The following is a 56886-nucleotide window of genomic DNA, read 5'->3' on the forward strand; positions in this document are numbered from 1 at the left end:
TCGAGGCTGAAGCTGCGACCCGGCCCGAGGTGGCGAGCGGCCGGACACCGGTGAACACCGGTGGCCGGCCGTTTCGCCGCGCCGGAGCGGCTCACCCGCCGTCGGCGGCCCGCCGCATGAACGCCGTGCGCCAGTTCTCGCCTGAGCGCTCGTAGGTGATCTTCGCGTGGCAGTTGCGGCATCGCACGTCGCACTTCGCGATCTCGCTCATGACCTTGCGGACCGAGTAGCCGTTCTGCGCGAGACGCATCACCTCGGCGGACTTGTCGCACCCCGCACGATGGTCGAAGTCGAGCACCCGCAGATCGGACTCGCCGCAGTCGAGGCACGGGTGCGCGCTGAGGTACGCGCCGACGGCGTCGAGTGCTAGCCGCCGCTGCTGCGCCTTCCTCGCCATGATCACGCGCACATGGGCCTCGCGGTTCTTGGCGTAGTACTCGCGGGCCTTCTGACGATTGCACTCCCTGCAGAGCTTCGTCAGGCCGTCTCGCGCCGACTTGAGCCGGTTGAACTCGTCGAGTGGCCTAGACTGCTTGCAGCGATAGCAGCGCTTCTGCGTCACGTTCACGCCCCCGTAGCTCAGAGGCAGAGCAGCTGACTTTTAATCAGCGGGTCGGGATGTCGGAATTCCCCGGGGGCACCATCAGGGTCGGGCTCCACAGCACGGGCATTCGTCATCAATGACCTCCTTCATTCGAAGGTATCTTCGACCACTGACATTCGGTCTCGAGCGGACGGCCGCCCTCAGCGCGCCACGAGCCCCTGCTCGTACGCCCAGATGACGACGTGCACGCGGTCGGGCAGCCCGAGCTTCGCGAGGATCGCCTTGACGTGCGTCTTCACGGTGTTGCCGGTGAGGTGGAGCCGTTCGCCGATCTCGTCGTTGGAGGCGCCGACGACCAGCTCGTCGAGCACGTCCCGCTCGCGCGCCGTGAGCGGCGCGAGCAGCGCCTCTCGGTCGGGAGCGATCGGCGCCTTCGCCACGAAGTCGATGAGGCTCGCCGTCGCGCGCGGCGCGAGCGTCGCGTCGCCCGCGTGGACGGCGCGGATCGCCGCCGCGAGCTCCTCGGCGGAGGCGTCCTTGGTGAGGAACCCGCTGGCACCGGCGCGGATGGCGGCGAACACGACCTCGTCGAGGTCGAAGGTGGTCAGCACGAGCACGCGGGCCGCGGGATGCTCCGCCCGCACCCGCCGCGTGGCCTCGATGCCGTCGAGCCGGGGCATCCGCACGTCCATCACGACCACGTCGGCGCGGTGCGCGCGCAGTCGTTCGAGCAGCTCGACGCCGTCGGCGGCCTGCACCACGAGCTCGAGGTCGGGCGGGTCCTCGAGCATGACCTCGAGCGCCGAGCGCATGAGCTCCTGGTCGTCGGCGAGCGCGACGCGGATCCGCGGGTCACCGCTCATCGGACACCCCCGTCGCGGGGTCGCTCCCGACGGGCAGCCGCGCGACGACGCGCCAGCCCGCGGCATCCACCCTGGGGCCGGCCTCGAAGACGCCGCCGACCTGCTCGATGCGATCGCGCATGCCGCGCAGGCCGCGGCCGAGGCCCGGTCCGCCGCCGGGGCCGGGGCCGGCTCCCCGGGACACCAGACCGGCAGCGCCGCCGCTCCCGCGCCCGTCGTCGTCGACGGTGACGGTGAGCGCACCGGGGCCCCAATCGAGCGTCACCCGCGAGTGCGTCGGCGGCGGCGCATGCCGGATCGTGTTGGTGAGCGACTCCTGGACGACGCGGTACGCGGCGAGCCCGACTCCGGGCCGGACCTCCGCGGGGACGCCGACGACGACCGACTCGGCGGTGCGCCCCGGCGCCTGCGCGCGCTCGACGAGCTGCGGCAGCGCCTCCAGCCCGGGGCTCGGTTCGCGGATCGCCCGGTCGTCGCCGCGGGTCGACTCGGCGAGGGCCCCGAGCAGCCCGCGCATGTCGGCCATCGCCGCACGGCCCGTCGTGACGACGTGCTCGACCGCCCCGCGCGCCCGCTCGTCGTCGCGCCCCACGAGCAGCCGCGACGCCTCCGCCTGCGCGACCATCACCGCGAGCGAGTGCGCGATGACGTCATGCAGCTCGCGGGCGATCCGGCGCCGCTCCTCGGCGACCGCGCGCAGCTCGCCCTGCAGGTGCAGCTCGGCGGCCTGCGCGAGCGCGAGCTCCTGCGCCGCGCGCTTGCGCAGCGTCTCACGGCGGTAGCGTCCGAGCGCCCAGGCGACGCCGACCCCGGCGGCGAGCGAGCCGGCGAGCGCGAGCAGCGCTCCGGGAGTCGCGACCATCCCGATGTCGCTCGGACGGTCCGAGAGCACCATGAGGCCCGTGATGATCCCGGCGCCGGCGAGTCCGAGGGCGAGCCCGGCGATGCCGGCGATGCGGTCGTCGCTCGCCGCGGCCGCGTAGACGAACACGAGGTAGACGAGCGAACTGGCCTGCAGCACGGCGAGCCCGGGCATGCCGGGCAGGCTCAGCGCGGCGAGCCCCAGCATGAGCGCGGATGCCACGGCGATCGCCGCCCGCGGCCACCGCCGCCGCAGCGCGACGAACAGGTGCAGCAGCGCGAACAGCGCGATGGCGAAGCCCGCCCAGACGACGGCTCCGGCGGGTCCGGCCTCCCGCAGCACCTCGGCGACGGTGATCGGCAGCAGCGCCGCCGCACCCACCGCGGCCCACACCCAGTCGGCGAGGCCCGGTGCTCGGCGAGCGGTCGTGGCATCCATCACCGGCCCCACGCTACCGGCGGGTCGCCGGTGCGCATCTCACCCGATCGGGTGAGGCGCGCGACCCGCCCGAGGCGGGACGCTGTCGACGACCCGGCCGATCGTCGGCCGGGACGCAGGGACCGGGCCCCCACGGGGGCTGCCCCGATGCCGAGCAGAGGAGTGCACGATGACATCCACCCGACCAGCCGCCACCGGATCGGTCGCCGCCCGGCCCGATGCCGCGATCCGGCTGCTCCGCCCGTTCGCGGTGCTCGCACTCATCGCCTCCGCCGCGATCACGGCGATCGGTCTCGCCTGGTGGCTCGTGCCCGACGCGAACCCGTACACGGCACCGGGCTCGCTGAGCCTCGCGAACGCACTGCTCGAGCCGGCGCGGTTCGCCGCCGTCGTCGTCGCGACGGGTGCCGTGGGCCTCCTCCTCGCCGGTGCGGCACTGTCGCGGGACGCGCTCGGCCGGCGCGCGCCCCTCGTCGCCGGTGCCGCGGCCCTGCTCGCCGCGACCGTCGTCGTCGTCCTCGGCGACGCCGGCACCATCACCTTCGCGGGGTACCTGTTCGGCTTCGCCGCCGTCGTCGCGGGGGTGCTCACCACCGCGGTGCTCCTCGTGCGGGCGCCGCGGCTCGGCGTCCCGCTCCTCGTGCTCCTCCTCGCCCTCATCGGGGTCGCGGTGTGGTGGGCGGGGCTGACGTGGGAGGGCGTCGCGAGCTTCCTCGCGAGGTTCGGTGCGGGGCTCGTCGACAACGCGCCGCCCATCGCCGTCTCGGGCGTCTCGGTCGCCGCGGTGCTCGCGTGGACGGCCGTCGCGGTCGTCGCGGGGCGCACCACGCGCGAGATGCGCGCCGTCGAGTCGTGGCTCGTGCGGCACCGTCGTGCGCTCACCGTGCTCGCCGCGCTCGGGCCGCTGCCGTACGCGCTCGTGCGTGCGAGCTGGCTCACCCCGTGGCCGCTCTTCGCGCCCGCGGGGGGCGAGCTGTCACCGGCCGTGCTCGCCACCGGGCTCATGCTGGGCGCGGGCGCGGCTGCGGCGTGCGTGCTCACGCTCGGCCTCATCCTGCCCTGGGGACGGGTGTTCCCGCGGTGGATGCCCGCGCTCGGCGGTCGGCCGGTGCCGCCGCGGCTCGCGGTCGTGCCGGGCCTCGCCGCCGCGACGATCATCACGATCTCGGCCGTGCCGGTGTTCATGCTGTCGCTCGGCGCGGACTCGATCGTCGACGTCGTCGTCTTCGACCTCGTGCTGCCGCTCTGGTTCTGGGGCCCGATGCTCGCCCTCGCGGTGTGGGCCTACGCAGCCGACCGGCGCGACGAGAGCGGAACGGGCGACGCGGTTGCGCCGCTCGGCTGAGTCGTGGCGGGTCGCGCACGACCGCGCCGGCGAGGCCATGGGCACCGCCCGGCGGTCGTTCGAGTCACTCGGCGCGGTCGACGAGTTCGGCGACGGCGGCGCGCGTGCGCACCGAGCCGATCCCGTCGTGCGCGGCGGCCCTCGTCGTGCGGCCCTGCGAGGCGGCGATCACCCGCCTGTCGGAGGACGCCAGACGGAAGCGGACCTCGCCGCTCGCATCCGTGGAGAGCTCGAACGTTCCCGCCATGGCGGCCCCTCCCATTGGTTCCCCTGCACGCAACCTCGCGTGCAGCTCCAACGCTAGTCATGAGTTCCCCTCGGCACCAGAGTCTGCAGGCCCCACTTCGGGGACACTCGCGGGCCCGTGCATCCGCCCGGCGAAGGCCGCCCGCGCCGGGCCCGGAGCTCGAGCGACGGCGCGTTCAGCCCGCGATCGCGCGGAGCCCCGCCATCAGCGCCACGCGCTCGGCCGAGGTCCGCCCGAGGGGCGTGACGGCGAGCGTCGTGACGCCCGACTCGGCGAACGCGGCGACCCGCTCGGCGACGTGCCCGGACGGCCCGATGAGCGAGACCGCGCGCACGAGCTCGTCGGGCACCGCGGCGATCGCCTCGGCCTTGCGCCCGTCCAGGTAGAGGTCCTGGATGCGGGCGGCCTCCGCCGCGAAGCCGTAGCTCGCGATGAGGTCGTTGTAGAAGTTCTTGCCCCGTGCCCCCATTCCGCCGATGTAGAGACCGAGCTGGGGCCTCACCGCGTCGATGGCGGCGGCGATGAGCTCGGGCTGCTCGGTGATCGCGAGCGCCGGGCTCGCGAAGACGTCGAGCGGAGCGAGCTCGGGTGCGCGCTTCGCGGTGCCCGCGGCGAGCGCGTCGCCCCAGACCTCCGCGGCCCGCTCGGGGTGGTAGAACATCGGCAACCAGCCGTCGGCGATCTCGGCCGTCTGCGCCACCGACTTCTGCCCGAGCGAGGCGACGGTGATCGGGATGCGCTCGCGCACCGGGTGGTTGATGAGTTTCAGCGGCTTGCCGAGGCCGGTGCCCTCGCCCGCCGGCAACGGGATCGTGTAGTTGCGCCCCTGGTGGACGACGGGCTCGCGCCGCCACGTCATGCGGCAGACGTCGACGATCTCGCGGACGCGGCCGAGCGGGGCGTCGTACTTCACGCCGTGGAACCCCTCGATCACCTGCGGCCCCGAGGCGCCGATGCCGAGCTCGAAGCGGCCGCCCGAGACGTGGTCGAGGCCGGCGGCGGTCATGGCCGTGAGCGTGGGCGTGCGCGTGTAGAGCTGCAGGATGCCGCTCATGAGCGTCATCCGCTCGGTGCGCGCCGCGAGGAACCCGAGCTGGCTGACCGCGTCGAACGAGTACGCCTCGGGCACGACGACGAGGTCGACACCGACGGCCTCGAGCTCGGCGACCTCGTCGGCCGCCTCGCGGAAGCCGCCCGCGTAGTTCAGGAACATGCCGACGCGCATCCGTGACTCCTCTTCGTCGGGGCTGCCCGGCGGGTGCGCGCGGGCACCTCAGACCCTACGCGACCGCCCGCGACGGACCGCTCGCGTTTGTGCATGATCGACGAAGCGCGCGCGCCTCGCAGCAGTCTCCGAGGTGGATGTCTCAGGCTGGGAGCGGACCACGACGAACCCCTGGAGGCGCGATGCTCTGGAGCCTGCTGCTCGACCTGCTCCTCGTGCTCGTCTTCATCGCCGCGGTCGTGCACGGCGCGCGCGCCGGACTCCTGCGCACCGCCGCCGGGCTCGTCGGCCTCGTCGCCGGCGGCATCGCCGCCTACTTCGTCATGCCCTGGATGGCCGGGCTCGTTCCCGCCCCCGAGTGGCGGGCGCCGGTGGCGCTCGTCACGGCGCTCATCCTGCTGTCGCTCGGTGCCTGGCTCGGCGCGGTCGTCGGCCGGGCACTGCGCAGCGGAGCGCGGGCGGTCAAGCTCGGCGTGCTCGACCGCGTGCTCGGGGCGATCGGCAATCTCCTCGTCACCGCCTTCGTCGTCGCGCTCGTCGCCTCAGGCGTCTCGGCGCTCGGCGTGCCCGTGCTCTCGCCCGCCGTCGCCGGCTCGAGCGTGCTGCGCGCACTCGACCAGATGACCCCTGCCCCCGCGAAGTCGGTGATGGCCGAGCTCCGCACCGCCGCGCTCGGCGAGGCGCTGCCCTGGCTCGTCCAGGTGCTCGACACCCCCCTGCCGACCGAGCCGCCGCCGAGCGGCACGATCGACAGCCCGGCCCTCGCCGCGGCCTCGCGTTCGGTCGTGCGCATCACCGGCACGGCCTTCGAGTGCGGTGCGAACCTCTCGGGTAGCGGGTTCGTCGTCGCCGACGACCGGATCGTCACGAACGCCCACGTCGTCGCCGGGGTCGACGAGCCGATCGTCGAGGCGCCCGGGCTGCCGGCCGTCGCGGGCCGAGTCGTCGCGTTCGACGCCGACCACGACCTCGCGGTGATCGCGGTCGAGGGGCTCGCGGCGGCGCCGCTCCCGCTCGACGAGCCCGCGCTCGGCGACGAGGTCGCGGTCGCCGGCTACCCCTTCGGCGGGCCGCTCGAGCTCCGGCCCGGCCGGGTGGCCGCGAGCGGCCCGCTCACCCTGCAGGAGGGAGGACGCACCTCGACCCGCGACGTGCTCACGCTCTCGGCCGACGTCGACCATGGCAACTCGGGCGGCCCCGTGCTGAGCGTCGACGGCGAGGTCGCCGGCGTCGTCTTCGCACGATCGGAGTCCGTCGCGACGGTCGGCTTCGCCATCCCGATCTCGACGCTCGCACCGCTCGCCGAGGAGGCGCCGGGGCTCGCGGATGCGGTCGACTCGGGGGCGTGCGCGGCCTGAGCCGGGTCAGTCGGCGCTGAAGCCCTCGAAGCGGATGCCCCAGCTGAGCTGCCACTCCTCGCCCGGACCGAGCCAGCGCAGACCGCGGCCCGAGTTGAACGCCTCGGCCGGCGCGGTCATCGGCTCGATCGCGATCGCGATCTCGCCGTCCTCGCCGGGGAAGGCGTGCGAGGTGTACACCTGCACGTAGCCGAACTCGTCGTCGGCCCACACCGAGACGCTGCGTCCGTCGGGGGCGGTGAGCGAGTGCAGCACCTGCCCGCCGTCGCTCGCGAGCTCGCCGAACGCGTCGTCGAGCTGCAGCCCGCCCACGCGGCGCCCCTCGCGGAAGTCCCACTCGGTGCCGTCGACCGGCACCTCGCCGGTCGGCAGGAGCCGCTCGTCGACCTCGATGTGGCTCGCGGCGTCGAGGCGCAGGGTCAGCTCGGAGGTGGGCACGCCGCCGATCTTGAGGTAGGGGTGGGTGCCGATCGCCACCGGCGCCGCCTCGCCCCCGAGGTTCTCGACGAAGTGCGTGACGCGGAGTCCGTCGGCGACGAGCTCGTAGTGCACGGCAGTGCCGAGCAGGTACGGGTAGCCGGACTGCGGGTAGATGCGGGCGGCGAGCGTCACCGAGTCGCGGTCGCGCGCGATCGGCTGGTACTCGGTGTGGCGGAGCAGCCCGTGGATGGCGTTGCCGCGCGCGGGTTCGGTGATCGCGAGCTGGTGGTCGACGCCGTCGTGGCTCCACCGGCCGTCGCGGATGCGGTTCGGCCACGGCACGAGCACGATGCCGGCGGCCATCGGCGGCGACTGGTCCTCGCCGTAGGGCGGCACGAGGTCGATGCCGTTGATGCTGAGCGTGCGGAGCCCCGCGGCGACCGCGGTGACGGTGGCCCTGATCTGGCCGCTCGACGTCGTCGTCTCGAGCACGAACTGCTCGCCCGTGGGTTGGGTCATGCCTCAACTCTATGGGCTGCGTCGGGGCCGTGAGCGGTGACCACCGCGAGTCCGGCCTCCTCGAGCTCGGCCACGACCGCGGAGGGCGCCGCGGCATCCGTGACGAGGGCGTCGAACGCGTCGACCGGGCCGACGCGACCGAGGTGCACCTCGCCGAGCTTCGAGCCGTCGGCCACGACGACGGCGCGTGCCGCGCGTTGCAGCATGAGCGCCTTCACCCCGGCCTCGGGGAGGTTGGCGTTGGTGACGCCGTGCACGGGGTCGACCCCGTTGCAGCCGATCACGGCGAGGTCGACGTGCACGCTCTGCAGCAGCGAACCGGCGAGCGGGTCGACGAGGGAGTGCTGGCGCGGGCGGAGGGTGCCGCCGGTCACGACCACCTGGAATCGAGGGATCTCGGCCTCGAGCTCGAGCGCGATCGAGAGGCCGTTGGTGAAGACGACGAGGTCGTCGAGATCGGTGCGCCGGCGCAGCGCCCGCGCGACCTGCAGCGTGGTGGTGCCGACGTCGAGGATGAGGCTCTGGCCGCTGCGCACGAGGCCCGCGACGTGCTCGCCGATGCGCCGCTTCGGTTCGACGGATGCCTCGAGCGCCTCCTCGAAGCTCGGTTCCCGCTCGGGGCGCGCATCGCCGAGTGCGGCGCCGACGGGCACGGCCCCGCCGTGGACGCGACGGATGCCGCCCTGTCGTTCGAGCGCGTCGAGGTCGGCGCGGGCGGTGACCGTCGTCACGCCGAAGGCGCGGCTGAGCTCGGCGACGCGCACGAACCCGCGCTCGGCGACGAGCGCGAGGGCGAGCTCGCGCCGGCGGGGCGCGTCGAGCTGCGGATCGTCGTCCATGGTTCGATCATCGGGGCACGAGGCGCACTTTGCAATACGAAAGGCGTTTGTTTGCAGAACGAAAGTCGCGTATCGTGTGCCGCGTGACCCAGACGAGCGACCCCGGCGGCGAGGCATCCGCGACCGTGATCGACCCGCGCATCGCCGTGCGCCCGACGACCCTCGCCGACGGCCGCGAGCTCGTCTACTTCGACGATGCCGACACCCGGCTGCCCGCCGAGCGCGCGATCGACGTACGCGAGCTCGCGCCCCGGCCGGCGACGGCCGAGATGCGGCAGGACGCCCTGACCGGCGAGTGGGTCTCGATCGCGGCCGCCCGCCAGCACCGCGTCGTGCTGCCGCCCGCCGAGCTCGACCCGCTCTCGCCGCAGTCGCCCGGGAACCCGTCCGAGATCCCGAGCAGCTACGACGTCGCCGTCTTCGAGAACCGCTCCCCCTCGTTCGGTCCCGAGCTCGGCGAGGCCGGGCACGCCGACCCGCAGGGCGCGCTCGACGAGCTGCGCCGGATCGGGTTCGAACGCCGCCGTCCGTCGGTCGGCCGCTGCGAGGTCGTCTGCTTCAGTCCCGAGCACGAGGGCTCCTTCGGCACCCAGACCGTGACGCGCGCGCGCACCGTGATCGAGGCGTGGGCGCAGCGCACCGCGGCCCTCTCGGCGCTGCCGGGGGTGCAGCAGGTGTTCCCGTTCGAGAACCGCGGGCGCGAGATCGGCGTGACCCTCGGCCACCCCCACGGGCAGATCTACTCGTACCCGTACGTGACCCCGCGCACCGAGCGGCTGCTCGCGTCGATCGACGCCTACGGCCCCTCGCTCTTCGCCGACCTGCTCGAGCGCGAGCGCGGCGGGCCCCGACTGGTGCTCGAGGGCGAGCACTGGAGCACCTTCGTTCCGTTCGCCGCACGCTGGCCGATCGAGGTGCACCTGCTCCCCCACCGGCACGTGCCCGATCTCGCCGCGACGAGCCTCGCCGAGCGCGACGAGCTCGCCGTGCTCTACCGGCGGCTGCTCCGCGGAGTCGACGCGCTCTACGACACCCCGACGCCGTACATCGCGGCCTGGCACCAGGCCCCCGTGCACACGCGGCGCGACGAGGTGCGGCTCATGCTGCAGCTCACGAGCCCGCGGCGCGGGCCCGACAAGCTGAAGTACCTCGCCGGCTCGGAGGCCGCGATGGGAGCATGGATCGGGGACGTTCCTCCCGAGACGCAGGCGGAGGCGCTGCGCGCCGCGATCGGGAAGGCATCGGAATGAGCGAGACGACGGGATCGATCGACCCGGTGGCGCAGGCGCAGCACGGATTCGCCGAGTGGTTCGGACGGCGCCCGATCGGTGTCTGGTCGTCGCCCGGCCGGGTGAACCTGATCGGCGAGCACACCGACTACAACGACGGCTTCGTGTTCCCCTTCGCGATCGAGCAGCGCACGGCGGTCGCGCTCGGCGACCGCGACGACCGGATGCTCCGCGTCGCGACGAGCTTCGCGCCCGAGGCGGTCGAGATCGACCTCGATCAGCTGGCGCCCGAGGCGGTCGACGGATGGGCGGCGTACCCGCTCGGCGTGGCGTGGGCGCTCGGCGAGTTCGGCGCCGACCTCTCGGCCGTGCGCGGCGTCGACCTCTACGTCGCGTCCGACGTGCCGGTCGGGGCCGGGCTGTCGTCGTCGGCGGCGATCGAGAGTGCCGTCGCCCTGGCGCTCGACGAGCACTGGGAGATCGGACTCGACCGCCCCACGCTCGCGAAGGTCGGTCGCCTCGCCGAGAACCGGGTCGTCGGAGCCCCCACGGGCATCATGGACCAGTCGGCGTCGCTGCTCGGCGAGGCCGATTCGGGGGTGTTCCTCGACTGCCGGAGCCTCGACGCCGAGGTGATCCCGCTCGGGTTCGCCGCGGCGGGGCTCAGCGTCCTCGTGATCGACACCCGGGTGGCGCACGCGCACGCCACGGGCGGCTACGCCGCCCGCCGCGCCTCGTGCGAGGCGGGCGCCGAGGCGCTCGGCGTCGAGTCGCTGCGCGAGCTCCACGAGGGCGACCTCGCACGTGCCGCGGAGCTGCTCGACGAGGAGACGTTCCGCCGGGTGCGGCACGTCGTGACCGAGAACCAGCGCGTGCTCGACACGGTGCGCACGCTGCACGAGCAGGGGCCGGGCGCGATCGGCCCCCTCCTGGATGCCTCGCACGTCTCCATGCGCGACGACTTCGAGATCTCCGTGCCCGAGCTCGACCTCGCGGTCGCGACGGCCCAGGCGAACGGGGCGATCGGCGCCCGCATGACCGGAGGCGGGTTCGGCGGTTCGGCGATCGCGCTCATGATCGACGCACTCGTGCCGATCGTGACGCGCGAGGTCGCCGCGGCGTTCGCCGAGCGCGGCTTCCGCGAGCCCTCGATCTTCGCCGTCCGCGCCTCGCAGGGAGCCCGCCGCGACGTCTGAGCCGGCTCGTTCGCGCTCAGACGTCGCAGGCGCAGGCGCACTCCGCGGCGCAATCTCCGTCGTGCCAGCACGCCTCGATGCACACGCAGTCGTCCAGGTGGATCCAGTCGCGGAGACCTCGTCGTCGGGCCCGCTCCAATCTCTCCGCCTGTGAACGCGCGTGATGGGCGCGAAGATCGTGAACCGTCGGGTGGTCGTGCTCGGTTCCGAGACCGAGCTCCGACCTCCGCTCGTCGCGCCGACGCCGGTGGTGAAACCAGACCCCCGGCTCCGGACGGTCGTAACGAGGCTCGGCCAGGCGAAGCCACGGAGGATCGTGCGGCGGCCGCGCATCGAGATGCGCAGGCGGGCGCCGACCGCCGTGATCGCGCAGTTCGTCGAACGGAACGGGGATGACGGGGTCGTTCGCGGCATCGACGACGGCGAGGCGCATACCGGCGAGCGCGAGCACGCACTCGAGCTCGCCGACTCGGGGGTCGCTCCTGCCGGTTTCGAGCCGGGCGACCGTCGATTGCCCGATGCCCAGGACCGCCGCGAGTTCGCGCTGGCTGAAGTCCGCAGCGCGACGGACACGCAGCACCAGGCCCGCAACGTCGAGGCGCCCATGTTCGAGCCGCTGTCCATGCTTGGCGACCTCGCTCGTCACGGTGGCCTCCTCCGGTCTCCACGCCCGCGCCGAGTTCGCCGACGGAGCTCCATCGTGGGCCGCGCCACCGACACGGTCGTTCGAATCGCGCGCCTGCATCGCGACCTTCAGCGGCTCCGGGCGCCATTGCCCAGGGATTCCGACACTGACCCGCCCGGTGACTCAGCCGGGCGCGCTCAGGCTTGCACCCGATGACTCTGACACTGAGTCGCCCAACGACTCAGTGTCGGAACGCCCCGAGGCTGGGGCGCAGGGGCGATCCAGCAGGCGACTCAGTGTCAGAACGCCCCGAGAGCGAGGCCGCAGGGGCGATCCAGCAGGCGACTCAGTGTCAGAGCACCGGGGTAGGGGGTGGAGCGAGCGGGCGAGAGCAGGGCGGCGCCGAGCCGCGGCGCACGGGCTGCGGGTACTCGAGTTCTAGGCGGGCTCGACCGGGCGGGGAGTTCCGCCCGTGATCCGCACGAGCTCGTCGAAGGTCGTCGGGAAGACGGTCTTGGCGTGGCCCGCCGCCGCCCAGACGACGGGGTAACCCGCGAGGTCGGTGTCGACGATCGTGCGCACCGGGGCCGGGTGGCCGAGCGGGGCGACCCCGCCGATGACCTGCCCGGTCGCGTCCTTCACGAGCTCCTTCGAGGCGCGGCCGATCGTGCCGCCGAGCTCGGCGCCGAGCCACTCGGTGTCGACGCGATGCGCACCCGAGGTGAGGACGAGGAGGGGCTCGCCATCGAGGGTGAAGACGAGCGAGTTCGCGATCTGGCCGACCTCGACGCCGAGCGCGGCGGCAGCGAGGGGCGCGGTCGTCACCGCGTCGTCGAACCAGACGATCTCGGGCTCCAAGCCGTGCGCGGAGAGCGACGCGGCGACGCGTTCGACCGCCGGGTGCGTGGGCATGGACGAGGGCGTCGACGAGCTCATCCTCCGATCCTAGGGGCGGCGCCGACGCGATATCCGAGTGGCGTAGAGTGCGCCCGTGACCCCACCAGAGCTCGCCAGGCGCCTCCGCACGCGCGACGCGGTCGTGATCGGACTCGCCGCGATGATCGGCGCGGGAGTGTTCACGGTGTTCGCGCCGGCCGCGGAGGCCGCGGGTTCCGGCCTCCTCCTCGGGCTCGCGATCGCGGCCTTCGTGGCGTTCGCCAACGCGAGCTCGACCGCCCAGCTCGCGGCGCGGTATCCCGAGTCGGGCGGCGCGTACCGCTACGGCCGCGAACGCCTCGGGGCGTGGCCCGGATTCCTCGCCGGATGGGGCTTCGTCGTCGGCAAGACGGCGAGCTGCGCGGCGATGGCCATGACCTTCGCCGCCTATCTCGTGCCGAGCGAGTGGCAGCGGGCGCTCGCCGCCGCCGCGGTCATCGTGCTGGCCGGGGTGAACCTGCGCGGCATCACGCGGACGGCGCGCGCCGCGGCGATCATCGTGGGCTTCGTCGTGCTCGTGCTCCTGCTCGTCGTCTCCGCCGGCGCGGGCTCGGTCCTGCAGCGCGGCATCCCGCTCGACGGCCTCCTCGACTCGGGCTGGCCCGGGATCCTTCAGGCGGCGGGCCTGATCTTCTTCGCCTTCGCCGGCTACGCCCGCATCGCCACGCTCGGCGAGGAGGTGCGCGACCCCGCGCGCACCATCCCGCGCGCGATCTCGATCGCCTTCGTCGTCGCGCTCCTCCTCTACGCGCTCGTCGCGCTCGTGCTGCTCGCTGCGCTCGGCGCACCGGCGCTCGCTGCGTCGACCGCCCCGCTCGTCGACCTCGTCGAGGCGTCGGGGTGGCCGGCGGCGGCGCCCCTCGTGCGGGTCGCCGCGTCCGCGGCGGCGCTCGGCGCACTGCTCGCCCTCATCGCGGGCATCGGTCGCACGGCCCTCGCGATGGCCCGCGACGGCGAGCTGCCGCACCGCCTGGCCTCCGTGCATCCCCGCACGCGCGTGCCGCACGTCGCCGAGATCGTCGTGGCCGTCGTCATCGTCGCTCTCGTGCTCACCGTCGACCTTCGCGAGGCCATCGGGTTCTCCTCGTTCGGCGTGCTCGGCTACTACCTCGTCGCGAACCTCGCGGCGCTCACCCAGCCGGCGGTCGAGCGCCGGGTTCCCCGAGCGCTGTCGGCCGCCGGGGCGATCGGATGCCTCGTGCTCGTCGTCGCCCTGCCGCCGCCCTCGATCGTCGCCGGCCTCGCCGTCTTCGCGGTCGGCGTCGGCTGGCGGCTCATCACGATGGCCCGCCGCCGTCGATAGGCTCTGGGCATGGCCGCAGACCCCTCCGCCCGCATCATCGCCCTCGCCGGCATCCCCTCGCCCGTGATCGCCGACTCGGCGTTCGTCGCACCCGGCGCGGTGATCGTCGGCGACGTCCGCCTCGAGGCGGGCTCGAGCGTCTGGTACAACGCGGTGCTCCGTGCCGAGGCCGAGCCGATCGTGCTCGGCGCCGACTCCAACCTGCAGGACGCCGTCGTCTGCCACGTCGACGCCGGCTACCCGCTCACCGTGGGCCGGGGCGTCTCCGTCGGACACGGCGCCGTGCTGCACGGCTGCACCGTCGAGGACGACTGCCTCATCGGCATGGGCGCGACCGTGCTGAACGGTGCCGTCATCGGCGCGGGCTCCCTCGTCGCCGCAGGCGCGGTCGTCCTCGAGGGCACGGTCGTGCCGGCCGGCTCACTGGTCGCGGGCGTCCCCGGCAAGGTGCGTCGCGAGCTCACCGACGGGGAGCGCGACGGCATCCGGCGCAACGCCGCCGCCTACCTCGCGCACGTCGACGAGCACACCGCCGCGAGCGAATAGGCGTCGCGCGGCGCGCACCCGTCGCACGACCCAGCGCGCCGGGAGCGCGAACGCCAGCGAGACGGAACCCGCCAGCGATCGGTCGTAGTGCCCGAGCATGCGCTTGCGTTCGAAGGCGCGGCGCAGCGCGCCCCCGGTCAGGTTGTACCGACGGCTCCGGAACGGCAGGGCTCCCGCCTGCCGGAGCAGGAGGAGCTCCTCGAGCCGCTCGGCCCAGTCGTCGCCCGCCTCGCCGTGGAAGTAGTTGTCGTCGAGCCACGCCCGATCCGGCTGCTGCGGCGCCCATCCGGTGATCGCGTCCGCCCCGGCGAAGAGGCCGCTGCCCGCGAACACCGTGTTGATGAGCTTCGGCTCGACGCCGAACTCGTCGACCACGATCGCAGGAACCCCCGCGGCGACCGCCTCGAGCACCGCGGTCGAGCTGACCGTCACGAGCATCGCCGCATCGTCGAGGCACCGCGCCATCGGACCGTCGAGCACGACCAGGTTCGGCGGCAGCGCACCGCCGATGGCCGCTCGAACCTCGGGGTCGTCGAGAAGCCCGGCGTAGTCGTACGCCTCCGCGTGGGTCTGCGCCTCGCCGCGGCGAGCGCGCACCTTCACGACCACTCGTCGACCGGGTCGCCGGCGCGCGGCCTCGGCGAGCCAGCCCAGCACCCGGATGCGGTCCTCCAGCAGCGCGGGCACCTTCGCCTGCGCCGCGAACACGAGGTCGCCCCCGTGCCGCCCCCCGGCCGCCGCAGGCGCCGGGCCCGTGGCATCCCCGCCGGCGACCTCGAGCGCGCCCTCGCGCCCCGACAGGAAGGGCAGCGTCGCGAGGCCGAACTCGACCGGCACGTCGAGCGCGAGCGCGTTCGCCCGGAACTCGCGCACCTCGCGCCGGCTGTGCAGCACGATCAGGTCGGCCTGTTCGCGGTAGACGATCGCCTTCGGCTCGGCCGGGATCGTGAGCCCCGGGAAGCCGCTCACGATGACGGGGCGGTCGGGCAGCGCTCCGACGATCGGCGCGACGACCCGCACGAGCGGACCGCGGAGGGCGAGCAGGACCGCGTCGGGCCTGCGGCTCGCGAGCCGGGCGGCGAGCCCGTCGAGGCTCAGCCGTCGCACCGAGCGCGTCGAGAACCCGGTGCCGTCGAGCGCGGCGGCGAACTGCCGGTCGCTCGGCAGGACGGGCGTGGTCAGGACGACGAGTTCGGACTCCCACCCGTCGGGCAGGCGCGAGGCGAAGGCCGCACCCCACTTCACGTACGAGTCCGAGTCGGTGACGACGACGAGCCGTCGGCGCGACGCCGTCACAGCGCGGGCACCCGGCGGAGCTTCGCGCGCGGCGCCTCCTCGCCGGGGAACACGCGCTTCACCCCGTCGCCCATGGCCTCGCCGATGACGCGGATGTCGCGCACGAGGTGCTCGAAGCCGGTCGGCTCGAGCGACGCCGCCTGGTCGGAGCCCCACATCGCGCGGTCGAGCGTGATGTGCCGTTCCACGGCCACCGCACCGAGCGCGACCGCGGCGAGGGAGATCTGGAGGCCCCGCTCGTGCCCCGAGTACCCGACGGGCACTCCCGGGTAACGCCCCCTGAGGGTGTCGATCGTGCGGAGGTTCGCCTCCTCGGGCGGCATGGGGTAGCTGGAGGTCGCGTGCAGCAGCACGAGCCGCTCGGTGCCGAGCACCTCGACCGCGCGGTCGATCTCGTCGAGCGTCGACATGCCCGTCGAGCAGATCACCGGCTTGCCGGTCGCCGCGATCGCCTCGAGCAGCGCGAGGTCGGTGACCGACGCCGAGGCGACCTTGTACGCGACCACGTCGAGCCGCTCGAGGAACTCGACCGACGGCACGTCCCACGGGGAGGCGAACCAGTCGAGCCCCGCGCGGATCGCGTAGGACGCGATCTCGAGGTACTCGGCCTCGCCGAACTCGACCCGGTACCGGTAGTCGAGGTAGCTCATCGTGCCCCACGGCGTCTCGCGCGGGACATCCCGCATGTGCTCGGGCGTCGCGATCTCGGGCGTGCGCTTCTGGAACTTGACGGCCTGCGCGCCCGCCTCGGCGGCGACGTCGATGAGCCGCTTGGCGATCTCGACGTCGCCGTTGTGGTTGAGGCCGATCTCCCCGATCACGTAGACGGGGAGACCCGGCCCGATCACGGATCGGCCGATGCGGATGGCGGTCATGCGAGTGCTCCCTCGTGTTCGGTTCGCGGTGACGGGGTCGGGGCGGGTGCGCCGGGGCGCGCCGCCAGGACGAGTTCGGCGAGCTCGCGCACCGCGCCCGCTCCCCCGCGGGCCTCGAGCACGACGCGTGCGGCGTCGCGCACGGCCGGCACTGCGTCGGCGACGGCGACCGGCCAGCCGACGAGGGCGAGCGCGGGCAGGTCGCCGACGTCGTTGCCGAGGTAGGCGATGCGTTCGAGCGGGATGCCTCGCGCCGCCGCCCACTCGGCGAGCACCGGCCCCTTGTCGCGGACCCCCTGGAGCACCTCGACCCGCAGCTTCGCCGCCCGCGCGGCGACGACGGGGTTCTCCTCGGCCGACAGCACGAGCACGGGCACCTGCGCGGCGCGGAGGCGCGCGACGCCCTGCCCGTCGCTGCGGCTGACGCGCACGAGCTCGCGGCCGTCCGTGTCGATCCAGGCGGTGTCGTCGGTGTGCACGCCGTCGAAGTCGGTGACGACGGCGTCGACGTCGACGGTGCCCGCCGGGCGGTCGATGAGCTCGACGAGCGCCCTCGCGACGACGAGGTCGGCGGCCGTGTCGATGTCGACGCCGTGCAGGGCGGGCACGAGCTGCGGCGCGATGCGCCCGAAGAAGCGGTGCCGCGCCGCCCGGAACCCCGCGGTCCGCATCGCGGTGAACGCGCCGGTCTCGCGGAACTCGGGCTCGCGATCCTGCCTGCGGCGGCGCACCCCGGCGTCGTGGTTCGCGCCGAACACCGCGCCGTCGCCGGCCGCCCGCCACAGGAAGGCGTGGCTCTCGACGGCGGCGAACACGCTGTCGGCCTCGTGGCTCGCGACCCGCGTGACCGCGGCGTCGAGGTCCGAGGGGTCGATGAACGGCGAGGTCGCCTGGATGAACAGCGTGACCGGCGGCACCGATCTGCCGTCGAAGTGCTCGTCGAGGGCGTGCAGCAGCGCCGATTCGGAGGAGGCCGCGTCGCCGGCGAGCTCGGCCGGCCGGTCGACGACCTCGGCGCCCGCCGCGCGGGCGACCCGCGCGATCTCCTCGTCGTCGGTCGAGACGACCACCGTGCCCACGGTGCGCGCTGCGCGCGCCGCGGCGACCGCGCGTCCGACGAGGGAGACCCCGCCGAGGCGCATCAGGTTCTTGCCCGGCAGGCCCTTCGATCCGCCGCGCGCCGGGATGATCGCGACGGCGACGTCATGCAGTTCCGAGTGCGGCTCGACCATGCGGGCAGGCTACGGAGCCCGGGTGGCGCGCCGGTGGCGCCCGCGTTGCGGTCGGGTGAACGGGTGGTGCCCGGGTCACGCCTCCAGGCGCAGCTCCGCAGCCTTCACGACGTTCGCGAGAAGCATGGCGCGGGTCATCGGGCCGACCCCGCCGGGGTTCGGCGAGAGGTGGCCCGCGACCGCCGCGACGCCGGGGTCGACATCGCCCGTGAGCCGGCCCTTGCCGGTCTCCTCGTCCTGCACGCGGGTGATGCCGACGTCGAGCACCGCCGCGCCGGGCTTCACCCACTCGGGCTTCACGAGGTGCGGCACGCCGACGGCTGCGACGACGATGTCGGCGCGGCGCACCTCGGCGGCGAGGTCCTGCGTGCGGGAATGCGTCAGGGTCACCGTGGCGTCGAGGCCCTTGCGGGTGAAGAGCAGGCCGAGGGGGCGGCCGACGGTGAGGCCGCGACCGATCACGGTGACGTGGCGCCCGCGGATCGGCACGTCGTAGCGCTGCAGCATCTCGACGATCCCCGCGGGCGTGCACGGCAGCGGCGAGTGCAGCTCGCCCTCGATGCCGAGCACGAGCCGGCCGAGGTTCGTCGGGTGCAGGCCGTCGGCGTCCTTGTCGGGGTCGATGAGCTCGAGCATCGCGTTCTCGTCGTGCCCGGCGGGCAGTGGCAGCTGCACGATGTACCCGGTCACCTCGGGCGCCGAGTTGAGGTCGCGGATCGCCGCCCGCACGTCGGCCTCGGTCGCCGTGACGGGCAGGTCGACGCGGATCGACTCGATGCCCACCTCGGCGCAGTCGCGGTGCTTGCCCGCGACGTAGGAGCGCGAGGCCGGGTCGTCGCCGACGAGCAGCGTGCCGAGGCCGGGCGTCACGCCCTTCGCCTTCAGCTGGGCGATGCGGGCGGCGAGCTCGTCCTTCACGGCGGACGCCGTGGCGACCCCGTCGAGCGTGATGGCGGTCATGGGTGCTCCCTGGAGTGACGGGTGACGGGTGACGGGCGACGGTCGGATGCGACGGAGTGGGGCCGGGCGGGGCGGGTCGCCCCGCCCGGCGGCGGCCTACTGCTGCAGGCCGGGGTAGAGCGGGAACGCCGCCGTCAGCGCCTCGACGCGACCGCGGAGCGCCGCGACATCCGCCCCGCCCTGGAGCGTGAGCGCGATGATGTCGGCGACCTCGGTGAACTCGGCGTCGCCGAAGCCGCGGGTCGCGAGCGCCGGCGTGCCGATGCGCAGGCCCGAGGTGACCATCGGCGGGCGCGGGTCGAACGGCACCGCGTTGCGGTTGACGGTGATGAGCGCCTCGTGCAGGAGGTCTTCGGCCTGCTGGCCGTCGATCTTCGAGTTGCGGAGGTCGGCGAGCACGAGGTGCACGTCGGTGCCGCCCGTGAGCACGTCGACGCCGGCGGCGCGCGAGTCGTCGGCGGTGAGGCGGTCGGCGAGGATCTGGGCGCCGCGGATGGTGCGCTCCTGGCGGTCCTTGAACTCGGCCGAGGCGGCGACCTTGAACGCCGTCGCCTTCGCGGCGATCACGTGCATGAGCGGGCCGCCCTGCTGGCCGGGGAACACGTTCGAGTTGAGCTTCTTCGCGAGCTCCGTGTCGCGCGAGACGATGAAGCCCGAGCGGGGGCCGCCGATGGTCTTGTGCACGGTCGACGAGACGACGTCGGCGTAGGGCACGGGCGAGGGGTGCAGGCCCGCGGCGACGAGGCCGGCGAAGTGCGCCATGTCGACCCAGAGCTTCGCGCCGACCTCGTCGGCGATCGCGCGGAACGCCGCGAAGTCGAGGTGGCGGGGGTATGCCGACCAGCCGGCGATGATGACCTGCGGGCGGTGCTCGAGGGCCTTGTCGCGCACGACGTTCATGTCGACGAGGAAGGTCTCGGGGTCGACGCCGTACGACACGGCGTTGTAGAGCTTGCCCGAGAAGTTCAGCTTCATGCCGTGCGTCAGGTGGCCGCCGTGGGCGAGCTCGAGGCCGAGGATGGTGTCGCCCGGCGTGGCGATCGCGCTCAGCACCGCGGCGTTCGCGGTCGCGCCCGAGTGGGGCTGCACGTTCGCGTACTCGGCGCCGAAGAGCGACTTCGCCCGCTCGATCGCGAGCGACTCGGCGACGTCGACGAACTCGCAGCCGCCGTAGTAGCGGCGCCCCGGGTAGCCCTCGGCGTACTTGTTGGTGAGCACCGAGCCCTGCGACTGGAGCACGGAGACCGGAACGAAGTTCTCGCTCGCGATCATCTCGAGGTAGTCGCGCTGACGACCGAGCTCGAGTTCGAGAACTTCGGCGATCTCGGGGTCGACCTCGGAGAGGGGCGCGTTGAAGATGGATTCGGCCAAGACTGGCTCCTTATGACATACGGACCTATGTGGGGTTGCTGCCTCCGCGACTCGCGCGGAAGCAGTCGTACCGGCCCAGGCGTGCGGTCGGTCCGTAGCAGTCGCTCCCCGATGGGAATCCATCTCAACGCCAGTCGCGACGATCGCAAGCATAGCAATGGATGCCCCGCACCGCCGCCGACCGCGACGCACGGCGACTCGGGGCGACTCCCCGCGCTGGGCGAGGTCCGGCCGGGGTTCGCGATGCGCTCGGGGCTGTCGGCGAGGCATCCGACGTGGCAGGATATGGTGCGCCCCATTCGTCAAGTTTCCTGCTTTTCGGTCTCGAGGTCGCATGCATCGCCGCAGCACATTCCCCCGCTTCCCATTCGTCGCCGCCGCGCTCGTCGGGGCGCTGCTCGCCCTCACGGCCTGCACCGGCGAACCCGACCGCAACGGAGTCGTCGTGACCGGCATCGTCCCCGCCCCGGCTGAGTTCGAGCTCGCCGACGGCAGCCCCTTCACCCTCACCGACGCCGCCCGTCTCGTCGCCGTCGGCGGGGGCGCCCGAGCCGTCGCCGAGACCTTCGCGGCACCCGCCAGGGCGGCCACGGGCTTCCCGCTCCCCGTGGTCGACGGCGACGCCGAGGCATCCGACGACTCGACCGCGCGGAGCACCGACCTCGAGCTGGTCGTCGACGCGGACGCCGCCCTCGGCAACGAGGGCTACACGCTCGTGAGCGGCGCCGACGGCGTGCGCATCACCGCGAGCGCGCCCGCCGGGCTCTTCCTGGGCACGCAATCGCTGCGTCAGCTCCTGCCCGCCGAGATCGAGCACGCGGATGCCACGCGCTCCCCCGACGGCGGCTGGCTCGTGCCGGCGGTCTCGATCGCCGACGAGCCGCGCTTCGCCTACCGCGCCTCGCTCGTCGACGTCGCCCGCAACTTCATCGCGGTCGACGACGTGCTCGACCATCTCGACCGCATGGCCCTGCTCAAGCTCAACGTGCTGCACCTCCACCTCACCGACGACCAGGGCTGGCGGCTGCAGATCGACGCCTGGCCCGAGCTCACCGGCGTCGGCGCCTCGACGTCGGTCGGCGGCGGGGGCGGCGGCTTCTACACGAAGGACGACTACCGCCGCATCGTCGACTACGCGGCCGAGCGCTTCATCACGGTGGTGCCCGAGATCGACCTGCCCGGGCACACGAACGCCGCGCTCAGCGCCTACCCCGAGCTCAACTGCGACGGGGTCGCGCGCGAGCCCTACGAAGGCGTCGAGGTCGGCTTCTCGTCGCTCTGCGCCGACCCGGCCCGGGCCGAGGCCACCGACCGCTTCCTGGCCGACGTGCTCAGCGAGGTCGCCGAGCTCACGCCCGGCCCATGGATCCACGTCGGCGGCGACGAGCCGCTCGCGACCGAGCACGACGACTTCCTCGACCTCGTCGGGCGCATCACGACGGCGGCCGCGGCGACCGGCAAGACGGTCATCGCGTACCACGAGATGGGCGCGTCGAGCGAGCTGCCGCCCGGCACGATCGGGCACTACTGGGATCTCACCGCCGCACACGAGATGGCACCGAACCGCCGCGACGAGCCCGTGCGCCCCTACCCCGAGTCGGCCGGGCAGGCGCGCTCCTTCCTCGAGCAGGGCGGCCGGCTCGTGCTGGCGCCCGCCGACACGACCTACCTCGACATGATGTACCCCGACCGTCCGGCCGGCCCGCTCGGCACCGAGCTCGGCACGCGGTGGGCCTCGACGATCACGCTCGAGGAGGCCTACGCGTGGCGCCCGGAGGAGACGGTCGAGGGGCTCGAGGAGTCCGACATCCTCGGCGTCGCCGCCTCCATCTGGACGGAGACGATCGAGACGGTGCCCGACTTCGAGTTCATGGTGTTCCCGCGCATCGCCGCGATCGCCGAGGTCGGCTGGTCGCCCGCCGACGCGCGCGACGAGGCCGGCTTCCGCACGCGGCTCGTGACGCTCGGCGCCCACCTCGACGCGCTCGGCGTCGCCTACCGCAAGGTCGGCGGGGTCGACTGGGCCGAGTAGCGCGGCCCTGCGCGGCGCAGGGCGCACGCGCGGCGCAGGGCGCACGCGCGGCGCAGGGCGCACGTCGCCGTTCACCGTTTCTGGAAACAGTGCGCTGCTCAGGTCGATTTCGCCAGTTTCGTCCTGAACAGCGCACTCTTTCCACAGGACGAAGGAGCAGCGGCAGCGCGATCTCGCGCAGGACCGTCGTCTCGTGCTGATGGGGTTCACTGTGTTCCGGTACGACTACGAAGCCGTGCTGTTCGGCTGGGATGCCGCCGAGCACGAGGTGCGGACGGCCGTCGCGATCACGGGGCGGGCACGGTGATTCAGGAGAAGGTGAGCTGTTCAGGTCGTTTTCGGCGGATTCGTCCTGAGCAGCTCACTAATTCCTGAAACGGTGATCGCGGCACGAACGACGAAGGCGGATGCCCCGGGGGCGACCCCGGGGCATCCGCCTGCCCGTGCGCGCCGAGCGCTACTTCACGCTGCCCGCCGTCAGGCCGCCGACGAGGCGCTTCTCGATGAGCATGAAGAGCACCACCACGGGGATGATCGCGACGATCGAGACGCCGAACACGTAGTGCCAGCTCGTCTCGTACTGCCCGACGAACTTCGTGAGGGCGACCGACATCGGCTGGTTGCCCGCCGTCGAGAGGATGACGAGCGAGGCCGCGAACTCGTTCCAGCACGCGACGAAGGTGAACACGATCGCCGTCACGATGCCCGGCCACACGAGCGGCAGGTTGATCTTGAAGAGCACCGTGAGCCGGCCGGCGCCGTCGATCTGCGCGGCCTCGTCGATCTCCTTCGGGATGCCCGCGAAGAAGGAGTGCATGATCCAGACGGCGAACGACAGGTTGAAGGCCGCGTTGATGAAGATCATCGCCGCCCAGGTGTCGATCATGCCGAGCGTCGTGAACTGGCGGAAGAGGCCCGACGTGAGCACCGCGGGCTGCAGCATCTGCGTGACGATCACGAGGAAGAGGAACACCATGCGGAACGGGAAGCGGAACCGCGCCGTGTAGTACGCCGCGGGCAGCGCGACGGCGAGCACGAGCAGCGTCGCGAACACCGAGATCACGATCGTCGAGACCATGTTCTGCGGCAGCGGCGTCTCGGGCGTCGACCACATGTTGATGTAGTTCTCCCAGTGCCACTCCGTGGGGAGGTAGGTGGGATCGACCGAGCGGATCTGCGCCTTCGTCTTCACCGAGCCGAAGAACATGATGAGGTACGGCACGATGAACACGACGAGCACGACGAGCCCGGCGAGCATGCGCAGCAGCACGCTGCCGAGCGGCACCTGGTCCTCGGTGTAGCGGCGCTTGCGAGGGGCGGCCGTGCCGCGGGATGCCCCGCGGCCGGCGTCGGCGGCGAGCATGGCGCGAGTTTCGGTGACGCTCATCAGATCTCCCGCGTGGGCTTGACGACCTTCACGTACACCGCGACGATCACGATGACGATGAGGAAGGCGACGACCGAGAGCGCGCTCGCGACGTCGACCTTGTGCTGGTTCTGGATGTACTTGAAGATCATCGTCATGATCGTGTCGGCGTCGTAGCCGGGTATCGACCCGGTCATGACCCTCAGGATCGGCAGCGAGTTGAACACGTTGATGATGTTGATGAGCACGGCGACGCTCAGTGCGCCGCGGAGCTGCGGCAGCACGACCGTGAAGTACGTGCGGATGGGGCCGGCGCCGTCCATGCGGGCCGCCTCGAGCGTGTCGCTCGGCACCGTGGCGAGGCCCGCGAGGATCGTGTAGGTCGTGAACGGCAGGGAGACGAAGATCGCCACGATGATCGCCCACATGAAGGCGGTCGTGGGGTTCTTCGTCCAGCCGTAGCCCTCCGGGGTGTCGACGAGGCCGATGTCGACGAGGAACTTGTTGATGATGCCGAAGTACGGCTCGAGGCCGTAGTAGACCACCATCGTCGTCATGACGACCGAGGCCGCCCACGGGATGATCACGACGAGGCGCACGAGCCGACGGCCAGGGAACGCCTTGTTGAGGATCTGGGCGAGGCCGAGCGAGATCAGCACGGTGAACGCCACGACGACGACCACCCACACGATCGTGCGGAAGAAGATCGGCCAGAAGTACGGGAAGTTGAACACCTCGACGTAGTTGTCGAAGCCGACCGAGCCCTTGTCGAGGCCCGAGAGCGAGATGTCGCGGGTGGAGTTGTAGAACATGACGCCGGCCGGGAACAGCACGACGCCGAAGATGAGCAGGAGCGCGGGCGCGATCCATGGCAGGGCGACGAGGAGGTCGCGCCCGCCGGGCCGGCCGCGGGCGGCGCCGCCCGCGGCCGATCCCCCGGAACGGGGGCGACCAGTGGTCGCCCCCGCCGGGTTCGGTGATGCTTCGGTCGTGGAACTCATGGTGCGGGGATCACCGAACCCTTCCGTCTTTCATCGAGCGAGCGTCAGCTCGCGTCGACCTGCGCCTGGATCTCGGTCAGCACGTCCTGAGCGGGCTTCGTCTGGATCTGGCCGAACAGCGACTTGAACGCGCCGTCCGTGGCCTGCCACTTCGGGTTGGTGCTCGGGTAGAACTGGGCGTTCGGCAGCACCTCGAGGAACGGCGCGAGCGCCTCCTCGTCCTGCAGCGCCTCGGCACCCGACTTCGTGACGGGGAGGAAGCCCTCGGTCTGCACCCACGGCACGTACACGTCGGCCGAGTAGTAGTAGTCGAAGAACTTCGTGATCGCGTCCTGCTTCGCGCCGTCGTCGTTGTTGAAGGCCATGAGCTGGTCCATGACGCCGAGGGTGAAGGGCGAGCCGTCCTGCGTGGGGATCGGGACGATCGAGTAGTCGAGCTCGGGGTTGTTCTCCTCGATCTGGCCGACGGTCGGCGGGAGGCCCACCTGCATGCCGATCTTGCCCTGGATGAAGATGTCCATGAGCGGCGAGCGGTCGGTCGATCCGGGGTCGGCCTGCGTGGCGCCCGCGTCGATCATCTTCTTGATCTGCTCGGCACCGGGAAGGTTCGCCGGGTCGTCGACCGTGATCGCGTCGGCGTCGCCGAAGGTGCCGCCGCCGCCCCAGAGCCACACGGCCGCCTCGGCCTGCGCCTCTTCCGATCCGAGGGGCATGCCGTAACCGGCCACGCCGCCACCGAGCGCCGAGACCTTGGTCGCCGCGTCGAGCAGCTCGTCCCAGTTGGTCGGCGCGGTCGCGCCAGCCTGCTCGAGCAGGGTGTTGTTCACGAACAGCGCACGCGCCGACGCGATCAGCGGCAGCGCGTACGCGGTGCCGTCGACCTCGGCGTTCGCGATGAACGAGTCCTGGAAGTCGCTGAAGGTCTCGGGCGAGACCACGTCCTCAGCGGCGTACAGGAGGCCGTCGGCCGCGAATCCGGCGAAGGGGCCGCCGTTGTAGATGTCGGGGGCCTCGCCGCCCTGGATCTTGGTGGTGATGACGGACTCGAGGTTGTCCCACGACTGGACCTCGAGCTTGACGTCGATGTCCTCGTTCTCGGCTTCGAAGCCGTCGATCACGTCGTTCCAGAGCTTCTCGGTGTTGTCGGAGTAGCTGGGCACGAGCAGGTCGAGCGTGGTCTTCCCGCCGGCGTCGCCGCCGCTGTCACCGCCCCCGAATCCGCACGAGGCGAGCGTCAGCGAGGCGGTGGCGGCGAGCGCGACCGCGGCGCCGAGGCGCAGAGACTTCTTCATTGGATGCTTCCTCACTGTGTTGGGTGGCGCATCGACGAGAGCAGGTCTCAACGCGCCGATGCGTATCGTCCATCTTGCACCGATCTCGAAGATCTGTGCAGTTTCATGAACGTTTGACCGAGCAAACGATCAGGTGCGTTCACTCGACGCTGGGAAATCTATTCCGCTCCCCGCTCGGCCGTCAAGGCTGGAGAGCCATTTGTTACCGGATTTTGTTCGGATCCCTCACTAAACCCCTCGAACACGGGACAGTGCAGTAAACGATCTTTTCCATGATCGTTGGACACGTATTGCAGTCATCTGCAATCATTGAGGCGTCATCGTCGTCACTCGACGGCCGCACCACCCCGACTGGAGCCCACGTGAGCCTGCCTTCCGCTTCCGCCCCCGCCGCCCACATGGCCGCCGAGCTCGCCTCGCAGCCCGAGACCTGGGCGCGCGCGGCCGAGCTCCGCGACGAGCAGTCGCGACTCCCGCGCCGCGGCGAGCGCGTCGCCGTCGTCGGCTGCGGCACCTCGTGGTTCATGGCCCAGTCCTACGCGTGGCTCCGCGAGTCGGGCGGCCACGGCGAGACCGACGCGTTCGCGGCGTCCGAGGCCTTCCCGCTCCGCGGGTACGACGCCGTCGTGGCGCTCACCCGCTCGGGCACGACGACCGAGGTCCTCCAGCTCGTCGAGGACGTCCGCGGCCAGGTCCGCACGATCGGCGTCATCGGCGACGCGGAATCGCCCCTCGTCGACCTCGTCGACGACGCGATCACCCTGCCCTTCGCCGACGAGGAGTCGGTCGTGCAGACCCGGTTCGCGACGACGGCGCTCGCCCTCTTCCGCGCCTCGCTCGGCGAGGACCTCGCGCCGGCGATCGCCGACGCCGAGCTGGCGCTGGCCGAAGACCTCGACCCGGCGCTCGTCGACGCCGAGCAGTACACCTTCCTCGGCCGCGGCTTCTCGGTGGGCCTCGCCCACGAGGCGGCGCTGAAGATGCGCGAGGCCTCGCAGTCGTGGACGGAGTCGTACCCCTCCATGGAGTACCGCCACGGCCCGATCTCGATCGCCGCGCCCGGCCGGGTGACCTGGCAGTTCGGCCCCGCTCCCGAGGGCCTCGCGGGCGATGTCGCCGCGACCGGCGCGCGGTTCGAGACGAGCGCGCTCGACCCGATGGCCGACCTCGTCCGCGCCCAGCGCGTCTCGCTCGCCCGCGCCCTCGCGCGCGGCCTGGACCCCGACCAGCCGCGCAACCTGACGCGCTCGGTGATCCTCGAGGGCTGACCCGATGACCGACCTCGCTCCACCGCTCGGCCCCGGCGCCGCGGTCCTCGCCTTCGACGTCGGCGGCACCGACACGAAGTCGGCGATGGTGGATGCCGCGGGGCGGGTGCTCGGGCTCCGGCGCACGCCGACCGCGCTCGATCCCGTCGACTCCGCGCGCGCGGTCGCCGCCTCGTTCGCCGGCCTTGCGCGGACGCTGCGCGACGAGCACCCCGGGGTCCAGGTCGTCGCGGCCGGCGTGAGCGTGCCCGGGCTCGTCGACGAGGTGCGCGGGCTCGGCCTGTTCGCCTCGAACCTGGGCTGGCGCGACGCCCCCATCCGCGACCTCGCCGAGCACGCGCTCGGACTGCCGGTCGCGTTCGGCCACGACGTGCGGGCCGCGGGCGACGCCGAGCACCGGCTGGGGGCCGCACGCGGCTACGACGACGCCGTGGTGCTCGCGATCGGCACCGGCATCGCGAGCTCCATGCTCATCGGCGGCCAGCCGTACTCGGCCGGCGGCTACGCGGGCGAGTTCGGGCACTCGTTGGCCGACCCCCGCGGCGAACGCTGCCCCTGCGGCGCGATCGGCTGCCTCGAGACGGTCGCCTCGGCCGGCGCCATCGCCCGGCGGTACCGTGCGGCGAGCGGCCGGGACGTCTCGGGGGCCCGAGCGGTGCTCGAGGCCGCACGCGCGGGCGACCCGCTCGCCGACGACATCTGGAACTCCGCCATCGAGGCGCTGGCCGAGGGCATCGCCCGGCTCGTCGCGACGCTGGCGCCCGAGGCGATCGTCATCGGCGGCGGCCTCTCGCAAGCCGGGCCGGCACTCTTCGAACCGCTCGCCGCCCGGGTCGACGCGCTCCTCAGCTTCCATCGCCGTCCGGTGCTCCTGCGCGCCGAGCTCGGCGACGACGCGGGCCTGCTCGGCACCGCCCTCGCCGCGCGCGACCTCGCCGCGGCCAGGGCCGCGAGCGCGGCCGGGACGGCGGCGCCGTGATCCTCACCGTCACCCCGAACCCCGCGGAGGACCTCACCTGGCACCTCGCCGAGCTGCGCCCCGGCGAGACCCTCCGGGTGCCGGCCGGCGTCTCCCGCGCCGGCGGCAAGGGCCTGAACGTCGCACGGGTGCTCGCCGCCGAGGGGCACGAGGTGCTGGCGCTCACGACCGCAGGCGGCGCAGCCGGCGCGCGACTGGCCGACGACCTCGAACGCAGCGGCATCCCCCACCGGCTGGTTCCGGTGCGCGGCGAGACGCGACGCAGCCTCGCGCTCGTCGACGAGTCGAGCGGCGAGACCACGATCCTCAACGAGCACGGCGCACCCCTCGCCGACGCCGAGGCCGACGCCCTCCTGGCCGAGGCCGCCCGCCTCGGCCGCCGCGCCGACGTCGTCGTCATCAGCGGCAGCCTGCCGCCCGGCTTCGGCCCCGACCAGCTCGCCGGGCTCGTCGCCGAGCTCGTGGCCGCGGGCGCAACGGTGATCGTCGACACGAGCGGACCGGCGCTCGTCGCCGCCGCCCGCGCGGGTGCGACGGTGCTGAAGCCGAACCGCGACGAGCTCGCCGAGGTGACCGGCCACGACGATCCGGTCGCCGGAGGCCGTGCGCTGCTCGACGCGGGCGCCCGACTCGTGCTCGTCTCGCTCGGCACCGAGGGGCTGCTCGTGCTCTCGCACGCCGACCGCACCGACGGCGTGCGCGCCCGGCTGCCCCATCCGCTCCACGGCAACGCGACCGGTGCGGGCGATGCGGCCGTCGCGGCGATCGCCGCCGCAGTGGCCACCGCCCCGTCGCTCGTGAGCGACCCGGGCCGCGAGGGCATCGCCGCTCGGGCCGCGCTCGCGCGGCGCGCGACGGCATGGTCGGCCTCGGCCGTGCTCATGCCCGTCGCGGGCGCGCTCTCGCCCGACCACGTGCGGCTCGAGGCCGAGGTCGTCGTCACGGGCGACCACGAGGCATCCGCCGCCGACCAGGCGAACACCGAGCGGGCGCAGCAGGCGCCCGCGACCGACCCGAGGACCACCGCATGACGCTCATCCCCACCCGCACCGTCCTCGAGGCCGCCGCGTCGGCCGGCACCGCGATCGGCGCGTTCAACGTGCTGCACCTCGAGACGGCCGAGGCGCTCGTCGGCGCCGCGGAGGACACCGGCCTGCCGGTCATCCTGCAGCTCTCCGAGAACTGCGTGAACTACCACGGGGGCTTCGACCCCATCGCGCGCGCGACGCTCGCCGTCGCCGAGGCCTCGAGCGCCGACGTCGCCGTCCACCTCGACCACGCGGAGGACGTGGAGCTCGCGCTCCGCGCGATCGACCGCGGCTTCGGCTCGGTCATGTACGACGGCGCGAAGCTCGACTTCGCCGACAACGTCGCGACCACCCGGCGGGTCGTCGCGCGGGCGGCCGAGGCGGGCGTGCTCGTCGAGGCGGAGCTCGGCGAGATCGGCGGCAAGGACGGCGCGCACGCGCCAGGCGTCCGCACCGACCCGGCCGAGGCGGCGCAGTTCGTCTCCGAGACCGGGGTCGACGCCCTCGCGGTCGCCGTCGGCTCGTCCCACGCGATGACCGAGCGGGTCGCAGCGCTCGACCTCGAGCTCATCGCCCGGCTGCACGCGGCCGTGCCGGTGCCGCTCGTGCTGCACGGCTCCTCCGGCGTGCCCGACGAGACCATCGTCGCGGGCATCGCCGCGGGCCTCACGAAGATCAACGTGTCGACGCACCTGAATGCGGCATTCACCGGCGCGATCCGCGACTACCTCGCGGAGCACCCCACGGCCGTAGACTCTCGCAAGTACCTCGCGGCGGGCCGCGACGCGGTGCGCATCGAAGCGGGCCGCATGCTGAGGCTGTTCGCCTCGCCGGCGACGGCGGGCACCACCGGAAGGGACGGGATCGGATGAATCGCGCGGAGCGCCTGAGCGCCGTCCTCGACCTGCTCGCCGACGGCGGCCAGGTCGAGGTCGAGCAGATCGTCGACCAGCTCGGAGTGTCGCCGGCGACGGCCCGACGCGACCTCGATGCGCTCGCGAGCCAGCAGCTGCTCACCCGCACCCGCGGAGGCGCCGTCGCCCACTCGGTCGCGTACGACCTGCCGATCCGCTACAAGAACCAGCAGAACCCCGAGTCGAAGGCCGCGATCGCCCGGGCGGCGAGCGCGATGGTGCCGCGGGGAGCCGTCATCGGCCTCTGCGGCGGCACGACGGCCACGGCGATCGTCGAGGCGCTCATGTCGCGCGCCGACATCATGGAGCCGGCGAACGACCCGAGCCTGACCGTCGTGACGAACGCGATCAACATCGCCATGCAGCTCGCGATCCGGCCGCAGATCAAGACGGTCGTGACCGGCGGGGTGGTGCATGCGCGTTCCTACGAGCTCGTCGGCGCGTACACCGACGCGGTGCTCGGCAGCGTGACGCTCGACTACGCCTTCATCGGCGTGAACGGCATCGACCCCGCGATCGGCCCGACCTCGCACGACGAGCGCGAGGCGGCGGTGAACGCGCTCATGGCCTCGCGTGCCACCCATCCCGTGCTCGTCGCCGACTCGTCGAAGCTCGACAAGCGGGCGTTCGCCGCGATCGGCTCGCGGCGCCTCTTCTCGACGCTGATCACCGACTCGGGCGTGACCGAGGCGCAGCTGGCGCGGCTGGCCGACCACGGCTACGACGTTATCGTTGCTTAGGTGAGCACCCCAGTCGTCCCGACCGCACCCGCCTCCGCCCCGAACGGGTCCACGATCATCCATTCGGCGCGGATCGTGAGCGGCTTCGACACGGTGCCCGACGCCTGGGTGCGCTTCGAGGGCGGCCGCGTCGCCGAGCGCGGGCTGGGCGATGCCTGGCGCGAGCACGTCGCCCCCGACACGAGCGTGACGGATGCCTCGGGGCGATTCCTCGTCCCTGGGTTCATCGACCTCCACTGCCACGGCGCCGGCGGCGCGTCCGCCGACGAGGGCGAGGCGGCGATCGAGCGCGTGCTCGCCGTGCACAACGCCCACGGCACGACCCGCACGGTGCTCTCGCTCGTCACGGCACCCGTCGACCGGCTCGCCGAGCAGGTCGCGATGATCGCAGGCCTCTCGCGTCGAGACCCGCGCGTGCTCGGCTCCCACCTCGAAGGGCCGTTCCTCGACGACGCCTATCGCGGCGCCCACGACCCGTCGCTGCTGCGCACCGCCGATGCCGACTCGGTCGATCGGCTGCTCGCCGCGGCCGACGGCACGCTGCGCCAGGTCACGATCGCGCCCGAGCACCCCGGGGCGACGGAGGCCATCGGCCGCTTCGTCGACTCCGGCGTCGCGGTCGCGGTCGGGCACACCGGGGCCGACTTCGACACCGCCCTCGCCGCGTTCGGGGCGGGCGCGACGATCCTGACGCACGCGTTCAACGGCATGCGTGGCATCCACCACCGCGCGCCGGGCCCCGTCGTCGCGGCGATGCACGCCGACCACGTTACCCTCGAGATCATCAACGACGGTGTGCACGTCCACGCCGACGTCGTGAAGCTCGCCTTCGCGGGCGCTCCGGGGCGGGTCGCGCTCATCACCGACGCCATGGCGGCGACCGGATCCGCCGACGGGGAGTACCTCCTCGGCACGCTGGAGGTCGTCGTCGACCAGGGCGTCGCCCGCCTCCGCGAGGGCGGCTCGATCGCGGGATCGACGCTCCTGCAGGACGAGGCGCTGCGTCGCGCCGTCGTCGACAGCGGCATCCCGCTCGACCAGGCGATCGCCGCGCTCACGGTGGTGCCGGCGGCCGCGATCGGGCGCGCGCACGACCTCGGCCGGCTCGACCGCGGCTACGCCGCGGACGCGGTGCTCCTCGGCGACGAGCTCGACGTGCAGGCGGTCTGGGCGGCGGGCGGCCGGCTGGCCTGAGCCGCGCCCGGCCCGGGCGCTGGGAGAAGGGCCGGCCCCGAGACGTGTTCCCCATCGTCTCGGAGCCCGGCCGTTCGAATCGAGCCGCCCTTTCCCCCGGGCGCCTCGTCCCGCCGGCGGGTACCCGGCTTCCGTCTCGGAGTTCGGGTCTCCGAGACGGCGGAAGGCGAGGGCGCAGTGCACGCCCTCACAGGAGAAGACGTCGCCCCGGCGGATCTATGACGCGATTCCCGGAAAAATCTGGTGGAATGATCCGGAACCCCCGATCCGCGTCATGATCCCCGCCTCGACGCGTCTCTCAGGTGGACCGACCCGAACCCCGAAGGAGCCGCGCGTGCCCACCGTGCGCACCGACCACACCGCCGATGCCGCGCTCATCGAGCGGACCCGCCGCGGCGATGCTTCCGCCTACGCGGAGCTCTGGCAGCGCCATGCGGCCTCCGGCCGGACCGTGGCCCGCTCGTTCAGCTCGCTCGACCCCGACGACCTGGTCGCCGAGTCGTTCACGCGCATCTACGACGCGATCCTCGCCGGCAAAGGGCCGACGGCCGCGTTCCGCCCTTACCTCTTCACCACGATCCGCAACACCGCGGCGAGCTGGGGCCGGGCCCGCCAGGAGACCAATCTCGAGACGCTCGAGTCGTTCGAGGACCCCGAGACGAACGAGGCGGCGACGCTCGACGCCCTCGACCGTTCGACCACGGCGCAGGCGTTCCGCTCGCTGCCGACCCGCTGGCAGGAGGTGCTCTGGTACAGCGAGGTCGAGGGCATGAGCCCGCAGCAGGTCGCCCCGCTCGTGGGCATGAGCGCGAACAGCACGGCCGCGCTCGCCTACCGCGCCCGGGAGGGGCTCCGCCAGGCGTGGATCCGCGCGCACCTCAAGAACTCGACCGAGCCCGAATGCCGCTGGACGATCGACCGGCTCGGCAGCTACACGCGCGGCAAGCTGCGCCCGCGCGACACCGCGAAGCTCGAGTCGCACCTCGACGACTGCGCGCGCTGCACGATCGTCGCGGCCGAGGCCAGGGAGGTGGGCTCGAAGCTCGCGCTCGTGCTGCTGCCGCTCGCCGCCGGCGTCGGCGGTGCGACCGCGTACTCCGCCTGGCTGTCGCAGGGCGTGCCGGTCGCCGAGTACGCGATGGGCGCGGGCGGCATCGCTGCGGGCGGCGTCGGCGTCGCCGGGAGCGCAGGGACGTCCGTTGCCGGATCCGGAGCGGGCGCCTCGGGTGCCGGCGCAGGCGGTGCGGGCGCAGGCGGCGCGGGCGGCGGCGCCGCAGGCACCGGGCTCGTCGGGGCCGTCAGCGGCACCGGTGTCGCGATCGGCGCCGGAGCGCTCGTGCTCACCGCCGCCGTCGTCGCGGTCGCCGTCGTCGCCCCGAGCCTCGCCCCGACGAACGAGCCGATCGCAGCGCCCACGAGCGAGGTGGTCGACGACGTGCCCGGGGCCGAGCCGGCCGATGCGGCCGATCCCGCCCCGCTCGCCGAGCCGCCGGTCCCGCCCGTCGCCGTGATCGACGACGTCGTCGCGGAGGAACCGTCGATCCCGGGCGACCCCGGCGCGCCCGTGGCGGAGCCGCCGCAGGCCACGGCCACCCCGACGCCCACCCCCACGCCCACGCCGACCCCGACCCCGACACCGACCCCGACCCCGACACCGACGCCCACACCGACGCCGACCCCCACACCGACGCCGGGCGACACCGAGGCGCTCGCGCCGGTGATCTCCACGATCGACACCGCCGGCGGACTCGTCGACCCGATCGTCTCGGGCACCGCCGAGCCCGGCGCCGACGTCGAGCTCGTGCTCGACGGAACGACCACGGCGCTCGTCGCAGACGCGGACGGCGGGTGGTCCCACGAGTACGACGGACTCGCCGCGGGCCGGCACGCACTCGCCGCCCGGCAGGTCGACGCAGCGGGCAACGTCTCGGCCTTCTCCGACGAGGCGACGTTCTCGCTCGAGACCCCGGGGCTCGAGGTCTCGGGCCGGGGCCAGCGCTACGAGCTCGCCTTCTCGGGCCGGCCCGGGGCGAGCCTCCTGCTCACGGTGCCGTGGACGAGCCAGGTCGTCGAGCTCGACCGCGCGGGGGCCTCCGACTGGTACGTGCAGGGCATCCGCAACAGCGACCGCCTCGGCATCCGGTACACGAGCGACGGCCGGGTCGGACCGCTCCGCGAGGGCACCGTGCGCGAGTGGGTCAACGGGCTCGTCGGCTGAGGCATCCTCGCACCGGTAATCTGGGCGGATGACCACCGATGCCGCCCCCGATCACCTGTACCACTGGGTCGTGACCCTGAGCTGCACCGACGGCCCCGGCATCGTGCACGCGATCTCCGGCGCCATCGTCGCCTCGGGCGGCAACATCACCGAGAGCCAGCAGTTCGCGAGCCTCGACACCGGCCGCTTCTTCATGCGCCTGCAGGTCGAGTCGCGGGCGACGCGCGCCGAGTTCGAGGCGGCGCTCGCGCCGGTCACCGAGCGCTGGAGCATGCAGTGGCACCTCGACGAGGTGGGGCGGCCGCTGCGCACCCTCGTGCTCGCCTCGACCGCGGGCCACTGCGTCAACGACCTGCTCTTCCGGCAGCGCGCGGGCCAGCTGCCCGTCGAGATCCCGCTCGTGCTCTCGAACCACGGCACGCTCCGCGATCTCGTCGACTTCTACGGGGTTCCGTTCGAATCCGCCGCCGTGACGAACGCCGACGAGAAGGCCGCCTTCGAACGGCGCATCCTCGAGGCGGTCGACCAGCACGACATCGAACTCGTCGTGCTCGCCCGCTACATGCAGATCCTCTCCCCCGAGCTGTGCGAGGCCCTCGCGGGACGCTGCATCAACATCCACCACTCGTTCCTGCCCGGGTTCAAGGGCGCCAACCCCTACCGCCAGGCGCACGCCCGGGGCGTGAAGCTCATCGGGGCGACCGCGCACTTCGTGACGAGCGACCTCGACGAGGGGCCGATCATCGAGCAGAACGTCGTGCGCGTCGACCACTCGCGCAGCCCCGCAGAGCTCGTGGCGATCGGCCAGGACGAGGAGAGCCGCACCCTGAGCCAGGCCGTGAAGTGGTTCGCCGAGCGCAGGGTGCTGCTCGACGGCGCCCGCACCATCATCTTCCGCTGAGCGTCGCGGGTAGACTCGAGGGTTGTGAGCACCGCACCCGAGACCCCGCAGCAGGCCCAGCCGAAGATCGGCCCGAACGACATCCTCCGGTTCTTCCTCGAGCTGTTCGCCTTCGTCTCGCTCGGCATCTGGGGCTTCATGGCGTTCCCGCTGCCGTGGCCGGGCGTGCTGATCGGGCTCGGGGCGCCGGCGCTCGCGATCGTCGCGTGGGCGCTGTTCATGTCGCCCAAGGCGGTCTTCCGCATCGACCCCTTCGGCAAGGCGCTCGTCGAGATCGCGATCTTCTCGGCTGCGGCGATCGGCTGGTGGATGCTGGGCCAGCCCGTCGTGGCGATCGTCTTCGCCGTCGTGGCCGCGGTGAGCGGCATCATCAACGGCCGCAAGGAGCTCGCGGGCTGACCCCGGCCGCTCGGCGTCAGGCGGCCCCGGCGCGGGCCGAGGCATCGGCGCGGGACGCGGCATCGGCCGCGGCCTCGGCATCGGCCGCCGCCTCGGCGTCGGCCACCGCGTCGGCCTCCGCATCGCTCTCCGCGCCACCCGCGGTGCGGAAGTGGCCGAGCACCGAGAGCACGAGTCCGCCGACGGCCCAGCCCGCGAGCACGAGCCAGGGGAACGTCGTCTCCGCGGCGGGGAAGTAGGAGAGCTCGCGCACGAGCGTGGCCGCAGCCCCGGGCGGGAACCACTGGCCGACGTCGCCCCAAGGCTCGGGAAGGAACTCCTTCGGCATCGCCGCCGCCGAGATGGGGTTCGCGAAGAGCAGCATGACCACCGGGCCGACCGCGATGCCCGCCCGCCCGATGAGGGCGACGAACCCGGTGATCGGCGCCGCGATCGCGGCGAGCGCGAGCGCGATCGCCGCGGAGTTCACCCAGTAGTCGCCCTGCAGCGCGCCGAACCACCCCTGCAGGATCCCCGTGAGCGCGAGCCCGCCCGCCACGGAGTAGACGACGACCGCGAGCACCCGGCGCATCGCGCCGATGACGGCGAGCGAGATCGCGATCCCGCCGAGCATCCCGCCGAGCACGAGCGGGAACAGCGCCGCCGCGAGCCCCGTTCCACGAGGATCGGTCTCGGCGAGCGGCACCACGTCGGTGACGACGACGTCGACGTGCGGCGGGGCTGCCGGCGCACCCGCAGCGGCCGCCGCTGCGGCCGCCTGGGCGTTGACTCCCTCTTCGAGCCCGCTCGCGATGCCGGTCAGCAGCTGCGCGACCACGAGGCTCGAGGCCGAGGAGCTGAGCACCTCGGGCTCGTCGCCGAGCACGACGGCTCCGTACACCTCACGGGATTCGATCGCGTCGACCGCGGCCGGGCGATCGTCGACCTCGACGAAGGCGATCGCGCCGGGCTGCTGCGCGTCGACCGCCTCCTCCGCGGCGGCGACGGCCTCGGCGGGCCCGGTGATCGCGATCGGCAGGTCCTTCGCCTCGGCCGTCACCGAGGGCCAGGCGAACGCGAGCACGATGACGGCGACGACCGCCGCGAGTGCAAGGCCGACGCCGACGACACGCGCGAGCGGGGTGTGGGACTGCGTGGCATCCGAGTGCGCCATGGTCTCCTCCGAAGTCGAATAAAAACGAATGTTCGTTCTTTATAAGAATGCGCCCGGCTCGTATGCTTGTCAAGAACGATCATTCGGTTTTCCGAGCGGAAGGCGGCCGATGCCCAAGGTGAGCGACGAGTACCGCGCGGCGAGGCGCGACGAGATCCTCGACGCCGCGCTGCGCGCCTTCACCTCGAAGGGCCTCGACGGCGCCTCGATGGCCGACATCATCGCCGAGTCCGGGCTCTCCGCCGGGGCGATCTACGGCCACTTCCCGAGCAAGGTCGAACTCCTCGCCGCGGTGGCCCAGCGCACGCTCGGGCAGCGGCGACTCGAGGTCGCCGCACGCCAGGCGGAGGGCGAGGCGCCACTCACGCCGGGCGAGGTGCTCGCCACGGTGCTGCGAGGCATGCGCGCGCACTTCGACACCCGGCTGCTGGTGCAGCTCTGGGCCGCCGCCGCCACCGACACCGAGCTCGGCGACACGATCCGGGGCCCGGTCCGCTCGATCCGCGAGACCTTCAGCGACGCGATCCGGCCGTGGTTCGCCGCCAACTACCCGGCCGACGAGGCCGAGGCGCGTCTCGCTCGCGCCCTGCCCATCATGATGGCGCTCGGCCAGGGGTTCATGATCCAGCGCCAGCTCTTCGACGACTTCGACGAGGAGGGCTATCTCGCCGAACTCCCGGCGACGCTCCCCCACTGAGCGCGCCGCCCGTCATCGCGCCCTCGCCCCGAGAACGACGGATGCCTCGGGCGGGATCCCGCCCGAGGCATCCGTCTCGTTCGCACGTGACCGGTCAGATGCCCTGCCAGGCCGGCTTGTTCGCCCAGGCGTGACGGTAGTACTCGAGGTTCGCGAGCTGCGACGCGGCCGCCGCGTCGACGATCACGGTCGCGTGGGGGTGCAGCTGGATCGCCGAGCCCGGCTGGCTCGCCGAGACGCCGCCCTCGACCGCCGCGGCCACGGCCTCGGCCTTCGCCTCGCCGAAGGCGAGCAGCACGAGGTGACGGGCCCGGAGGATCGTGCCGATGCCCTGGGTGATGCAGTGCATGGGCACCTCCTCGGGCGAGTCGAAGAAGCGCGCGTTGTCGACGCGGGTGGGCTCGGTGAGCGTCTTCACGCGCGTGAGCGAGGCGAGCGAGGAGCCGGGCTCGTTGAAGCCGATGTGGCCGGTGCGCCCGATGCCGAGGATCTGCAGGTCGACGCCGCCCGCCGCCGTGATGGCGGCCTCGTAGTCGGCGCCCGCGTGCTGGATCGTCGCGGGGTCGCCGTTCGGCACCCGCACGAGCTCGGGGGTGAGCCCGAGGGGCTCGACGACCTCACGGGTGATCACGGCGCGGTAGCTCTCGGGATGCCCGGCCGGCAGGCCGACGTACTCGTCGAGCGCGAAGCCGCGCACGCCGCGCACGTCGATCGACTCGGCGGCGATCCGCTCCGCGAGGGCCCGGTAGCTCGCGAGCGGGGTCGAGCCGGTCGCGAGACCCAGGACCGCGTCGGGCTTCTGCCTGATCAGCGCGACGATCGACCCGGCGACGAGCTCGCCCGCCGCCTGCTCGTTCTCGACGACTACGACTTCTGCCATTGCGCAACTCCTACCAGGGCAGCGCCCACGGCGGCTGCCGGAAATCCGAGGGGAATGACCCGGACCCGCTCCGCGAGCCCGAGAGAGGCGAGGAACGCCGAGTCGGCGGACCACCCGTTCAGGATACGGCGAGTTCCGTCGACGAGCGGTGCGCCGAGGGCGGCGAGCCCGCCGCCGATCACGACCTCGTCGACGTCGGTCGTGAGCACGAGCAGCCGGACCGCGGCCGCCACCCCCGAGAGGAATCGTTCCCGGACCGCGATCGCCTCCGCGTCGCCGGCCGCGGCCCGGTCGAAGAGCTCCCGGGCCGGCAGCTCGGCCTCGGACGACCACATGCGCGCGATCGCCGAGCCGGAGGCCACGGTCTCGAGGCAGCCGCGCTGGCCGCAGCCGCACGGCTCCCCCGCCGGGTCGATCGGGATGTGCCCGATCTCGCCCGCGACGCCGTGGCCGCCCCTCAGGAGGCGGCCGCCCTGCACGATCCCGGCGGCGAGGCCGGTGCCGAGGTTCAGGTAGGCCATCGAGCGCTCGGCCGAGGGCGCGGATGCCTCGACGGCACCCTTCGCCGCGCCGAGCAGGTGATGCGCGCCGAGCGCGGCCGCCTTCACGTCGTTCTCGATGCGCACCTCGACGCCCAGCCGGTCGGCCAGCCGCGGGCCCAGGTCGAGCCCCTCGAGGCCGAGGTTCACGGCGTGCGCCACCCGGCCCGTCGCGGTGTCGACCGCGCCGGGGATCCCGATGCCGATCGACGAGAACGCGCTCGCGCCGACGCCCGACACCTCGGCCATCCGCTCGACCGTGCGCAGCGCCGTCTCGACGACCGCCTCCGCGCCGAATCCGGTCGGCATGCGCACCTGGTCGCTCAGCTCGCCGGTGTCGGCGAGCGCGACGGCCGCGGTCTTCGTGCCGCCGATGTCGATGCCGAGTCTCACCGCGCTGCCACTGGCGCGAGCACGCCGTCGACGAACGCGAGCACCGCGTCGCCGAGGAGGCGCGAGGCGCCGTAGGTCGCGACGTCGGCGTAGCCGCGGTCATGCGACGGCCAGCCCATGTCGATCGTCACCACGTCGTCCCGCACGGCGCGCAGCGCGTCGATCGTGCGGCGGGCGAAGGCGTGGCGGTGGAGGTCCTTGCCGATGACGAGCACCGGACCCGGGAGCCCGGCGGGGTCGTCGAGCGCCTGGCCGTGGGCGACCGCGACGAGTTCGGCGCGGCTGAGCCACGACGGCCGCTCGGCGACCGCCTCGGCGGCGAATGGCCCCCACGGCGACACGCCGATGGCGATGTTCGCCACGGTGTCGACGCGGACGACCGTGCCGATGCCGGACGCCCCGTGCAGACGCCCGGGCACGGCGTCCGCGACCTCGAAGGAGGCCACCACGCGCGCGATCTCCTCGTCGTCGTGGGCGGGTTCGATCACGCTCGGGGCGGCCGGGCCGGCCGGCACGGCCGGCGCCGTCGCCGCGAGCGCGCGCACCCGGGCGGCCGCGTCGCGGACGCGGTCGGCCGGAAGGCGGCCCGCATCGATCGCGTCGGCGACCGCCGCGACGATCTCGCCGAGCTGCTCGTCGGAGTTGTTCGCCCCGATGCAGAGGAGGTCGCACCCGGCGGCGAGGGCGCGCACTGCGGCTTCGGGTATGCCGTGCGCGCCGCTCGCCCCCTTCATGTCGAGGGCGTCGGTCACGATGACGCCCTCGAAACCCAGCTCCCCGCGGAGCAGGCTGTGCAGGATGTGCGGGGAGAGGGTGGCCGGAGCCTCTGCGTCGAGCTGAGGGATCAGGATGTGGGACGTCATGATCGTGCGGGTACCCGCCTCGATCGCCGCGCGGAACGGCACGAGCTCGCGCTCGCGCAGCGTCTCGAGCGGGACGTCGACGACCGGCAGTGCGAGGTGCGAGTCGGTCGCCGTGTCGCCGTGCCCCGGGAAGTGCTTCGCGCTCGCGGCGATGCCCGTCTGCTGCAGGCCCTCGACCCAGGCGGCCGAGTGCCGGGCGACGAGCACCGGGTCGTCACCGAAGCTGCGCACGCCGATGACGGGATTGTCGGGGTTGGCGTTGACGTCGACGTCGGGCCCGAACGTCACGGTGCAGCCGGTCGCCGCGAGGGCGCGCCCCACCTCCGCCGCGACACGGCGGGTGAGCTCGAGCTCGTCGATGCGGCCGAGCACGGCGTTGCCGGGGAACGGGGCGCCGCGGTCGTAGAACAACCGGGTGACGTCGCCGCCCTCCTCGTCGATCGCGATGACGGCCTCGGGGTTCGCCGCGCGGAGGCTCTCGTTGAGCGCCCGCAGCTGCTCGGGGTCGACGACGTTCTCGCCGAAGAGGCACACGCCGCCGAGGCCGTCGCGCAGCCGGGCGAGCACCCATTCGGGCGCGACCGGGCCGTCGAAGCCCGGCAGCAGGGTCGTCAGGATGTCCCGGTGCAGCTGTGCGGCCGCACCGGTGTGGTTCTCGGCGCTCATCCCTTGACGGCTCCGCTCACGAGGCCGCCGGTCATCCGGCCCTGCACGAAGAGGAAGAAGATCACGACGGGGAGCGCGATGAGCGTGGAACCCGCCATCACGGCGCCCCAGTTCGTCGCCTCGGTCGCCGACTGGAAGGAGTTCAGCCACGGCGGGAGCGTGAGGTTGTAGCCCTTCATGAGGAGCAGGGCCATCGTGAACTCGTTCCAGCTCTGGATGAAGGCGAAGATGCCCGTTGAGACGAGACCGGGGGCCAGCAGCGGGAAGGTGACCTTCCAGAACGCCTGCGCCTTCGTGCAGCCGTCGATCATCGCCGCCTCCTCGAGGTCGGCGGGCACGCCGGCCACGAAGCCGCGAAGGGTCCAGATCGTGAACGGCACGACGGAGGCGAGGTGAACGATGAACAGGCCGACGAGGGTGTTCATCAGTCGCCAGTCGTCGATCATGTTGTAGATCGTGAACATCATGGCCTCGCCGGGCACCATCTGCACGACGAGCACGCTCACGATGAACACATAGCGGCCGCGGAAGGCGAAGCGGGCGATCGCGATCGAGGCGAGGAAGGCGAAGACCGCGCAGACCACGACGACGGCGATCGCGACGCCGAGGCTCGAGGCGAGCGCGTGCGGGAAGTCGGTCTGGCCGGGGGCGGCCTCGCGCGTCCACGCGGTGACGTAGTTCTTGAAGGTGAACTCGAGCGGGAAGAAGCTCGGGGTGCGGCTGATGATCTGGTTCGACGGGGTGAACGACATGTTCACCATCCAGTAGACCGGGAACACCGAGCACAGGAAGACCAGGAGGGCGACCACGTTGATCACGATCTTGGGGGCGCCGAACCGGTGGGTTCGACGGGACTTCTGCGTGTGCGGCGTCACCGACGCGGGGGTCTCGGCGAGCTGGACGGCGGGAGAGATCTGCGTGGTCACGCTTCCTCCTCCTTCAGGCTGGAGCGGACGTTGTAGTAGGAGATGCCCATGAGCAGGATGACCATGAACACGCCGATCGCGGCGGTCACGCCGAACTCGCCGAGGCCCTGGCGGAAGAGGTAGGTACCGAGCACGTTCGTCTCGGAGACGATGCCGCCCTGCTGCTGCAGCGCATAGACCTGCGTGAAGATGCGGAGGTTCCAGATCGTCTCGAGCACGATCACGGCGGTGATCACGTTGCGCAGGTACGGCAGCACGATGAAGCGGAAGCGCTGCACCGAATGGGCGCCGTCGAGCTGCGAGGCCTCGAGCACCTCGTCGGGCACCTGGCCGAGACCGGCGTAGAAGGTGAACACCGCGAAGGGGATGCCCTGCCAGACGATGATGATCGTGAGCACCATCATGAACGACCACGGGTCGGCGAGCCAGCCGTGTCCGCGCCAGTCCTGCGTGCCGGTGATGGTGTTCAGGACGTAGTTGACGAGACCGTAGTCGGTGTCGAAGATCCAGCCCCAGACGACGGTCGCCGAGAGCGGCGGCATCGCCCAGGCGAAGAGCAGGCCGATCGAGACGAGCAGGCGCATGCCCTTGGAGAGCCGCAGCATGAGCAGGGCGATGAGCATGCCGCCGACGACGATGAGCACGGTCAGCACGACCATGAGGCCGAGGCTTCGGACGAGGACCGCCGGGAAGTCGGACTTCGTGAACACCTCGATGTAGTTGTCGAAGCCGATGAAGTTCGGCGAGGTGCCCAGCATCTTGTTCTTGATCTCGAGATCCGTGAACGAGGTGATGAACATGACGATGGTCGGGTAGACGACCATCACCGCGAGCAGGACGATGCTGGGTGCGAGCAGCAGCCAGGGGGCCCACGGCAGCCGCTTCTTCCTGCGGGCGCCGGCGGGCGAGTTCAGGGGTCGACGGGGTGGTTTCGTGTTCGGCGTGCGCGGCGTTGCGTCAGGCTCGGCGAGGGTTGCGCTCATGGCTCTTCCTCCGGGTGTCCGCGGGGGGACGCGGGGTATGACTGATGGTACGTCTCGCGGCACCGGCGCCGTTCGAGTTCGTTGCAGGGGAACGGGGGCGGAGCTGTGTGGGACTCCGCCCCCGCGGGGCTCAACAGGCTAGCTGTTGAGGATCTCCTCGATCTGCGCGTCGAGGTCGGCCGCGATGGCCGCCACGTCGCCACCCTGGGCGATCTTCACGAGCGCCTCCTGGATGATCTGCGCAGCCTCGACCTCGGCCCACTTCGGGGTGGTCGGGGTCACCTTCGAGTTCTCGAGCGCGACGGCCTGGGCCTTCGCGATCTCGGTGTCGGGCAGGTTCGCCGCCGAGGCGGTGAGGCCCGGGGTGAGGCCACCGGCGGCCAGGAGGTCCTGGTAGCCGGCGCTCGCCATGATGTCGAGCGCGGCGCGAGCCTGCTCGGGGTTCGCGCTCTTGGTCGCGACGGCGATGTTCGAGCCGCCCGCGAAGATCGGAGCGGTCTCACCGGCCTCGAGGCCCGGCAGCGCGAACGCCTTCAGGTCCGAGCCGTAGGTGTCGGCGCAGCCGGGCGCCTCTGCGTCGGCCGGAGCGGTGATCGACCACTGCACCCACGCGGGGGCGGAGAGGAAGACGTCCTCACCGGCGCAGAACGGCACCTGCGGGTCGGTCTCGTCGCCGTCCTTCGGGGCGTTCGAGGCGTTGAGGTAGACGTCCTGGAGCTGCGTCAGGCCCTCGACGCCGCCCTCGCTCGAGAAGCCGGCCTTCCACTCCTCGCCGTCCTTCTCGGCGATGAATCCGCCGTGCGCCCAGACGTAGGGAAGGGCGTTGTACCAGTCGCGTCCCGGAGCCCAGATGCCCGAGACGGTGTCGGTGCGGCGCTCCTTGCCCGTGGCGACGTACTCGTCGAGCGTCGTCGGCACGGGGGTGTCGCCGAGGATCTGCTGGCTGTAGAAGACGATGCGGCCACCGGCGTAGTACGGCGCGGCGTAGAGCTCCTCGTCGTACGTGGCCGACTCGACGAGACCGGGCAGGTAGTCGTCGGTCGCGAAGTCGTCGAGCGGGAGGAACAGGCCCTGGTCGGCGAAGCTCGCCGTCTGGGTGTTGCCGACCTCGACCACGTCGGGCGAGTCGTTCGACTGGAGCGCAGCTGCGTAGGTGTCGCTCACGTCGGCCCAGGTCTTCTCCTCGACCGTGAGGGTCCAACCGTCGTTCTCCGACTCGAAGGTCTCCTTGAGGTAGGCGCGCGCGTCCTCAGGGGTGTCGCTGCCGACGACCCAGACCGTGATGTCGCCACCGTCGGCCGACTCGTTCCCACCACCGGTGCTGCAACCGGCGAGGGTCAGGGCAGCAGCGGCGCCGAGCGCCACAATGCCGAGTTTCCTCATTTGTCGTTTCCTTTCATGGGGTGGGGAAACAGCGGGGGTTCGCTGTCACCCTTGGTGCCTGGAGTCCATTACGAGACTCCGAGTTGTCCGGAGAGGACCATGACGGCCGCGCCGCGGAGGACGATGTCCTCCGCCTGCTCGGACATCCGGAGCCTCAGATCACGGTTCAGTTCCGCCATCGTCCGCTTCCGGAGCGTGTCGACGGTCGCCTCGTGGAAGGCGCCGTCGAGCAGTTCGGCGGGGCCGCTGAGCACGACCTCCGTCAGATTGAGGGCGCCGACGACCGGCGCGAGCACGATGCCGAGCCGGCGGCCGGCCTCGCGCAGGATCTCGTCGCGCGCGTCGGCGGCGTCGACGTCGCCGACGGCCTCGAGCTGCGCCGTGAGGCGGGGCTCGGCGACCCAGGCCTCGAGGCATCCGTCCTTGCCGCACGCGCAGCGCGGGCCGCCGTCGGTGCCGACGACGACGTGGCCGATCTCGCCCGCGGCGAACCCGCCGCCGATGACGGGGCGGCCCCCGACGATCAGGCCGGCGCCGACACCGTGCCCGACCTTGACGAGCAGGAGGTCGTCGAGCAGGGTCTCGCCGTGCTCGGCGAGGATCGCGACGTTCGCGTCGTTCGCGACGTGCACGGGCAGCTCGGTGCGGGCGGCGAGCCGCTCCTGCAGGGGCAGGTCGACCCAGCCGAGGTTCGGGGCCGAGCGCACGACGCCGTGGGGGTCGACGACACCGGGCGAGCCGACGCCGATGCCGAGCACGGGGATGGTGGCGAGTGCGAGCAGCCGGTCGACCAGCTGCTCGACGAGTTGCGCCGCCGCCTCGCCGGTCGCGCCGCCCAGCGCGAGCTCGGCGCGCTCGGCGATCGTTCCGTCGAGCGCGGTCACGGCGCCCCGGAAGACCTCGTGCTCGGACAGGTCGAGCCCGATGATCTGGAACGCGTCGCGGGCGACGTCGATGAGGGTGGCGGGCTTGCCCGGCCGGGCGTCCTCGCGCTGGCCGAGTTCGACGACGAGCCCCTCGGCGATGAGCTCGGCCACGAGGTCGGAGACGGTGACGCGCGTGAGCCCCGTCTCGCGGGCGATGTCGGCCCGGCTCTGGGCGCCGGAGCTGTACAGGGTCTGCAGCACGAGCGCTCGGTTGTGGCTGCGCGCGTGCTCGGGCAGGACCTTGCCCGTGGGCCGCAGGGCGCGCGAGCGGGTGAAGATCGGGGCGCCGGCGAAGGGCACCGTGAGCAGGTCGGAATGCGCCACCGAGGTGGGGGGCGTCGGCTCCGTGGTGACCGGGCCTCGCTGCGCATCCGTTGCAGTCACGTTTGTTAGTAAACCTTACGAACAAACCATGCGCAAGTGTTCGACACGACTTCGTGCCCGCGTTACCGATTCGTGACCTACGCGACGGTGAGGCGCGATTCGGATGCCTCGGCCGCGACCTCGCGCTTGGCGTCGAGCCGCCCGCCGACGGCGCGCAGCGCCGCGAGGATCGCGATGAGGTCGACGACCTCCTGCAGGAGCGCCCCGATCGTGGCCGGGATCACGCCGAACGCCGCGACCACCATGAGGCCGACGCTCACGACGATGCCGATCCAGATGCTCTGGAGTGCGATGCGCACGGTGTCGCGGCCGATCTCGACGGCCTTCGCCGTGCGCGAGATGTCGTCGACGAGGATCACCGCCGAGGCGGACTCGCTCGCGGCCGTCGCCCCCTTCGCCCCCATCGCGATGCCGACGTCGGCCGCGGCGAGGACGGGGGCGTCGTTGACGCCGTCTCCGACCATGATCACCGGCCGCGCGGCGACCGCGGCGACCTCGCGCACCTTGTCGCCGGGGAGGCAGTCGGCCCGCACCCGCGTGATGCCGAGCTCCGCGGCGATGTGGTCGGCCGTCGCCTTCGCATCGCCCGTGAGCATCATCGTGTCGTGCACGCCGAGCTCGTCGAGCCGGGCGAGCGTCGCCCTCGCGTTCGACCTGAGGCGGTCGCTCGCGAGCAGCGCGCCGGCGTACCGGCCGTCGACGGCGACGTAGACCGCGAGCTCGCCCGGCGCGATCTCGGTCCGCCGCGCCTCCGGCGCGCGCTCGGCGACGAACGCGAACTTGCCGACGACGACCTCGCGGTCGCCGAGCTTCGCGGTCACGCCGTTCGTGGCTGCCTCGCGCGCCCACTCGGCCTCGGTGAGGGTCAGGCCCCGCTGCTTCGCCGCCTCGATCATCGACGCCGCGAGCACGTGCGAGGAGTACTGCTCGGCCGAGGCGACGAGGCCGAGCAGCTCGTCGCCCGACAGGCCGGCCTCGGGCCTCACAGCCACGAGCTTCGGCTCGCCGTGGGTGAGGGTGCCGGTCTTGTCGAAGACGGCCGTCTTCGCCCGGGCGAGGAGTTCGAGCACTCCCCCGCCCTTGACGATGACCCCGTTGCGCGCGGCGCGGCTCATGCCGCCGATGAAGGCGACGGGCGCGGCGATGAGCAGCGGGCAGGGCGTCGCGAGCACGAGCACCTCGGCGAAGCGCACCGGGTCGCCCGAGACCCACCAGGCGACGCCGGCGAGGCCGAGCGAGAACACCGTGAAGGGCACGGCGTAGCGGTCGGCGAGACGCACGACGGGCGCCTTCGACTCGGCGGCCTGCGCGACGAGCGAGACGATCTGCTGGTACTGGCTGTCGCCGGCCGTCGCCGTGGCGACGATCTCGATCGCCGCCTGCCCGTTCACCGAGCCGCTCAGCACGGCGTCGCCGCGCTGCTTCTCGACCGGCACGCTCTCGCCCGTGAGCGACGACTCGTCGAAGGCGGCCTCGGCCGAGTGCAGCTCGCCGTCGACGGGCACGATCTCGCTCGGCCGCACGAGCAGCCGGTCGCCGGGCCGCACCTGGTCGACGTGCACGTCGACCAGGTCGTCTCCGTCGATGCGGTGCGCGAGCTGCGGCGAGCGCGTGAGCAGCGCGTCGAGCTCGCGCTTCGCCCGGCGGTTCGCGTAGTCCTCGAGCGCGGCGCCGCCCGTGAGCATCAGCACGACGAGGAGCGCCGCGACGTACTCGCCGACGAGCACGGTCGCGACGATCGCCGTGATCGCCAGGATGTCGAGACCCCAATGCCCCCGCAGGATGTCGCGGACCATCCCGACGGCCTCCCACGCGGCGACGACGAGCGCGTACCCGCTGAAGATCCAGGGCACCGCGGCCCCCGCCCCGACGAGGGCGAGCACGATGCCGAGCACCCCGATCGCGAGCGTCAGCGTGACGACCCAGTAGCGGCGGGCGAGGTGCAGGATGCGAGCCATGTCTTCCATCCTGCCCCCGGCGGTGCGCGAATCCCGGGAGGACGACGAAGGGCGGGTGCCGGAGCACCCGCCCTTCGGGATCGGTCGCCGCGTGCGCGGCGCCCGGCTACGCGCCGAGGCGCGCCTTGAGGTTCGCGTCGATCGAGTTCAGGAACTCCTCGGTCGTCTGGTAGCCCTGCTCGGGGCCGACGAGCAGCGCGAGGTCCTTCGTCATGGCGCCCGACTCGACCGTCTTGATGACGACGTCCTCGAGGGTCGCGGCGAAGTCGATCAGCTCCTGGTTGCCGTCGAGCTTGCCGCGGTGCGCGAGGCCGCGCGTCCAGGCGTAGATCGAGGCGATCGGGTTCGTCGAGGTGGGCTTGCCCTGCTGGTGCTGGCGGTAGTGGCGGGTGACCGTGCCGTGCGCCGCCTCGGCCTCGACGACCTTGCCGTCGGGCGTCGCGAGCACCGAGGTCATGAGGCCGAGCGAGCCGAAGCCCTGCGCGACCGTGTCGGACTGCACGTCGCCGTCGTAGTTCTTGCACGCCCAGACGTAGCCGCCCTCCCACTTGAGGCTGGCCGCGACCATGTCGTCGATGAGGCGGTGCTCGTAGGTGAGGCCGGCGTCGTCGAACTTCGCCTTGAACTCGGTGTCGAAGACCTCCTGGAACAGGTCCTTGAAGCGGCCGTCGTAGGCCTTGAGGATGGTGTTCTTCGTCGAGAGGTACACCGGGTAGTTGCGCGAGAGGCCGTAGTTGAGCGAGGCCCGCGCGAAGTCCTTGATCGACTCGTCGAGGTTGTACATGCCCATCGCGACGCCCGAGCCGGGCGACTGGAAGACCTCGAACTGCTGGGGCTCCGAGCCGTCCTTCGGGGTGAAGGTCATCGTGAGGGTGCCCTCGCCCTCGAAGCGGAAGTCGGTGGCGCGGTACTGGTCGCCGAAGGCGTGGCGGCCGACGATGATCGGCTTGTTCCAGCCGGGCACGAGGCGGGGGATGTTCGAGATGATGATCGGCTCGCGGAAGATCACGCCGCCGAGGATGTTGCGGATGGTGCCGTTGGGCGAGCGCCACATCTTCTTGAGGCCGAACTCCTCGACGCGCGCCTCGTCGGGCGTGATCGTCGCGCACTTGACGCCGACGCCGTGCTTCTGGATGGCGTGGGCCGCGTCGACGGTGATCTGGTCGTCGGTCTCGTCGCGCTTCTGGATCGAGAGGTCGTAGTACTCGAGGTTCACGTCGAGGTACGGGTGGATGAGCTGGTCCTTGATGGCCTGCCAGATGATGCGGGTCATCTCGTCGCCGTCGAGCTCGACGACCGTGCCTTCAACCTTGATCTTGGACAAGTTGAGTTCTCCTTGGATCTCTCGGGGAATTTGAGGAAGTCTCGTGGGCGGACACGCCGTCTGCCAGCTTACCGCGTCGGCAGAATATCTCGACATCGAGACAATGGACCGAGGCGTGGGGCGGGCGGCCAGCCCCGACGAGGTCGGCTCGGGGTCGACTCAGGGACATCCCGGCTACCGACCTCGGGGATCACGGGTTAGCCTTGGCGCTATGGCTGAGCTGAGACTGGAAGACCTGTCCGCGTCGAACATCGTGGCCGCGAACACATTGTCGCTGAAGCCCGGCCAGGAGCAGTTCATCGCGCCGGTCACCTACTCGGCGGAGGCCTCGGTCGTGAATCCCGAGACCGCGTGGCAGCGCGTCGCCCTGCAGGGCGACCGCGTCGTCGGCTTCATCCACGGCAACTTCGACCCCGAGAACCCGCACGAGGAGTTCCGAGCCTGCATCTGGCGCATCAACGTCGACGCCGACGTGCAGGGCAAGGGCGTCGGCCGCTTCCTCGCGACCGCGCTCGCCGAGGAGGCCAAGCGACGCGGCTTCGACCGCATCACCGTGCTGTGGGAGCCCGGCGACGAGGGGCCCGAGGCGTTCTTCCACCGCGTGGGCTTCGCCGACATCGGCGAGACCGCGTACGGCGACGTGATCGGCGCGCTCGAGCTCTGAGCCGGTGGCCCGCGCACTCCCCGAGCATCCGCCCGGGTTCGTCGATGCGGTGCTCGCCGTCGTCGACGACATCCCGCCGGGCTGCGTCGCCACGTACGGCGACGTCGCGGCGATGCTCGGGTCGCGCGGTGCGCGCGCCGTCGGCCAGGTGATGGCGAGGTACGGCGCGGATGTCCCGTGGTGGCGCGTCATCCGCGCGGGCGGGCGACCGCCGGCGGGGCACGCCGAGCGGGCTCGACCGCACTACGAGCTCGAGGGCACCCCGCTCCGTCCCTCCGCCGACGCCGACGGCTACCGCATCGACCTCTCCGCGGCGCGCTGGCGGCCCTGACCCGGCGCCACGCCCGTCCACGCCGCCGTGCGCCGGCGCCCGTTCACCCTGCGGCGACGGGGATCCGCACGGTGATGGTCGTCCCCGCCCCGGCGGGGCTCTCCACGGTCAGTTGGCCGCCGACGGCGTCGACGCGGTCGGCGATGCCGAGCATGCCGCTGCCGTCGGGCGAGGCGCCGCCGACGCCGTTGTCGCGCACGACGAGCTCGAGCACGCCGTCGACGAGGTGGGCTCGCACCCAGCCGCGCGTCGCCTGCGCGTGCTTCGCGACGTTCGCGAGCGCCTCGGCCACGACGAAGTACGCGGTCGACTCGATGACCTCGGGCAGTCGTCCTTCGGCCTGCACGTCGATCTCGAAGGGCACCGGGCAGCGACCGGCGAGCTCGGGCACGGCGAGCGCGAGCCCGCCCGAGGAGAGCAGCGAGGGGTGGATGCCGTGGGCGAGCTCGCGCAGTTCCTTCAGCGCGTCGTTCAGCATCGCGATGTTGCCGTCGAGCTCGACGCCGAGCGGCTCGACCCCCCGGTCGCGCGCCTGGTTCGCGGCGAGCCGCAGCCGCATGCCGAGCGAGACGAGGTGCTGCTGCGCCCCGTCGTGGAGGTCGCGCTCGATGCGGCGACGCGCCTCGTCGCCCGCCTCGACGATGCGCGCGCGGGACTGGCGCACCTGCTCGAGGGTGCGCTCGATCTCGGAGCGCAGCCGCCCGTTGTCGACCGAGAGCCGGAGCGCGCTCGACACGCCGTCGAGCAGGCGCATGTTGTCGGTGAGCACCCGGTCGTGGCGGATGAGCGCGATCGGCATGCCCGTCGGCGAGGCGACCGGGAGCAGGCTGTGGTCGCCGTTCCGGTCGGCGGGGTCGTGCTCGATGGGGTCGCCCGCGGCATCCGCGTACCGCCCCCGCTCCTCGTCCCACCAGTAGACCCGCACGGAGGCGTCGCGAAGGGTGCGCGCGAGCGACTCGGCCCAGAGTCCGCGATCGGCGCCCTCGCGCGTGATGCGCATGAGGTCGGCGACGCGCGCCCGCATGTTGCGCGTGTGCGAGATGCCGGCGACGAAGCTCACGGGGATCGAGGCGATCGCGACGAGCGACACGGTCGCGAGCACCTGCGGGGCGGTCGCGTTGGCCGCATAGGTCACGGCCTGCGCGGCGAGCGTCGTCGCCCAGGCGAGGAGGGCCAGCGGCATGAGGAAGGCGACCGTCCGCGCGGGCACGCTGCCGCGGACCCAGCGGACGAGGAAGCGACCGGCGATGACGAGCGCGAGCAGCACGCCGATGAGACGGTAGCCGATGTCGATGACGCCGGCCACGACGGGCGCGTCCATGATGCGGTACGGGTTCGGCGCGCAGTCGCAGAGCGCGGCGGGCGGCTCGGCGAGGAGCACCGTGCCGAGCAGGTAGGTGACCGAGGCGACGAGCGCGATCGCGCCGATCACGCGGGCGAAGCGGTCGCCGAAGTCGCCGCGCGGGTAGAGCAGCACGAGGATGCCGGTCAGCAGGCCCCACCAGAGGTGCACGCCGTAGAGCAGCGGCCAGAGCCAGCCCAGGTCCTCGATGACGCGGAGGAAGGTGAGCGGGATCCACACGACCGGGAAGAGCACCATGAGGCGCGCCGGCACGCGCGAGGGCCCGATCGACCACGCGACGCCCGCACACGCGGCGAACACGAGCGGGACGATCGCGTGCAGCGTGACGTAGCTCACCTCCGGACGCTCGGACTCCGTGGACGCGACGAACCCCGTGATCTCCATCGTGAGGCTCAGCGCGACGACCGACGCGATGGCGATCGTGCGCTTGATGATCCGGCCGCGTCGGCCGGGGGCCATCACCTCGCGCCGAGGAGCGTCAGCACCGCGAGCACCCGCCGGTGGTGTTCGGGCGACTCCTCGAGGTCGAGCTTCTGCAGGATCGAGCGCACGTGCGTCTCGACGGTCTTCAGGCCGAGGAAGAGGGTCTGGGCGATGCCGCCGTTCGAGTACCCCTGGGCCATCAGCTCGAGCACCGATCGCTCGCGCTCGGTGAGTCGCGACAGCGGGTCATCGGCGCGGGTGCGCTGCACGAGCTGCTCGACGACCTCGGGGTCGACGACGGAACCGCCCGACGCGACCGTCTCGACGGCCCGCACGAGGGTCTGCGGCTCGGAGACCCGCTCCTTGAGGAGGTAGCCGGTGCCGCTGCCGGCGCCCATCACGCGCAGGGCGTATTCGGGCGTCGCGTACATCGAGAGCAGCAGGACCCCGATCGTGGACCCGCTCGCGCGCAGCGACTCGAGCGCGAGGATGCCTTCGTCGCGGTAGCTCGGAGGCATGCGGATGTCGAGCACGGCCGCGTCGACCCCGCCCGCGCGCACGACCTCGACGAGCTCCTCGCCCGTTCCGACCGAGGCGACGACCTCGAGGCCCCCGCCTTCGAGCACCTTCGCGATGCCCTCGCGAAGGAGCAGTGCATCGTCGGCGATGGCGACGCGAAGCGGTCGGGACGTCTCGTCCATGGGCACCTCCACACCGTCGACCCGGGGCGCCGAACCGATTGGATCCGAGCCGTGAAACGGGCACGGGCGACCGAACCGGTCGCCCCCGCCTTTCGTGACTGTACCGCGTTCGGCCGCTGCGCCGCTCCCCCGCTTCAGGGGGTACCCGGATCCCCTCGCCCCCGCGACGTGGCAGGCTGCCCGTGCGACGTGCGTGCCGCCGGCGGCTCAGGGTGAACACCCAGTCGGAATCGTGGACGGTCCTGATCCGGGCGGCCCGTCGCTCGGCCAGCATCGGTCTCATGTTCGGCGCAACCCTCACCCCCACCGCCTCCGCCAGGGAGCGCACCGCCCGTCCCCGGTCGCGCGGCCCCCGCCCGGTGCCGGCTCCCGAGCTCCCGCCGCATCGCGAGCTCGTGCGCCGCGGACTCGCCGGTCACGCGTCCCGCATCCGGCTCGCCGAGCTCGTCGCCGCGCACGGCAGCCCTCTGCTGGTGCTCGACACCGATCGCGTCACGACCCAGCTCCTCGCGCTGCGGCGCGAGCTGCCGGGTGTTCACCTCCACTTCGCGCTCGCCGCGCTCCCGCATCCGGCCGCGATCCGGGCGGCGCACGCCTTCGGCGCGGGCTTCGACGTCGCCTCCCGCGGCGAGGTCACGCTGCTCGAGCGCGAGGGCGTCCCGCTGCGGCACGTCGTGCACACCAACCCCGTCCGGCGCGTCGACGACCTCACGAGCGCCTACCTCCGAGGCATCCGGACCTTCGTCGTCGACGCCGCCTCGGAGGTCGCCAAGTTCGCGGGGCTCCCCCGCGACGTCGCCGTGCTCGTGCGGCTCGCGTTCCCCGGTTCCGAGGCCGGGGCGTCCGCCGGGTCCGGCATCTCCGTCGAGGACGCGCCCGCGCTCGTCGCCCACTGCCGCCGGGTCGGGCTCCGGGTCGCGGGCTTCGCGTTCCACCTGGGCGACGGTCACGGCGACCCCGCCGTGTGGGAGCACGCGATCCGCGGCTCGCTCGCGCTGGTCCGCTCGCTCGAGCGCCGGCACGGCACCCGGTTCGAGATGCTCGACTTCGGCGGCGGGCTGCCCCCCGCCGCCGACGGTGCCGCCCTCGGGGCCGTCGCCGCACGCATCCGCGCTGCGATCGCGGCGGCGCCCGCGCACCTGCGGCTGGTCATCGCGCCCGGGCGCTTCATCGCCGAGCCGGCCATGACCCTCGTCGCACGCGTCGTCGACCGCGCCGACCGCGCCGACGGCCGATGGCTCGCCCTCGACGGCGGCCCGCACGACCTCGGCGAGGCGCTGCGCCACGACGCCGACGGCCCGCTCGTCTTCGCCGCCGAGGAGCTCGGCGGCCAGCAGGTCGTCGACGGCGCGACCGAGCGCGCCATCCGCAGGCTGCTCACGCGCGACCGGGTGCCGACGACCCTCGCAGTCCCCGGCGACGACCGCCGCGACGTCACCGCCCCGCGCCGCCCGCTGCCGCCGATGGAGGTCGGCGACCTCGTGGTGATCCCCTCGGTCGGCGCCTACGCGCTCCGGCCGGCGAGCGGCTTCGACGGCAGCGCGGCGGCGCCCGTGGTGGTCGTCCCGCGGTGAGGCGGTCGGCGCACGACGACGGATGCCTCGCGCCCCGGGTGGGGCGCGAGGCATCCGTCATGCCGTGATCTCGCGGAGCACCGCGCGAGCGCTCAGACCAGCGAGTCCCGCCAGGCCGCGTGCAGCGCCGCGAAGCGGCCGGAGCCGCCGATGAGCTCGGCGGGCGCGCCGTCCTCGACGATGCGCCCGTGTTCCATGACGAGCACGCGGTCGGCGATCGCGACCGTCGAGAGCCGGTGCGCGATGATGACGGCCGTACGGTCGGCGAGGAGCTTCGTCAGCCCCTCCTGCACGAGCCGCTCGCTCGGGATGTCGAGCGAGCTCGTCGCCTCGTCGAGGATGAGCACCGCGGGGTTCGCGAGGAACGCGCGGGCGAACGAGATCAGCTGGCGCTGGCCCGCGCTCACCCGGCCGCCGCGCTTGTTCACGTCGGTGTCGTACCCGTTCGGCAGTCCCTCGATGAACTCGTGGGCGCCGACCGCCTGCGCCGCGCGCACGATCTCGTCGAACGTCGCGTCGGGCTTGCCGAGCGCGATGTTGTCGGCGACCGAGCCCGAGAAGAGGTACGCCTCCTGCGTGACCATGACGATCGCGCGACGCAGGTCCTTCGGGTGGAGGTCGCTGAGCGCCACACCGTCGAGCGAGACGACGCCGTCGCTCGGGTCGTAGAAGCGCGCGATGAGCTTCGCGAGCGTCGACTTGCCCGCGCCCGTCGACCCGACGAGGGCGATCGTCTGCCCCGCCGGCACGTCGAGGTCGAAGCGGGGCAGGATGACCCGTCCCTGCGTGTACGCGAACTCGACGCCGTCGAAGCGCACCCGCCCCTCCGCGTTCCAGAGGTCGACCGGCTTCGCAGGGTCGGGCACGCTCGGCTCCTCCTCGAGCACGCCCGAGATCTTCTCGAGCGCGGAGGAGGCCGACTGGTACCCGTTGTAGAACATCGCCAGGTCTTCCATCGGGTCGAAGAACCGCTTCGTGTAGAGCACCGCCGCGAGGAGCACGCCGACCCCGAGCGAGCCGTCGATGACGCGGAACCCGCCGAGCACGATCGCCGCCGCGACCGCCGTGTTGCCGATGAGCGCGAGCCCCGGGTTGAACACGACGAAGAGGCCGAGCACCTTCGCGTTGACGTCGCGGTAGTCCTCGACGAGGCCGCCGAACTCCTGCTCGTTGCGGCGCTCCTTGCGGAACGCCTGCACCGCGCGGATGCCCGTCATCGTCTCGACGAACTGCACGATGAGCTTCGCCGAGGCGACCCGCGAGCGCCGGAACAGCGTCTGCGACCGAACCTGGAACCACCGGGTGAGCACGCCGAGCGGGATGAGCGCGACGAGCAGCACGAACCCCGACGGCGCGTCGATGACGAACAGCATGATCGCGGTGAACACCATGTACATGAGCCCGCGGACGAGCAGCGTGAGCCCCTCGTCCATGAGCTCGCGGATCGCGTCGAGGTCGCTCGTCTGCCGCGAGATGATGCGGCCCGAGGTGTACGACTCGTGGAACTCGAGCGAGAGCTTCTGCGTGTGCAGGAACACCCGCGTGCGCAGGTCGATCAGCACGGCCTGCGAGATGCGCGCCGAGAGCCGGATGTAGACCGCGATGAGGAACGCGCCCACCACGCCGGTGACGAGGTACGCGACGCCGGCGAAGGCGGCGGGCCACCAATTCTGCTCGACGAGCGCCGGGATGCCCTGGTCGATGCCGTAGGCGATGATCGCGGGGCCCGCGACCTGCGCCGCCGACGAGACGACGACCGCGGCCGCGGTCAGCCAGAGCTTGCCCGCGAGGGGCTTGAGCAGCGACCCCAGCAGGCGCCGCGACCGCAGGCGGATGTGACGCGACTCGGCCTTCGAGTACTCGTCGCGTTCTTCACCCTGTACGCCGGTGACGCTCATGATGCCGCCTCCTCTCGCATCGGTTCGGATGCTTCGTCCGCATCGCCCACGCCGTGGCGACGCTCGTCCTCCTCGAGGCTCGAGATGACGAAGCGGTAGTGCTCGCTCTCGCGGAGCAGTTCGGAATGCGTGCCGACGGCCGTGACCCGGCCGTCTTCGAGGAGCGCCACCCGGTCGGCCATCATGACCGTCGACGGGCGGTGCGCCACGATCAGCGCGGTCGTGTCGGCGAGCACCGAGCGCAGCTCGGCCTCGACCTTCGCCTCGGTCGCGACGTCGAGCGCCGAGAGCGGGTCGTCGAGCACCAGCACGGCGGGCTTGGCCGCGACCGCGCGGGCGAGCGCGAGCCGCTGCCGCTGCCCGCCCGAGAGGCTCATGCCCTCTTCTCCGACCTTCGTGTCGACGCCCTCGGGGAGGTCGTAGGCGAAGCCCGCCTGCGCGATGCGCAGCGCCTCGTCGAGCACCCGCTCGGCCTCGGCCTTCACGCCGGGCTCGTCGCCCGCGAGCTCGGGCCGGCCGAGCAGCACGTTGTCGCGCACGGAGGCGCTGAAGAGCGTCGCATCCTCGAACGCCATCGCGATGTGACTGCGCAGCTCTTCGCGCGTGAAGGCGCGGACGTCGACGCCGTCGAGCTCGACCGAGCCGCCGGTGACGTCGTAGAGCCGTGTGGTGAGCGCGGTCATGGTCGTCTTGCCCGAACCGGTCAGGCCGACGAGCGCCATCGTCTCCCCCGGCTCGACGACGAGGTCGACGCCGTCGAGCAGGTCGCCGAAGCGCTCGGGCGAGTCCTGGTAGCGGAAGTGCACGCCCGTGAAGGCGAGCTCGCCGCGCGGCCGCTCGTCGTGCTTCGGTTCGGCGGGGTCGACGATCGTGTTCTCGCTGTCGAGGATGTCGAAGAAGCGGTCGGTCGCCGTACGCGCGTCGAGGGCGAACGCGAGCATGAACCCGATCGACTCGATCGGCCACGCGAGCACCGTCGCGGTGGCGAAGAACGCGACGAGCTCTCCCACCGTGAGCTGGCCGTTGGCCGCGAGCCAGATGCCGAGCACGAGGCAGATCGCGAGCGCGACCGTCGGCACGACGATGATCCAGACCCAGATGTTGGCGTCGAGGCGGGCCTTCTCGATCTCGGTCGAGCGCAGCGACTCGGCCCTCGCCCGGAAGCTCGTCAAGGCGTGCTTGCCGCGCCCGAACGCCTTGAGCACGCGGATGCCGTGCACCGACTCCTCGACCGCGGTCGCGAGGTCGCCCTGCTGGTCCTGGCTGAGGCGCGACTGCTCGGAGTAGCGGCCCTCG

General features: G+C 72.6%; 51 protein-coding genes, 1 tRNA gene and 1 pseudogene (2 of these 53 running past the window's edge). 22 read left to right on the forward strand and 31 right to left on the reverse strand.

The window, feature by feature from the left end:
- On the forward strand, positions 1-10 hold the 3' end of the coding sequence (locus ACFVTH_RS02255) for a ScyD/ScyE family protein (protein ID WP_387086379.1). It extends 1115 nt beyond the left edge of the window; only the last 10 of its 1125 coding nucleotides appear in the window; the start codon falls outside the window, past its left edge; the stop codon is at positions 8-10.
- Between the two features lie 81 nt (positions 11-91).
- Here the strand turns inward: ACFVTH_RS02255 and ACFVTH_RS02260 are convergent, their stop codons facing one another.
- Positions 92-562 (reverse strand): hypothetical protein, encoded by a 471-nt coding sequence (locus ACFVTH_RS02260; protein WP_387086382.1) that lies wholly within the window; start codon positions 560-562, stop codon positions 92-94.
- A gap of 6 nt (positions 563-568) precedes the next feature.
- Between ACFVTH_RS02260 and ACFVTH_RS02265 the strand changes: the two genes are divergently transcribed.
- Positions 569-643, forward strand: a tRNA-Lys gene (locus ACFVTH_RS02265).
- Positions 644-744: 101 nt separating this feature from the next.
- On the opposite strand, the gene ACFVTH_RS02270 is transcribed toward ACFVTH_RS02265, so the two are convergent.
- Complete coding sequence (locus ACFVTH_RS02270) at positions 745-1407, reverse strand: response regulator (protein ID WP_387086384.1); 663 nt, start codon at positions 1405-1407, stop codon at positions 745-747.
- Entirely contained in the window at positions 1397-2707 is a 1311-nt protein-coding gene (locus tag ACFVTH_RS02275; protein ID WP_387086387.1) for a sensor histidine kinase, read from the reverse strand. The genes ACFVTH_RS02270 and ACFVTH_RS02275 overlap by 11 nt, the downstream gene beginning before the upstream one ends.
- Positions 2708-2876: 169 nt before the next feature.
- On the opposite strand from ACFVTH_RS02275, the gene ACFVTH_RS02280 reads away from it, so the two are divergent.
- Positions 2877-4052, forward strand: coding sequence for a hypothetical protein (locus ACFVTH_RS02280; RefSeq protein WP_387086390.1), 1176 nt, complete (start codon positions 2877-2879; stop codon positions 4050-4052).
- A 64-nt stretch (positions 4053-4116) separates the two neighbouring features.
- On the opposite strand, the gene ACFVTH_RS02285 is transcribed toward ACFVTH_RS02280, so the two are convergent.
- Both ACFVTH_RS02285 and ACFVTH_RS02290 read right to left on the reverse strand, forming a co-directional pair.
- A complete protein-coding gene (locus ACFVTH_RS02285) occupies positions 4117-4299 on the reverse strand; it encodes a YegP family protein (protein ID WP_387086393.1) in 183 nt (60 codons plus the stop codon).
- A gap of 175 nt (positions 4300-4474) precedes the next feature.
- Positions 4475-5524, reverse strand: coding sequence for an LLM class F420-dependent oxidoreductase (locus ACFVTH_RS02290; RefSeq protein WP_387086396.1), 1050 nt, complete (start codon positions 5522-5524; stop codon positions 4475-4477).
- Positions 5525-5706: 182 nt separating this feature from the next.
- Between ACFVTH_RS02290 and ACFVTH_RS02295 the strand changes: the two genes are divergently transcribed.
- Complete coding sequence (locus ACFVTH_RS02295) at positions 5707-6882, forward strand: MarP family serine protease (RefSeq protein WP_387086399.1); 1176 nt, start codon at positions 5707-5709, stop codon at positions 6880-6882.
- 6 nt (positions 6883-6888) lie between these two features.
- Here the strand turns inward: ACFVTH_RS02295 and ACFVTH_RS02300 are convergent, their stop codons facing one another.
- Together ACFVTH_RS02300 and ACFVTH_RS02305 are read right to left on the reverse strand one after the other, a co-directional pair.
- A complete protein-coding gene (locus tag ACFVTH_RS02300; RefSeq protein WP_387086402.1) occupies positions 6889-7821 on the reverse strand; it encodes an aldose 1-epimerase family protein in 933 nt (310 codons plus the stop codon).
- Positions 7818-8660, reverse strand: coding sequence for a DeoR/GlpR family DNA-binding transcription regulator (locus tag ACFVTH_RS02305; RefSeq protein WP_387086405.1), 843 nt, complete (start codon positions 8658-8660; stop codon positions 7818-7820). Before ACFVTH_RS02305 ends, ACFVTH_RS02300 begins: the two co-directional genes overlap by 4 nt.
- Positions 8661-8788: 128 nt before the next feature.
- Between ACFVTH_RS02305 and galT the strand changes: the two genes are divergently transcribed.
- Together galT and galK are read left to right on the forward strand one after the other, a co-directional pair.
- Positions 8789-9910 (forward strand): galactose-1-phosphate uridylyltransferase, encoded by a 1122-nt coding sequence (galT, locus tag ACFVTH_RS02310; protein WP_387088678.1) that lies wholly within the window; start codon positions 8789-8791, stop codon positions 9908-9910.
- A complete protein-coding gene (gene galK, locus ACFVTH_RS02315; RefSeq protein WP_387086408.1) occupies positions 9907-11085 on the forward strand; it encodes a galactokinase in 1179 nt (392 codons plus the stop codon). The genes galT and galK overlap by 4 nt, the downstream gene beginning before the upstream one ends.
- 16 nt (positions 11086-11101) lie before the next feature.
- On the opposite strand, the gene ACFVTH_RS02320 is transcribed toward galK, so the two are convergent.
- Together ACFVTH_RS02320 and ACFVTH_RS02325 are read right to left on the reverse strand one after the other, a co-directional pair.
- Entirely contained in the window at positions 11102-11731 is a 630-nt protein-coding gene (locus tag ACFVTH_RS02320) for a helix-turn-helix domain-containing protein (protein ID WP_387086411.1), read from the reverse strand.
- A 417-nt stretch (positions 11732-12148) separates the two neighbouring features.
- Positions 12149-12646, reverse strand: a complete 498-nt coding sequence (locus tag ACFVTH_RS02325) for a YbaK/EbsC family protein (RefSeq protein WP_387086414.1) — start codon at positions 12644-12646, stop codon at positions 12149-12151.
- Between the two features lie 55 nt (positions 12647-12701).
- Between ACFVTH_RS02325 and ACFVTH_RS02330 the strand changes: the two genes are divergently transcribed.
- Together ACFVTH_RS02330 and ACFVTH_RS02335 are read left to right on the forward strand one after the other, a co-directional pair.
- Complete coding sequence (locus tag ACFVTH_RS02330; RefSeq protein WP_387086417.1) at positions 12702-13949, forward strand: APC family permease; 1248 nt, start codon at positions 12702-12704, stop codon at positions 13947-13949.
- A gap of 9 nt (positions 13950-13958) precedes the next feature.
- The gene (locus ACFVTH_RS02335; RefSeq protein ID WP_387086419.1) at positions 13959-14495 is read left to right on the forward strand and encodes a gamma carbonic anhydrase family protein; all 537 of its coding nucleotides are present in this window, start codon (positions 13959-13961) and stop codon (positions 14493-14495) included.
- 204 nt (positions 14496-14699) lie between these two features.
- On the opposite strand, the pseudogene ACFVTH_RS02340 reads toward ACFVTH_RS02335, so the two are convergent.
- From ACFVTH_RS02340 to glyA, 5 genes and pseudogenes are all read right to left on the reverse strand, one after another.
- A pseudogene (locus ACFVTH_RS02340) lies at positions 14700-15791 on the reverse strand (DUF6716 putative glycosyltransferase); the annotation flags it as partial.
- The gene (locus tag ACFVTH_RS02345) at positions 15788-16666 is read right to left on the reverse strand and encodes an N-acetylneuraminate synthase family protein (RefSeq protein ID WP_387086422.1); all 879 of its coding nucleotides are present in this window, start codon (positions 16664-16666) and stop codon (positions 15788-15790) included. The pseudogene ACFVTH_RS02340 and the gene ACFVTH_RS02345, both read right to left, overlap by 4 nt.
- Positions 16663-17898 (reverse strand): cytidylyltransferase domain-containing protein, encoded by a 1236-nt coding sequence (locus ACFVTH_RS02350; RefSeq protein ID WP_387086425.1) that lies wholly within the window; start codon positions 17896-17898, stop codon positions 16663-16665. The genes ACFVTH_RS02345 and ACFVTH_RS02350 overlap by 4 nt, the downstream gene beginning before the upstream one ends.
- A 75-nt stretch (positions 17899-17973) precedes the next feature.
- Positions 17974-18858 (reverse strand): bifunctional methylenetetrahydrofolate dehydrogenase/methenyltetrahydrofolate cyclohydrolase, encoded by an 885-nt coding sequence (locus tag ACFVTH_RS02355; protein ID WP_387086428.1) that lies wholly within the window; start codon positions 18856-18858, stop codon positions 17974-17976.
- A 96-nt stretch (positions 18859-18954) separates the two neighbouring features.
- Positions 18955-20229, reverse strand: a complete 1275-nt coding sequence (gene glyA / locus ACFVTH_RS02360) for a serine hydroxymethyltransferase (RefSeq protein ID WP_387086431.1) — start codon at positions 20227-20229, stop codon at positions 18955-18957.
- A 334-nt stretch (positions 20230-20563) separates the two neighbouring features.
- Between glyA and ACFVTH_RS02365 the strand changes: the two genes are divergently transcribed.
- The gene (locus tag ACFVTH_RS02365; RefSeq protein WP_387086434.1) at positions 20564-22261 is read left to right on the forward strand and encodes a beta-N-acetylhexosaminidase; all 1698 of its coding nucleotides are present in this window, start codon (positions 20564-20566) and stop codon (positions 22259-22261) included.
- A 457-nt stretch (positions 22262-22718) separates the two neighbouring features.
- Here ACFVTH_RS02365 and ACFVTH_RS02370 read toward each other — a convergent pair whose 3' ends face one another.
- Genes ACFVTH_RS02370 through ACFVTH_RS02380 form a run of 3 tightly spaced genes read right to left on the reverse strand, consistent with a single transcriptional unit; the run spans position 22719 to position 25920 of the window.
- On the reverse strand, positions 22719-23648 hold the full coding sequence (locus ACFVTH_RS02370; protein ID WP_387086437.1) for a carbohydrate ABC transporter permease: 930 nt from the start codon (positions 23646-23648) through the stop codon (positions 22719-22721).
- Entirely contained in the window at positions 23648-24628 is a 981-nt protein-coding gene (locus ACFVTH_RS02375) for a carbohydrate ABC transporter permease (RefSeq protein WP_387086440.1), read from the reverse strand. The genes ACFVTH_RS02370 and ACFVTH_RS02375 overlap by 1 nt, the downstream gene beginning before the upstream one ends.
- Positions 24629-24672: 44 nt before the next feature.
- Positions 24673-25920, reverse strand: coding sequence for an extracellular solute-binding protein (locus ACFVTH_RS02380; RefSeq protein WP_387086443.1), 1248 nt, complete (start codon positions 25918-25920; stop codon positions 24673-24675).
- Between the two features lie 398 nt (positions 25921-26318).
- On the opposite strand from ACFVTH_RS02380, the gene ACFVTH_RS02385 reads away from it, so the two are divergent.
- The 9 genes from ACFVTH_RS02385 (at position 26319) to ACFVTH_RS02425 (ending at position 35561) form a co-directional block, all read left to right on the forward strand.
- A complete protein-coding gene (locus ACFVTH_RS02385; RefSeq protein ID WP_387088681.1) occupies positions 26319-27188 on the forward strand; it encodes an SIS domain-containing protein in 870 nt (289 codons plus the stop codon).
- A gap of 4 nt (positions 27189-27192) precedes the next feature.
- Positions 27193-28167 (forward strand): ROK family protein, encoded by a 975-nt coding sequence (locus ACFVTH_RS02390; RefSeq protein ID WP_387086446.1) that lies wholly within the window; start codon positions 27193-27195, stop codon positions 28165-28167.
- Positions 28164-29198 carry a 1-phosphofructokinase family hexose kinase gene (locus ACFVTH_RS02395; protein WP_387086449.1) on the forward strand — a complete coding sequence of 345 codons (1035 nt, stop codon included), beginning with the start codon at positions 28164-28166 and terminating at the stop codon, positions 29196-29198. The genes ACFVTH_RS02390 and ACFVTH_RS02395 overlap by 4 nt, the downstream gene beginning before the upstream one ends.
- Positions 29195-30067, forward strand: a complete 873-nt coding sequence (locus tag ACFVTH_RS02400; RefSeq protein ID WP_387086452.1) for a ketose-bisphosphate aldolase — start codon at positions 29195-29197, stop codon at positions 30065-30067. The genes ACFVTH_RS02395 and ACFVTH_RS02400 overlap by 4 nt, the downstream gene beginning before the upstream one ends.
- On the forward strand, positions 30064-30849 hold the full coding sequence (locus ACFVTH_RS02405) for a DeoR/GlpR family DNA-binding transcription regulator (RefSeq protein WP_376944423.1): 786 nt from the start codon (positions 30064-30066) through the stop codon (positions 30847-30849). Before ACFVTH_RS02400 ends, ACFVTH_RS02405 begins: the two co-directional genes overlap by 4 nt.
- On the forward strand, positions 30850-32043 hold the full coding sequence (locus tag ACFVTH_RS02410) for an N-acetylglucosamine-6-phosphate deacetylase (RefSeq protein ID WP_387086454.1): 1194 nt from the start codon (positions 30850-30852) through the stop codon (positions 32041-32043). It abuts the gene before it with no gap.
- Positions 32044-32377: 334 nt separating this feature from the next.
- A complete protein-coding gene (locus ACFVTH_RS02415) occupies positions 32378-34261 on the forward strand; it encodes a sigma-70 family RNA polymerase sigma factor (protein ID WP_387086456.1) in 1884 nt (627 codons plus the stop codon).
- A 28-nt stretch (positions 34262-34289) separates the two neighbouring features.
- Positions 34290-35162, forward strand: coding sequence for a formyltetrahydrofolate deformylase (gene purU, locus ACFVTH_RS02420; protein ID WP_387086458.1), 873 nt, complete (start codon positions 34290-34292; stop codon positions 35160-35162).
- A 24-nt stretch (positions 35163-35186) separates the two neighbouring features.
- Positions 35187-35561 (forward strand): YrdB family protein, encoded by a 375-nt coding sequence (locus tag ACFVTH_RS02425; RefSeq protein ID WP_387086460.1) that lies wholly within the window; start codon positions 35187-35189, stop codon positions 35559-35561.
- A gap of 16 nt (positions 35562-35577) precedes the next feature.
- Here ACFVTH_RS02425 and ACFVTH_RS02430 read toward each other — a convergent pair whose 3' ends face one another.
- Positions 35578-36714, reverse strand: coding sequence for a hypothetical protein (locus tag ACFVTH_RS02430; protein WP_387086462.1), 1137 nt, complete (start codon positions 36712-36714; stop codon positions 35578-35580).
- 109 nt (positions 36715-36823) lie between these two features.
- Between ACFVTH_RS02430 and ACFVTH_RS02435 the strand changes: the two genes are divergently transcribed.
- Positions 36824-37411: a TetR/AcrR family transcriptional regulator gene (locus ACFVTH_RS02435; protein WP_387086464.1), complete on the forward strand. Its 588-nt coding sequence runs from the start codon at positions 36824-36826 to the stop codon at positions 37409-37411.
- Positions 37412-37505: 94 nt separating this feature from the next.
- On the opposite strand, the gene nagB is transcribed toward ACFVTH_RS02435, so the two are convergent.
- The 9 genes from nagB to ACFVTH_RS02480 all read right to left on the reverse strand — a co-directional run bounded on the left by nagB (position 37506) and on the right by ACFVTH_RS02480 (position 48636).
- Positions 37506-38291 (reverse strand): glucosamine-6-phosphate deaminase, encoded by a 786-nt coding sequence (nagB, locus tag ACFVTH_RS02440; RefSeq protein WP_387086466.1) that lies wholly within the window; start codon positions 38289-38291, stop codon positions 37506-37508.
- On the reverse strand, positions 38276-39223 hold the full coding sequence (locus ACFVTH_RS02445) for an ROK family protein (protein WP_387086468.1): 948 nt from the start codon (positions 39221-39223) through the stop codon (positions 38276-38278). The genes nagB and ACFVTH_RS02445 overlap by 16 nt, the downstream gene beginning before the upstream one ends.
- On the reverse strand, positions 39220-40752 hold the full coding sequence (locus ACFVTH_RS02450) for a glycoside hydrolase family 3 protein (RefSeq protein WP_387086470.1): 1533 nt from the start codon (positions 40750-40752) through the stop codon (positions 39220-39222). The genes ACFVTH_RS02445 and ACFVTH_RS02450 overlap by 4 nt, the downstream gene beginning before the upstream one ends.
- Positions 40749-41627, reverse strand: coding sequence for a carbohydrate ABC transporter permease (locus ACFVTH_RS02455; protein ID WP_387088684.1), 879 nt, complete (start codon positions 41625-41627; stop codon positions 40749-40751). Before ACFVTH_RS02455 ends, ACFVTH_RS02450 begins: the two co-directional genes overlap by 4 nt.
- 47 nt (positions 41628-41674) lie before the next feature.
- Complete coding sequence (locus ACFVTH_RS02460) at positions 41675-42661, reverse strand: carbohydrate ABC transporter permease (protein WP_387086472.1); 987 nt, start codon at positions 42659-42661, stop codon at positions 41675-41677.
- 138 nt (positions 42662-42799) lie between these two features.
- Entirely contained in the window at positions 42800-44044 is a 1245-nt protein-coding gene (locus tag ACFVTH_RS02465; protein ID WP_387086474.1) for an extracellular solute-binding protein, read from the reverse strand.
- A 68-nt stretch (positions 44045-44112) separates the two neighbouring features.
- On the reverse strand, positions 44113-45279 hold the full coding sequence (locus tag ACFVTH_RS02470; RefSeq protein ID WP_387088687.1) for an ROK family protein: 1167 nt from the start codon (positions 45277-45279) through the stop codon (positions 44113-44115).
- A gap of 152 nt (positions 45280-45431) precedes the next feature.
- Complete coding sequence (locus ACFVTH_RS02475) at positions 45432-47312, reverse strand: heavy metal translocating P-type ATPase (protein ID WP_387086476.1); 1881 nt, start codon at positions 47310-47312, stop codon at positions 45432-45434.
- Between the two features lie 106 nt (positions 47313-47418).
- Positions 47419-48636 carry an NADP-dependent isocitrate dehydrogenase gene (locus tag ACFVTH_RS02480; protein WP_387086478.1) on the reverse strand — a complete coding sequence of 406 codons (1218 nt, stop codon included), beginning with the start codon at positions 48634-48636 and terminating at the stop codon, positions 47419-47421.
- A gap of 211 nt (positions 48637-48847) precedes the next feature.
- Between ACFVTH_RS02480 and ACFVTH_RS02485 the strand changes: the two genes are divergently transcribed.
- Positions 48848-49300 (forward strand): GNAT family N-acetyltransferase, encoded by a 453-nt coding sequence (locus ACFVTH_RS02485; protein WP_386939806.1) that lies wholly within the window; start codon positions 48848-48850, stop codon positions 49298-49300.
- 4 nt (positions 49301-49304) lie between these two features.
- Positions 49305-49631 carry an MGMT family protein gene (locus ACFVTH_RS02490; protein WP_387086481.1) on the forward strand — a complete coding sequence of 109 codons (327 nt, stop codon included), beginning with the start codon at positions 49305-49307 and terminating at the stop codon, positions 49629-49631.
- Positions 49632-49674: 43 nt separating this feature from the next.
- Here the strand turns inward: ACFVTH_RS02490 and ACFVTH_RS02495 are convergent, their stop codons facing one another.
- Entirely contained in the window at positions 49675-51453 is a 1779-nt protein-coding gene (locus ACFVTH_RS02495; RefSeq protein ID WP_387086483.1) for a histidine kinase, read from the reverse strand.
- Positions 51453-52118 (reverse strand): response regulator transcription factor, encoded by a 666-nt coding sequence (locus tag ACFVTH_RS02500; protein WP_022889806.1) that lies wholly within the window; start codon positions 52116-52118, stop codon positions 51453-51455. The genes ACFVTH_RS02495 and ACFVTH_RS02500 overlap by 1 nt, the downstream gene beginning before the upstream one ends.
- 281 nt (positions 52119-52399) lie before the next feature.
- Here ACFVTH_RS02500 and ACFVTH_RS02505 point away from each other — a divergent pair, with 281 nt between their 5' ends.
- The gene (locus ACFVTH_RS02505; RefSeq protein ID WP_387086485.1) at positions 52400-53692 is read left to right on the forward strand and encodes a hypothetical protein; all 1293 of its coding nucleotides are present in this window, start codon (positions 52400-52402) and stop codon (positions 53690-53692) included.
- Between the two features lie 92 nt (positions 53693-53784).
- Here ACFVTH_RS02505 and ACFVTH_RS02510 read toward each other — a convergent pair whose 3' ends face one another.
- Positions 53785-55590, reverse strand: a complete 1806-nt coding sequence (locus tag ACFVTH_RS02510) for an ABC transporter ATP-binding protein (protein ID WP_387086488.1) — start codon at positions 55588-55590, stop codon at positions 53785-53787.
- Positions 55587-56886, reverse strand: the 3' portion of a protein-coding gene (locus ACFVTH_RS02515) for an ABC transporter ATP-binding protein (RefSeq protein WP_387088690.1). The gene runs 485 nt beyond the window's last position; only the last 1300 of its 1785 coding nucleotides appear in the window; the start codon falls outside the window, past its right edge; the stop codon is at positions 55587-55589. The genes ACFVTH_RS02510 and ACFVTH_RS02515 overlap by 4 nt, the downstream gene beginning before the upstream one ends.

The sequence above is a fragment of the Agromyces sp. NPDC058104 genome (assembly GCF_042884835.1).
GTDB lineage: Bacteria > Actinomycetota > Actinomycetes > Actinomycetales > Microbacteriaceae > Agromyces.

Coding starts and splice junctions, on each gene's coding strand:
- ACFVTH_RS02270 (WP_387086384.1), bottom strand. CDS start 1,407: ATGAGCGGTGACCCGCGGATCCGCGTCGCGCTCGCCGACGACCAGGAG.
- ACFVTH_RS02275 (WP_387086387.1), bottom strand. CDS start 2,707: ATGGATGCCACGACCGCTCGCCGAGCACCGGGCCTCGCCGACTGGGTG.
- ACFVTH_RS02280 (WP_387086390.1), top strand. CDS start 2,877: ATGACATCCACCCGACCAGCCGCCACCGGATCGGTCGCCGCCCGGCCC.
- ACFVTH_RS02285 (WP_387086393.1), bottom strand. CDS start 4,299: ATGGCGGGAACGTTCGAGCTCTCCACGGATGCGAGCGGCGAGGTCCGC.
- ACFVTH_RS02290 (WP_387086396.1), bottom strand. CDS start 5,524: ATGCGCGTCGGCATGTTCCTGAACTACGCGGGCGGCTTCCGCGAGGCG.
- ACFVTH_RS02295 (WP_387086399.1), top strand. CDS start 5,707: ATGCTCTGGAGCCTGCTGCTCGACCTGCTCCTCGTGCTCGTCTTCATC.
- ACFVTH_RS02300 (WP_387086402.1), bottom strand. CDS start 7,821: ATGACCCAACCCACGGGCGAGCAGTTCGTGCTCGAGACGACGACGTCG.
- ACFVTH_RS02305 (WP_387086405.1), bottom strand. CDS start 8,660: ATGGACGACGATCCGCAGCTCGACGCGCCCCGCCGGCGCGAGCTCGCC.
- galK (WP_387086408.1), top strand. CDS start 9,907: ATGAGCGAGACGACGGGATCGATCGACCCGGTGGCGCAGGCGCAGCAC.
- ACFVTH_RS02325 (WP_387086414.1), bottom strand. CDS start 12,646: ATGAGCTCGTCGACGCCCTCGTCCATGCCCACGCACCCGGCGGTCGAA.
- ACFVTH_RS02335 (WP_387086419.1), top strand. CDS start 13,959: ATGGCCGCAGACCCCTCCGCCCGCATCATCGCCCTCGCCGGCATCCCC.
- ACFVTH_RS02345 (WP_387086422.1), bottom strand. CDS start 16,666: ATGACCGCCATCCGCATCGGCCGATCCGTGATCGGGCCGGGTCTCCCC.
- ACFVTH_RS02350 (WP_387086425.1), bottom strand. CDS start 17,898: ATGGTCGAGCCGCACTCGGAACTGCATGACGTCGCCGTCGCGATCATC.
- ACFVTH_RS02355 (WP_387086428.1), bottom strand. CDS start 18,858: ATGACCGCCATCACGCTCGACGGGGTCGCCACGGCGTCCGCCGTGAAG.
- ACFVTH_RS02365 (WP_387086434.1), top strand. CDS start 20,564: ATGCATCGCCGCAGCACATTCCCCCGCTTCCCATTCGTCGCCGCCGCG.
- ACFVTH_RS02370 (WP_387086437.1), bottom strand. CDS start 23,648: ATGAGCGTCACCGAAACTCGCGCCATGCTCGCCGCCGACGCCGGCCGC.
- ACFVTH_RS02375 (WP_387086440.1), bottom strand. CDS start 24,628: ATGAGTTCCACGACCGAAGCATCACCGAACCCGGCGGGGGCGACCACT.
- ACFVTH_RS02380 (WP_387086443.1), bottom strand. CDS start 25,920: ATGAAGAAGTCTCTGCGCCTCGGCGCCGCGGTCGCGCTCGCCGCCACC.
- ACFVTH_RS02385 (WP_387088681.1), top strand. CDS start 26,319: ATGGCCGCCGAGCTCGCCTCGCAGCCCGAGACCTGGGCGCGCGCGGCC.
- ACFVTH_RS02390 (WP_387086446.1), top strand. CDS start 27,193: ATGACCGACCTCGCTCCACCGCTCGGCCCCGGCGCCGCGGTCCTCGCC.
- ACFVTH_RS02400 (WP_387086452.1), top strand. CDS start 29,195: ATGACGCTCATCCCCACCCGCACCGTCCTCGAGGCCGCCGCGTCGGCC.
- ACFVTH_RS02405 (WP_376944423.1), top strand. CDS start 30,064: ATGAATCGCGCGGAGCGCCTGAGCGCCGTCCTCGACCTGCTCGCCGAC.
- purU (WP_387086458.1), top strand. CDS start 34,290: ATGACCACCGATGCCGCCCCCGATCACCTGTACCACTGGGTCGTGACC.
- ACFVTH_RS02430 (WP_387086462.1), bottom strand. CDS start 36,714: ATGGCGCACTCGGATGCCACGCAGTCCCACACCCCGCTCGCGCGTGTC.
- ACFVTH_RS02435 (WP_387086464.1), top strand. CDS start 36,824: ATGCCCAAGGTGAGCGACGAGTACCGCGCGGCGAGGCGCGACGAGATC.
- nagB (WP_387086466.1), bottom strand. CDS start 38,291: ATGGCAGAAGTCGTAGTCGTCGAGAACGAGCAGGCGGCGGGCGAGCTC.
- ACFVTH_RS02450 (WP_387086470.1), bottom strand. CDS start 40,752: ATGAGCGCCGAGAACCACACCGGTGCGGCCGCACAGCTGCACCGGGAC.
- ACFVTH_RS02460 (WP_387086472.1), bottom strand. CDS start 42,661: ATGAGCGCAACCCTCGCCGAGCCTGACGCAACGCCGCGCACGCCGAAC.
- ACFVTH_RS02465 (WP_387086474.1), bottom strand. CDS start 44,044: ATGAGGAAACTCGGCATTGTGGCGCTCGGCGCCGCTGCTGCCCTGACC.
- ACFVTH_RS02475 (WP_387086476.1), bottom strand. CDS start 47,312: ATGGCTCGCATCCTGCACCTCGCCCGCCGCTACTGGGTCGTCACGCTG.
- ACFVTH_RS02485 (WP_386939806.1), top strand. CDS start 48,848: ATGGCTGAGCTGAGACTGGAAGACCTGTCCGCGTCGAACATCGTGGCC.
- ACFVTH_RS02495 (WP_387086483.1), bottom strand. CDS start 51,453: ATGGCCCCCGGCCGACGCGGCCGGATCATCAAGCGCACGATCGCCATC.
- ACFVTH_RS02500 (WP_022889806.1), bottom strand. CDS start 52,118: ATGGACGAGACGTCCCGACCGCTTCGCGTCGCCATCGCCGACGATGCA.
- ACFVTH_RS02505 (WP_387086485.1), top strand. CDS start 52,400: ATGTTCGGCGCAACCCTCACCCCCACCGCCTCCGCCAGGGAGCGCACC.
- ACFVTH_RS02510 (WP_387086488.1), bottom strand. CDS start 55,590: ATGAGCGTCACCGGCGTACAGGGTGAAGAACGCGACGAGTACTCGAAG.